Source organism: Haemophilus influenzae (genome assembly GCF_003494325.1).
Lineage (GTDB): Bacteria > Pseudomonadota > Gammaproteobacteria > Enterobacterales > Pasteurellaceae > Haemophilus > Haemophilus influenzae_I.
In genome coordinates this window covers 1-45,540 of record NZ_QQIK01000007.1, presented here as the reverse complement: position 1 = coordinate 45,540, position 45,540 = coordinate 1, and the positions used below count along the sequence as shown (strand labels likewise).

Below are 45,540 nucleotides of genomic sequence, written 5' to 3'. Positions count from 1 at the left end.
ATTTTGAATATTCTTCCGTTCGTGGCACATACAATAAAGCAAAGTATATGCCACAACGGATCGAATATATGCAGTGGTGGGGGAATTTTGTAGAAGAGGCATCTGATGGGAAAGCATTAATGGGCTGTTAAGATGAATAGCAGCCTGATTCAATTCTTTCAATGTAATCATTTATTTGTGCATCAGTCCAAAAGTTATTCCCACCGACTAGATGAGGCTTTGGAAAATTGGGGTCGTTTTTTATCCTTCTGTAAATTGTTGGTGCGCTCATATCTAATAAAGCAGAAACAGTTTTCAAATTATGTAATTTTCTTGTCGTAGATTCCATATTTCCTCCAATAAAAACCGCCCTTATGGGCGGTTATAACGGTTTATTTTAGTTAGCCCACTTCATCTAACTTATTCATCTTTTTGTAAAGAGGATAGGGCGATTTAATGGGTTGTAAATGGGTTTTAAAAATCGTTCGGGTCGTCGTCTTCCTCTAGCTCTATCACATCAAGCCGTTGAATAACTTCAAATTTAGCTAAAAAACGCAGTCTGTTCTCAAAATCACCATCTCTCCATACATACATAACTTCGCGTTCCGGTTCTTCAAACATATCCCAGGAATAAGCGTTTTCTTTCGCGATATGTAAAGCGACATTATCAAAACACCTACTTTCATCTTCCCATGTATTTCCATCATCATTGTTTGTAGGATTGTTACTTTCCAATGCGTAACGATATAAATATTTAGCCATAATTTATTCCTCCGGTGGTTGTGGTAGCGGTTGCCAATAAATAACCTCCACTTCCTCGCCAGGGTTTTCATCCGATTCCCAATACGGAATTAAACAACCTTCACAATCCGACTTATCGTCATATAAATACCAGCCAAGACCAACAGCCCAATGATCACCATCCTCAGTAAAATAAATTAGGTGTTTGTTAGTTGCATTACGATACTCTAAGTCGGTAGAAAATGGTTCTGGTAGTTCGTTTGCACAATTAATCCAGCCATTATTTTCACTCATTTTTCCCCTCCAAAATTGCTTTGCGTTTTGCTTTAATAATTGGCGTAACTACCCGTTTAATCGCCAGTTGCAATTCACCTATAAAGGTCTCATCTTTCATATTGTCAAATGCAATACCCATCAACTTCGTCAAACACACCACCTTCCCAGTCTAATAGCACGATATTTCCGCCTAACACTTGCGTATTTTTTGATATTTTAAGTTGATCACGTTGGTAGTCGTCCATTTCAACTTCGATTGTTATGCGGACTTTTTGGGTTATTTCATTGCTCATTTCCTACTCCTTTTCCTTTGTAACTTGGATATTCAGATCTCAAAATCCGATAACAATTTGTTTTTAACTCAAAAATGCTTCTCGGCAGAGCGTTAATAGGCAATGTTTTACAGGCTCTCCCGGTGTCGTCCATACCATACGGCACGCCGATTGAACGCCAACATCGTGCGGCTTGTACCGCTACGTTTTTAACCACCTCTGAGTTAATCACAAAGCTATTTGGCCCAACGCGTTGTAACAAAACACCTTGTGCCATAAGTTTTTTTACCCGTCGTCTAAATTGACTTCCACTTAATCCGGAGCCTGCAATAAGTTGGCTTACACCTAATATTGCAAAGTCTTCTGCTCTTTTCTCTGCATGATCATCGCTATACGTGCCAACACTGCCACCGATATACGTTACCAAGGTGTGTTGTGCGATGCGGTCTAATGTTTCATCCCAGATATACTCAAGGATATGTTCGTCTAGCACTTTCATATCTTCCCCAATCTCATTCTCATCCCTGACAACCGCTCAGAACATTTAAGCCATTCTGTGAATCCTTTCATGCTTGCTCCTAATATAAATCTTCTGAAAATAAAATATCAGCGTTAGGTGAGCCTGATAACCGTATAACTTGCCCTTGCTCTTTGGCAATTTCCATCGCCTCTATGCGCCCAACAAAACGACCTTTATTAGTTAGAAACCCTTGTTCCCAATCTAAAAGAGCATACTTGTATTGTTTTTCTAATTCTTTAATCTGCTTACGCATGAATGGGTCATAGTGTCTTAAACCATATACTTCATGGATAATCTCACCGCCATCTTCATTTGTACCATCTCTTTCATCTACAAACACTTGGCAAGCAGAGCATACAATTCTTTCAGGAATATCTACATATTCTCTTTTTTGGTTTAAGAGTTTAATAAATTCATTGAATAATGTTTGTCTTTCTTCAGGCGTTTGTTGTTTGATTAAATTAATAATATCCATCACTTACTCCATCATACTCTTCATAAAATCAAGCCATTTTTGAGCATCTTCTTTTGTGCGGAAACATTGACCATTTATCATCAAGTTAGCTGCACAATCTGCATAAAACGAAAAATATCTAATCACTCCATCGCTTAAATAGAAAAACTCATCGCCAATATGTGGTTTAAACGGCTTAGGTAAAGTGCTTGTGTCGAATTTTGGATCAAGTTTTTTTACAAAGAACCATTCCATGGTCAGATTAGCGAGCCATGGTTGGATGATGCCATCTTCCGGCTGCATCACAAACTCGCCGTTTTTAGTTTTGGCGATAACTTTTAGAGGTAAATCAGGATTACCATCACATAGCACTAGAAAATTCTCCTTGTAAGCCTTTTCCAACACTTGTTCTGAGGTTAGTTTATGTTCTTCCCACATTCCGACAATATCAAGACCACCTTGACATGAACAGTAAGCACCGCAATCTTTCCAGTTTTCCGATGCGCCCTTGATAGTACCATCTTTATTAAAAATAATGCCTAGCAATGGATAAATTTCAGTGGATCCGCCCGGATATGAAAATTCATCAGGAATGCGGTAATAAACTATAGCTTTCAAACCATTACGTAATTTAACAGGCTCGCCATTTAAAGCTGCATCTAAGTTAAATTCTTTCATTTTCTATCTCCATTAAAACAAAAGGCACTCACTTGGAACGCCTATTGGATTTATTTGTTTAAATAATTAATCATTCTTTCCCCGATCCACTTAATAACCGGTACAGCCATACTATTGCCGATAGCTTTATAGCGCGGACTGTCAGGGCAATCATTCGCAAGTTTATTGCGATATGGGATTTGCGTGTAACCTGGCGGAAAGCCCTGTAGTTTTTCGCATTCTGAAGGTGTAAGTTTGCGGACTGTTAAGCCATTAAAAACACCGTGAATATCTGTAGTTGTTAATGTGTAACTTACTCCGCTGTCATCAAATCCATTGCCATTTCCGCCGTTATGCGGTTGTCTGCCGATAGTGTTACCAGCAAGAGCAATGCAAGGGATATTATTACCGCCAGTCCCCATGCGCGCCGTTAGTGTCGGCGTAGTATCATCATCTTGTATGCGTACTACGTCGGAGCGGTGAGCAATATCAAATAAGATATTTTCTCGCCCGCCGTTACGACCTAAGCAATGCGCGGTGGTGGATGATATTATCGGATCTTGCGTGCCGTGTACTACAAGAATTTCCGACCCGCCACCAAGCGCACCACCACTAGCAGTTACTACCCCCCCCACTGTGGATCGGATATACGTTCCAAAGCTACTTTCAGTGTAGGCGGTAATGTTTTTTTCCGCGCTTTTGCCCGTCTCAATATCCCCGCACAAGCTTTTGCGCTCAATGAGTATCTGGGCGACACTTCGCGGTCTAGCACTTGCCACAACAAACACCCGACGGCGTCGTTGGGCAACTCCGAAGTATTGAGCATCGAGGATTCGCCACGCGATAGTGCGGGCTGAATGCACATAACCAGAGTTTGCCCATCTTGCCCCTGCCGGTTGTAATGGCTCACGTTCTTGAGCCAATCCAGCCAGAAAGTGTCCGAATGCGTTGTCCTTGGTGGATAGGACACCTGGTACGTTTTCCCACAGCAAAATGCATGGCTGTTTACCGTCTTGGTATCTAACATAGTCAATAGCCTCTAATATGTGTATCAACATTAAAGTGAGATTTCCTCGTTCGTCATCTAGCGAGTTTCGCAGTCCAGCTATCGAAAATGCTTGACAAGGTGTACCACCAACAAGCACATCAGGCGCAGGAATTTCACGGTTTAAGATTTTTTCGGGTAAGGTGGTCATATCCCCAAGATTTGGGATGTTGGGATAATGATAAGTAAGCACGGCACAAGGAAAAGGTTCAATTTCACTAAACCAAAGTGGCTTACCTAAGCCTTTCCATGCCACACTTACTGCTTCAATCCCTGAACAGATTGAACCGTAGGTAAACATAGTGCGGTTATTTTTTCCTCTGTTTTGGATTAATCACAGGCAACACAGGCACAATCGGTTTTGCTGTTGTAGCTGTTGTTGATGGGCTACTGCGGTTTTCATTTATCCAGTCAAATAGTTCCTCCCACGAATCGTAGTCAAGTTTGTGGAATGCGTTATTTCGGTCGCTTGCCCAGCGTTTCAGATGCTCATTAATATCGCGAGTAATTACCTCTCGAGTATTACTGCTTAACACGCTCCAGTAGGTTTTAACATCGTGAATAGTTTCGCTAACGATATAAGTATGTCGTGGCAAGCTGTATCGGACGTGACTAATCATTAAATTTTGGAATTTATGTAAGGGGAGTTTGATGTTAATTTCATTCATTTTCGTTTGCTTTTCTTTTTACGTTTACTAAAAATACGTTCTTGTTTTATTGCTCTAAGCTCAGTTTCAAGCGTCGCATTTTCTCGTTTTAGTTGATTGTTCTCAGCTTCCAGACTTTTAATTAATTCACCCAATTTTCGTAGCTTCAATTCATGGAGTTCGATAGATTTATCAATATGTTTATCCAATCGTCTAAGATCGTCTATCAGGACTTTTTCAGCTAGCCGTTTAAGTAATCTCATAATCTATCCCTAATCCCGCCAAATTCTTTTATTAGGCTATCCACTGTTTTACCAAGCACGCTCGCCATTAAGACAAAGTCTACATCAAAACGAGCAGTTACATCTTCTTTTACAATATCATCGTTCTGCTCGGTGATATTGTCGTCAAATTTCAGGCGTTTCAGCGTGCCATCTTCGATTAATACGAATTTAAGGTTGTTTTCCCACTCAAGCGCGAGTTTAGAGATCAAGCCATTTTGAACAAGCTCAATAATTTCCTCGTCTTCAACATCTTTTTGCTTGCAGTGAATAACGCCAAGATCTTCTTTTTCGCGGATTTCCACTTCCTTACGCAAGATTAGCCAATCAGGTGCAGTATCTGTAACCCATCTTGTCATTACTTCACACGGCGCACAGTTAAACGCCAACGGTACTACTGGCAAGCTACCAAGCGATTTACGCAAAAGTGCAAGTGCATCTTCGGCTGTTTTACTTGATGCAGCATCAACAAAGATAAGTTGTTTCATTGTGTCGATGTAAAGTGCGGTCGTTTTGATTCGAGAAAATGCCTGCGGAAGTAGGGTGGCTATCACATCATCTTTTAGGGATAATCGTTCTACTTTCTTTAATTTTCGCTGTTCTTTTTCTTCTAGCGCAGTGATTCGTTTATTGAGTTCACGATTCACAACTTCCACAGGCAAAATTTTCTCTTCACGTTTGGCTACAAGTAATATTCTTCCATCCGCTTGATGAGCTAAGTTTTCGCTGGTGGCGAGCGGAGCAGACCAGCCGAAATGGCTAACATCTGCCGAACCACACGGAGTAAATTCACATTCTTTGAGTTGTTTTTCGATATTCTCAAAGTCTATTTTTTTTTGTTAATTGGTAAATAATTGCATTTTTGAACCAGTACATTTTTATTATTCCTCATAAATAAAAAGCCGCTAATTAATAGCGGCAGATTTTAAGCATCATCTTCAAAGGTAATAGCCGATTTCCTCACCATCACCACCATAGATAGGTTTCCTATATAGTTTTAGTCATCTTTAACCTCAACAAACTTACCTATCTCATCTAGTGTGTACCAAGTATCAGCTTTGATGTTATTTTCACCGACTTTTGATGCTTTGATATGGATTAGCTCGCCCTCATGATTGCGATACACGCAGACAATTGCACCATCGATACTCGCCTTAGCTTTAGATTGCCAACCAAGCGCAACAGCTATAGATTGCTTGCCAGATACTTCCACTGCCGACAGATCGCCAGTATTAGTCGCTGCCGACAGATCGCCAGTATTAGTTGCTACCGACTGATAGCCTGTATTAGTCGCTGCCGACAGATCGCCAGTATTAGTTGCTACCGACCAACTACCAGTATTAGTTGCTACCGACCGATCGCCAGTATTAGTCGCTGCCGACAGATCGCCAGTATTAGTTGCTACCGACTGATAGCCTGTATTAGTCGCTGCCGACAGATCGCCAGTATTAGTTGCTACCGACAGATCGCCAGTATTAGTTGCTACCGACTGATAGCCTGTATTAGTTGCTACCGACCCATTGCCTGTATTGGATTTCTCGGCTGCATCCCAATCAACTTTACCTTTTATCCATTCAACGGCTTTTTTTACCATTTCCGGTAAGTTAATTTCGGTTTCGATCGTGATTTTTGCAGATGCAATTTTTGTATCATCACTATCTTTTGATGTTTCGCCACTCATTTTAACTACAGCAAATTTACTTACCGCTGGACTGTAATAGCTAAGCACATCAAGCGGATATTCGCAGGCGTGAAATCCACTCTTACAAGCCTTAACATCACCTTTATGCTCATACGTTTTGCCTATCTCATACTGATAACCTCGACAAGTCCAGTCTTGGTTAAACCCTTTATAAGCAATAATTTCTTTGTTTTCTTCAGTCATTTTTGGTCTCTCAAATTTAGATAATAAAAAAGCCACTATTGGTTAGTGACTTATCATGTAGTTCAAAACGGAATATCGTCATCAAGCCCATCTTGTTCTGCCGCTGCGCTTAATGGGTCGGGTTTTTCTTTGCTTTTGCTCGGCTGTTGTGTTTCATCGCCTGACTTCGTATCTAGCATTTCAAACGATTGTGTCGCTACTTTAAGTGCGGTGCGATTATTGCCGTTTTGGTCTTGCCAGCTTTCCTGTACTAGTTTTCCTGTTACGCAGATTTTTGAGCCTTTTTGCAGATATTGTCTTGCTACATCAGCAGAATTGCCATGCACCACAATAGGTATCCAATGCGTACGTTTAACTGTATTACCTTGTTTATCTCGGTAATCATCGCCGATAGCAAGATTAAATGTGGCAATTTGCCCGCCATTTTGGAATTGGCGGATTTCTGGGTCACTGCCTAAATGACCGACTAATATCACGGTGTTGGTATTACGTGCCATTAGCGCATCTCCTGTATAAGTTGTTGATAATATTCTTGAGCAATTTCTACCCGCTCTTTGATTTTCTCAATGACTTTCTCATCACGTTTAATTGTGACCGTCGTGATACGTTTTTCTTGGGGGATTTGCTCAACCAAGTCAATGTATCTGTTTGGGTCGTCATAGCTTGATAATTGGTCATAAGGGGTAGGCAGGAGGACAAAATCAATTTGCGCCTCATCACAATCCCATAACCACATATAGCCTTGCATTTGTGCGTCATACCCCGCTTTTTTGGCTTTTTCTTCTGCCTCATCAGCAAAAAAAGGGTGTGAGCCAATATCCCAAGAACATTTAGTGTCTATGATTAATCTTCGGCTTGGCACATAAATATCGCACTCGCCTGTAATCCAATCGTTTTCACGCCTTTCCGTGTTCTTTTTAAGAGGTAATCCACGCTTACGACCGCTTAACTTAATGGCTTGTTCTTCTAGTGCGATACCTTTCTCGGTGTATTTATTCCCCTCAAAATCTCGATAACCGAATAAATCAAATTTCACTATCTTTCTCACCGCACTTTTTGCTGTAGCAGATATTCCATTACCGCTTTTAGGCTTTACCATTAAATCAGCCAAGCCAGAGCATTTAGCTTTGAGTTGGTACATTTCCATTCTCAATTGCCTCCAACTCCGCAATCTGCTCTTGGCTAAACTCATAAGCCCCGCTATCACAAAGTTCTTGCAGGGTGGTTTCGCCATTGGTAATGCTTTGTTTGCATTGTTCGAATGTGGCTTCATCAACAACCGCTAAAAATTCCGCTTCTTGAATATTGTCGGTGTAGTTGAACTCTTGATTTTCTACATCTTTCACAACGGCTTGGTCGGCTAATACGGCTTGTTGCATTTCAACAGAGAGTGGAGCTTGTTTTGATAGCAATAACTTAGTTACGGTTTTTAATGCCATTGCCTCGAAGTTATCGTGCCATACGCCATAGCCTTTTTTAAATGTTTGACTGTAGCGTTGAGCGTGTTTGACGATGTCATCGTGACTCATATAGAGTTCAGCCGAAAAATCGTTTACCAGTTTAAAATAGGCGTAATAGCCGATTGGATTTTCGTTTTGTTCAGGCTCTTGCTCCCAGTCGAACTCAAAACCATTGATGAAATCTTTTTTGATAAGTTGCTTTTTGTACACAGGCAATGCGACTAAGCGTTTAAATTGCCCGCTACGTTGTGCCAGTTGGATAAAGCCTTTATAGCCAATTTGGAATTGCGCTTCGGTTTTCTTTTCCTTGTTGTTTCTGAAAGGGACGATGTAGGCAAAGCCTAAGCCATTTTGTAGTGGCAAATTCAATGTCGCTGCCATACAAGCGGCGTTAAAAATGCTCATTGGGTCTGCTGTTTTAAGCATTGCATTGCTATTGGCAATTTGCATAACACTTGTTGCAAAGGTTGCCGCATTTTTGCCAACAAGTTCCTTAATCTTATTTTGCACATTCGCACTTTCAAAAAATGTTTTAAGTGCAGGTGGCTGTTTATTTTGTTGATGTTGGACTTGGTTTGTCATCTCGCCCCTCCATTAATCTGGGTCATAATCATTCATTCTGTCGTTTAATTCACGCTCTGCGATTTTCTTAATCGCCTCTTGTCTATAAGGCTCATAACTTGCACCGCTACCAATAGCGAGCCAGAAATTATCGTTATCGCACAACATTTCCGTGAGTTCGTGATAATGCGTTTGATCGCCTTGTTTTAAATCATTGTCGATTTCAGTAGCGACTTCATCTAAAGCGATTTCATAGCCTGCTTGCCAATCCACTTTACGTTGGTGAGCCGCATCAAGTTGAGCGTAGTGATCAGCGTAAGGTTTCATTGTTTACTCCAAGTGCGGTTAATTTCTGCTTGTTTTTGTGCGGTGTAATCCTGCAGTTCTTTTTCTGCTGCCAGTGTAAGATTAGGCGGTAAACATACACCGTTTTCATATATGCCCCCTTTCAGTTCACATCGGGTTTCTTGTTGGATTTGTTGGCTTAATTCGTTATCGTGCCAATCGGTGGGGTGGGCATTGGCGTGTAGGCTAATCCCACCCACAATCATGGCAATAATCAAGGCGGCGAGAAAATAGCAGATTCTGTTTAGCCATTTTTCACTGCCTTTCATAAAGTGCGTGAAGCTTTGTTTTTCTTGGCGTAATGGGGTTTTCGAGTGTTTCATTTGGGGCTCCTTGTTAGATATTAAGCATTTTTTCTTTTGCGATTTTGCAGCTGTCTTTTTTGATTTCAAAGCCATAGGACGGGCGGTTAAGCTCTCGTGCGGCGCGTAGCGTGGATGCACTGCCAGCAACTGGATCAATCACTACATCGCCCTCATCGGTAAAGATTTCGATGAGGCGTTTTAACACGGCAATGGGCTTTTGTGTCGGGTGCAGTTTAGGGATTTCCTTGCGGTTGTCCTTTTCCCATTCGAACCAGTTTTTAATCATTTTGCCGTTGTTGTTAAATTTCGGCAGTTTATCGCGGTATAAAATCAAGGCATATTCTGTTGCGCCGACGACTTTCATATTCGCTTTGAGCACCTGTGGTGATGATGATTTAATAAACACCAAAGGGATGTGATTTTTAAAGCCGTGCTGCTTGGCGTAATCAATCACCATTGAGATTTGCTGGAAAGCGCAGAACACAATCATACAAGGGGCTTTGCCGCGTTCTTTCGGTTCTTTGATGAGCATTTTTGAACAAAAATGCATAAATTCGGCAATGCGGAAATCTTTATCTGTATCAAAAAAACTACTATTGGCTTTGTCGCTTTCGCCGTTTTTGTTATCGCCGTTTACATACCATTCAGGGTTTGAAGCGTAAGCATTATTACCGAGATTGTAGGGAATGTCGGCGATGACTAGCTGCGCTTTTGGGATGTGGTAGCGTTTGTAGTTTTGGAAGTGATCGTTGAATAATTCGGTTTTCATTTTTGTTTCCTTTTTAGTCGATTTGTTGAATTTTGGGTGTAATAATCCGCCACACGATTTTTCAAAAGTGCGGTCGGATTTTTTGCTGTTTTATAGAATTTCTAATTGAAAACCCGTTTTTTTAGGATCGTAGGCGCGAAGATATTTTAATACGCGCCAGTTATTTCCTTGCTCGCATTCAAATTGCTCTGTAATGCGTGTCAATACGTTATGGGCGTGACGGAGAGTACTGCGATATTCGTAAGCTATGTCATAAACGGAAGCAGCGTAGTGCGAACCAATTTGTTTTAGTGCGGGGTGAAGCACTTGGCAAAGTTCCGTGCCACGCAATAAAGCAAACCACGCCCACGCCATTGTTTGCAATTCGTGTTCGGTAAATTCAAACGTAAATGTTGTCGGTTCCTGCGTGGCAATATTGGGGGATTGATTTTCTTCCATATCTTTCTCTTTTTTACGTTGATTTATGCCTTCTTTGAGTTTTACAAAGGCGGAAAAGGTGGGTTTAATTTCATCATTGAGTTGGTGATACTGTAATTTCTTTCGCCAAGCCATTTCAACACGTGAAATTAATTCGAGATTTTCAAGGGTGCAATTTCTTGAATTGCCGTCTTTGTAATCAATAATATGTCCACGCGGAATTTTTCTACCGGCTTTGCGCCAGAGATAATGCGATTTCCGTTCATAACGTTTAATGCTTGCTTTTATTAACCAACATTTTGCATTTTTACAATATCGCTCAAAGCCAATCGGTTTTAAATTTTCACCTTTCTCAAATCGACCGCTTCGTCCGGTTAGCCATTGTCTCTTCACGCGCAAAACCTTTAACGCGTGTGGATTAAATGGTTTATTGAAATAAACTTCCATTTTTTGAGCCAAGATTCTTTCATTTAACGTGCAATTCGCTTTAATGAACGCAAGTTCTTCTTTGCTGTAACGATTAGCATGCTTAAGGCTTGGAATATTGTGTTTCTTTTTTAATTTATAGAAAACATTACGATTTATTAATAAATCAAACTGTTGCTGAAACAATTTAATTAGATCAGATGGCTTTTTATCCCAATGTAAGCGAATAAACGCAATATGTTCATCGGTGAATTTAAATCGTTCCGCATTAGAGGTCATCGCCTTGCGCCTTAGATATTCTTAGAAAATCAGGGGATTCTCTTTCAATTTGACGATTTTCAAACAATGTCATTGCTTTAAGCGAAATCGCATTGCTTGCGATAATATTTGCCGCAATGCCTGATACGGCATTGGCGCGTTTAATTTCTCGATTAAGTTCTTCATCGGTTAAGTCTTCATCAAGCAGTTTTTCTAACTGGGAAAATAAATGATTGTTTAAGTCTGTGATTTTATTTTTCATTTTAAATACCCTTAAAAAACCGCCCTTTCGAGCGGTCAGTGGAGTAGTGCAATCAGTCTATGCTAATTTTGTCTAGAATATGGTGCCTTTCTTTATACTTGTAAGGCTCAAGCCCTTATTGTCTCTCACAACACTAAGGAATATACTTTAATCTCTCACAACACACTAAGGATTAAGTTATGGCAAACCTCATTATTACTTATGATTTAAGAAATCAACGCAACTACAAAACATTAATTGATGCAATTAAATCCTACGGAACTTATGCGAAGCTATTTGAATCGGTCTGGTATATTCGTTCAAGAACACATACGGCAGAGCAATGTCGGGATTATTTGCTTCAATTTATAGATAATGATGATCGTCTTGGCGTATTTGATTGCTCAAATAATGACTTTGCAACTATGAGAGCGTTAAATAAAGTTAGCAACCTATGGTCTAACTAACACGTAAACTTCACCAGTTTTATTATCAATTAGCTCTTCTTTTGTTTGGGCGTCACTAAATCGATTTATATAAGAAATTGCTTGGCATGCTCGCTCCTCTAAGCCAGGATGATAAGCACCGTTTTCAATCGCTTTCAAAATACAAGCGCGAATATGTTCTTTTTGAATTTCAGTTATGGTGTTGCTGGTAACACTGCCAGCCTCTGAATAGCGTTTTTCTTCCATTTTTAACCTCGTTTGTTTTATTGTTACCATTTCAAAACACACTTCATCTATCATTCGCAACGGTTTCACATGCCGTTGTGTCTCTGTACTAGCAAATGTGTTTTGAAATGTGATATTGCGTTTAGCTTTTCCCACCGACTGGCTTCGTTTCTCATTACCGCAATATCTCACACTCATTGGTGCAGGGCTTTTAATCTGCAACTGGCGATTTTCACAAATGGCATTTCACGAGTGTGTTTTTATCCAAATTGTCTAAAATTGTGATGATTATCACTTACTTAAGTGAATTTTTTGACTATACTAACAATTAACCTTGCAAGCCATGATTTTTCCTTAACCGGAATATAAATAGAATGATGGATTACGCCATCTACGGTTGCTTGGGACATTGCTTTGACTTTTTCTTTTGCTTCTTCAAAGGAGTGAGCATAAATTTCTGCAGCCCATTTGGAACCTTTAAAGTTATAAGAAATCGCATAGCGTTTCATTTCATCTTGCATAAGGAATTACCTATATGTATTTTCAAATATTTAAAGGTGTAAATAATCAGTGGTATTGGCGACTAAAAGCCGCTAATCACGAAATCATTGCCGTTAGTGAAGGTTATACAACCAAACAGAACTGCATAAATTGCATTCATCTTGTTATGGACACTAATCGCAATACACCAATTTATGAATCTTAGTAACCTAGCCCTGTTTATCGGGGCTTTTTTTTCATCACAATTTTTAAAGAGCGTTGAGATATTGGTTATGTGTATCTCGTTTTGATGTGGTTATTATGTACTTATGGTTCATTATAGTCAAGAACAAAAAGTACATGTTTTTAATAAAATGTACTTTTTGTTTATATTAGGTTGATTTCTAAAGAAATAAATTTTTTGAAATAGTGTTTGATTGCTTATTTTTTAATCGATTGAAAAGCAAAGTTTGTGTTTTGTGGTGTGTTTTTAAGATTTTTGCGATGCTGATCGCAAATTTTGGTAGCGATAGTTGGTTTAAATTGAGGTTGGTTTATTATGCCACTGCCGATAAGGAGGGCAATTATGAAAAAAGAGTTTAAAAAATGGCTAATCTCTCTGAATTGCGAAGGGATTAATAGCTTAGGGATTAATGAGATAGTGTCGCGCGTAGATGAAGAGTTGAGGATTGTGCGCGCTAATGAGCAGGAGAGGATTGTGCTGGAGGAGTTGATTGCAGCGTTTAATAAGTAATAAATAAACCGCCAGTTAGGCGGTTTATTGTGATTGATATGTCTCCGACATTGATGTCGGTAACATCGAATCAAGTAGCGTCAGTGCGTGGTTTAACGGTTAAATGGCTTTAGCGAAATTAATAATTTGTTTATCTTCATCCCAGCTAATGTGTTGTAATTTGAAGTGATCAAATGTTCGCTTAATTGTGTCGAGAATATTAGCTTTATGCGCTGTGTTTGGTGTATCAAGAGCAAATAAAATATTCTCTCTTTTAATAAATCCTTCTTGCTCTGCGCGATTAATTTTCGCTACCCAGCTGTCACAATGTTCAATCATGCTCGGGCTTTCAACCTGATCGAATGCAAGAGGTTTTACCGCTTTTAAAATATGTTTATCTTGTTGGTTTTTCAATGCCAAAGGAAGGGCAAATTTAGCAAAATCACCATTCACCATATATTGTTTGTATTGTGCAAGAACACTGTCGTTTTCTTGTCTAAACAAGGTTTTGTAATGTTTCAAAATCGCTTGTTCTTGGTTTTCTGGTTTTACTCCAGCATTTTGGATGAATTGCGTATATAGCTTGTTAAAATAACCTTGCGGATCATCCACCATTCCTACCGCTGCATTGCTATATTGAACAATACCTTCTTTCACATCAATGTAATGGTGAAAGAAGGTTGCCATATCCTGCGCACTTCCGTTAAATGGCTGACTAACGATATATTGTAATTCATCATTAATAGTCTCGCGGACAGTTTCAAACATTTTGCTTTTATAGAAAAAATCATTCACACGCTTGTTATTTTTAGGTACAAGTTGATAAGTGAGTTTTTTCTTTTCAGGCTCGCACATCAATAAGCCAACATTGACGAATTCGCCTGTTTCAAAATACGGACGATACCGCACGAAGCTGTATAAAATAGGTTGTTTCATTCTATGTTGTCCCAGTAATTTTCTTGTGTTATTCGGTTTAAAAGTGCTTTTATTCGGTTAATTTGTTGATCAATTTTATGAAATACCTCATCTTCCACAAACCAATCATCAGGAATGGATTGATAAATATCGTCAAAATTTTTGAGTATGTCAACGGCTTTGTCCATAAAAGTTTGTTTATCTACCCAGTCAAGTCGCCACTCTCTGTTCTTTTGTGAAAAGATATGTTCAGAAAAATCAGCTCTTTCGTCAAAGGCAAGATTATGATCTATCACTAAAATTTTTTGCTGTTGTTCGTCAAACAGCAGATTAATATTTCCTGTGCCGACTTGTGATGAGGTTCTGTCTGAATTTAAAATCCAACGATCAAACATGTAGAGCAATTTTTGTTCCGGCTCCGATAAAAATGCAGGATTTTTGACTTGAACGGTTTTGGCAATTTTGGCATTTACCACAAATGATGATGCGAACGCTATTCCGTTAGGCAAGTCTTGCCGCCACTCTGAGGAAACGTATTGGGTTGATTCGTGACTTACTTCAACAAAATCAATACTTGGACAGGGGAGCCCTATTTCATGAGCCAGTTTTGAGCCTATGACTTCCGCTAATAACTGACCGATTGGCATCATAGACAATGTTTTTACGATAAACCAATTCCCTTTATCTGTTTGACAGATAAAGGGTCGGGTTACCCCCATTTCCATTCTTTCTCTAATAACTATGATTTTATCCATTCTCTTATCCAATAACACTTCCTCTGCCTTCACAATCCAAACCTATCTTGCAGCTCTGTGTTATAACGTTTCTACACGTTCCCTTGCCACACCAATAATGCGGATTTCTTGGTCGAGTGAGCTTAATGTTGGGAACATTGGATTAAGCGGAACAAGCTCAAAGTGCGGTATGCCTTCTGGTGTTCTTATACCAAGTTCTTTGTATTGTTTAAATGTCGCCTCGTTGTCGCCATTGATTGCCGCCACAAATTTTCCTGGCGTTGGCACAATATCAGGATCGATTAAAACCAGATCGCCCTCGTTGAATCGGGGGAGCATAGATTTCCCTTCAATTCGTAAATAAAAGGAGTTTTCAGAGGCTATGACTGTGCTTGGGATCATCTCGTAACCGTCAAACCCTTCAAGCGATTTAATATCTGTCCATAGTCCTGCTTGGATTGGGCTTAGCAAAGGGTAGGATATTTGCTTTTCGATTTTCTCAATAGAGGCATTCTTATCGCCATAAGTCAGCCATTCTTTTGTTACACCCAAAAAATCAGCTAATACATAAATATTTGCTTGAGTTGGCAATGTCTCCGCATTGAACCATTTACTCACGGCTTTTGGCGTAATTTTCAGTATATCTGCAATAACTTTTCCCCTGCCTTTTTCTGGCAAGTTCTTTCTTTTGCACGCAATGTCTAGCCGTGCAGCAAAGTCCTGTTTAATTTTTTCTTCAGTAATCATTTTTTCACCTTTGAACTAACGGTTCAATTATAAATAAAACTTGAAGTACTTTCAGTTCTGATTTAAGATGTACTTAAAGTTCATTTAAAGAGATTATATATGGGAAATTTAAAACATATTATTGACTCTTTGGGTGCAGCTAAAGTGGCAGATTTATGTGGGCTTTCTGTTCGAGCTGTTTACAAATGGCGCACATCAAATTCTCTACCAAGAACTGAATATACAGGTGAAACCAGATATTCCGAGATTCTATCTCAAGCCTTGGGCGGTTCTGTCTCTGCGGAAGAAATTCGACACTTTAGCAAACCTATTAAGTCAGGCTCTGCGATTATCGCATGACTGTAATTTACCAACACCAACAGAAAAGAAAACCATAAAAACAAGGCAAAAATTATGGCAATGAAGAAAGTCATTATGGAAATGATTGAGAAGATACCTGGCGGCAAAAGTGCGGTTGCAGGATTTTTAGGTTTTACTGAAAGCGAATTGAACAATCGTCTTTATCAAACAAAGGGTCAGCGATTCAAAAATGAAGAATTAATTGCGATTCAGCAAGAATATGGCTGCACGCAATTTATTGATGAACTATGCCGTTTGGCTGGTGGGCGTTTTGTACCTGATGTAGCAGAGAATGAATTAGACAAGGTTGAGCTTGCTAATTTACAACTGCACGAGCTTTCCGCACGAGGCTTGTTATTTGCTGCATTAGAAACAGCGTTAGAAGACGGCGAAATCACTTCGAAAGAAGAAGACAAAATACGTCAAGCATTGAGTAAACATTTGGCAGCGACGCAACATTCGATTGAATGTGCGATTGTGTTACACAAGAAATAAAAAAAGCCACGAGGAGATTTCGTGGCTAATTCATTAAGGAATATACAGATGAATCAATTATTAACGATTTCGAAAGAAAACACAAGCACTTTGACGATGAGTAGTCGTGAAATTGCGGAATTAATCAATAAAAACCACAGCGATCTGTGTCGTTCAATCGAAAGACTTATCGCAAAAGAGGTGATTTGGGGGTATCAGCCAATGGCTTACACCCATCCACAGAACGGTCAGACTTATTATGAGTACCATCTAACCAAACGAGATAGTTTAATTGTTGTTGCTCAGAATTGTCCTGAATTTACTGCGGCAATTGTCGATCGCTGGCAAGCGTTGGAAAATCAACAAAAACCAACCGCACTTATTCCGCAATCTTTTTCTGAGGCGTTGATGTTAGCCGCTCAGTTACAAGCAGAAAAAGAGCGTAATGCGCCTAAAGTCGCTTTTGTTGATCACTATGTGGAAGTAGGGACGAGTAAATCATTTCGTGAGACGGCGAAGATTTTAAAAATGCCTGAGCGTGCATTAGTCAATCGCTTGGTGGAAGATAAATATTTGTATCGTCAATCTGGCGTGCTTTTGCCTTATCAATCGGCACGCACCAAAGATCTTTTTACGGTTAAAACAGGTACCGCTGAACACGGTCACAATTACACACAGACACGTGTAACAAGCAAAGGCATTGAATTTATTGCGTCACGTTATGCTTCGGAGTTGATGTTATGAGTATGCGATTAATGGTTCAAGCAATGAATTGTAAGGTTGGTAATCCTGCTAGAAAACTTGTGCTTTTAAAACTGGCTGATAATGCCAATGATGATGGAATTTGTTTCCCAAGTTATCAATACATTGCCGATAAATGCGAGATGACCCGACGTAGTGCAATCAATCACATTGAATATTTAATCAAAATGGGATTAGTAAGCAAAAAAGAACGTAAAAATAAAGATGGTTCCATCTCAAATTTATACTTTTTACACCTTGAACAAGGTAGTGAAAATTTTGCACTGGGTAGTGAAAATATTTCACTAGGTAGTGAAAATTTTGCACTGGGTAGTGAAAATATTTCACTAGGTAGTGAAAATTTTGCACTAGGGGGTAGTGAAAATATTTCACCCATAACCAGTCACTCTTTAGAACCAGTCAATGAACCTAAAAAAACTACGCAAAAAAGCGAATCCGAAATGTTGCTTGAGCAGTTTGGCATAACAGGACAACTGGCGAAAGATTTTATCGCACACCGCAAAGCCAAAAAGGGCGTAATTAATCAAACGCAACTCAACCGTCTGCAAAAACAGGCGGACAAGGCTGGGATTTCGATTTGTGAAGCGGTGGAAATTTGCATTGAACGAAACTGGCAGGGATTTAACGCATCATGGGATTGGCGTGATGAGAAACTGCGAACATCCCAAGCGCAAAAAATGAGTTTTGAAGAAAAAAATGCGTTGCCGTGGAATCGTCCTGAAGACTGGGAGAATGTACTGTGAACCAATTAACTAATCAATCATTACATCAAGGTGTATCACCACAAGTGGAGAAATTTATTGATACGTTGTTCGACCAACTTTGCGCTAGTTGCCCTCAGTTGCTCAACCTCACTCTAGAGCGATTGCAGGTAGTAAAACGTCAGTGGATTTTAGGCTTTGCTGAAAATGGAATTACAAAAATAACACAAGTTAAACGAGGTATGGCGGAAATGCGTGCTAAGCCAAATGGGTATTTGCCAAGTGTAGGTGAATTTATTCAAGCATGCAAAGTTCTGGACTACCACGTATTGGGCTTACCGAATGAAGCGGAATTATACCAACGTTATAACACTTTCTTAGGCTATGCCCGATTCAATCGGGATGAATTTCAATATCGTTCAAAAATGGAATTTTGGTTGCTTAAAAATCTGTACGAAAAGTGCAAGAAAAAATCGGAAGAGGACACGTTGAAAACTATTCCGAAATTACTCACAGAAGCGGCGGAAAAAGTGCGGTCGAATTTTCCTTTTGAGGATATTCCGAAGATGATTCCAGCAAAGCCAAGTTTTTACGATAAAGCGAAGGCTGATAAAGCGCGAGATAGCTTGATGGCAATGATGAAAGGGAAAGGAGCATTGCAATGACAAGCTACAAATGCCCAAAGTGCGGTGCGGAATTAGAGGATTTTTATACGCCAGATTATTTTATATCGAGCAGCGAATGGGATGAGGATCGTTTTCGCTGTAACGGTCACTTAATTGAGCCGATACCGTTTCCGCAGGTAAGTCAATACAGCGCAGTAAATCGAACAAAATCTTGTGGTTATTTTGGGTTGGAAGATTTAGGCGTGGAGTACAAAGAATGAATATTGCGATGTTATTTAAGCGTTGGGAATGATGTTATGAGCCAATACAAACCTTTCTTTTTACGTGATCAACGCATTAAAAATAATTGCTTAGATTTAATCAAGGAATTGCCAACGGACGATAAAAAGCCGTTGGTCGTAAAAATCCAACCTATAACACGCTCACTTGAGCAGAACTCAAAACTTCACGCACTACTAAGCGATATTAGCAAACAGTGCGAATTTAACGGTAAAAAGCGAGACATCGACACTTGGAAGATGATTATGGTATCGGCTCACAAAATTGCAACAGGTGGACAGGCTGAAATGGTAATCGGGCTTGAGGGGGAAGTAATTAATCTACGAGAAAGCACTGCGCAAATGGGCGTAAAAAGACTAGCGAGCCTTATCGAATATATTCAATCATGGGGCGTGCAAAATGGCGTGAGATTTAACGATAGATGGAGATTTGAATGAAACGCTTAAACGATGATGAGATTTTGGAGTTAAAAATTGTACTTTTGATTGCGGCAGTTTGGGTAATGTTTAATATGGTGTTTGGCTAATGGCGAAAGAGTATAAATGCAAAGTCTGCGGCAAAGCGTTTGTAAAAACCTTTAGTTCGACACAGAAAGTTTGCTCGCCTGAATGTGCGATTAAATTAGCTCGAGATAATGTGCAAAAAGCGCAAGAACGAGCAGAAAAGAAAAGACAAAGGGAGCGTAAGGCTAAATTAAAAAGTCGTTCAGAATGGCTGAAAGAGGCGCAATCGGTCTTTAATAAATTTATCCGTCTGCGAGATAAAAATGAACCCTGTATCAGTTGCGGTCGGTATCATCAAGGGCAATACCACGCAGGGCATTATCGGAGTGTGGGGGCGTGTCCTGAATTAAGATTTTGTGAGCTCAACGTACATAAACAATGCGCCCCCTGTAATGACCATAAGAGCGGAAATATCATCGAATATCGAATAAATCTCGTCAATAAAATCGGTGCGGATAAGGTAGCTTGGTTAGAACGGCAAGACCACGAACCGAAAAAATACACCATTGAAGATTGCAAGGCGATTATTAAGTATTACAAGACAAAAATTAAAGAGCTAGAGGAATAAATGCGTAAATTTAGCGAATTATCAGAACTAACGATTGAACAAGAAGAATTTGTTGACCGTTATATGTATCAATGGGGTGCTTGGGTGCGCAGCGGTAGGCTTGATAAACCGCAATTAAATATTATTGCAAAACTAATGCAATCAGTCATTCCTGCAGAGCCAAATGAACCAATTTGCGATGATGAAACTGGGTTTATGATTAGTCAAACCATTGAAATGTTTTTTAAGAAAAATGACCAAATCTTACACTTTATTGTGTTTGCTTATTATGTAAACAAAAGAACAATCAATTTTATAGCAGAACACCTACACGGCAAATCCAAAGCTAAGGAAATGAGACCTTGTGCAGGTAAATCTAACGTAAGAGTGCCAAGTTTTAGGACAATCTATCGTGAAGTCGAAAAAGAGATACACTTTGCAAAAGCAATAATTCACGAACTGCTTATAACTTGCTTTATTATTCAGAGAACTAGCAGGGAACGTGCAACAAATATCAAAAAAATCAAAATTACATATTGACATATTTGGCAAAGTGTCATACTATTTAGATGTATGGTGGTCGCAGTATAAGTAGTGAACACCTAAATTGATTTTTACAGCCCTGATCGGAAACGGTCGGGGCTTTTTGTTTACAGTAATAGCTCCTTGCCTTGTTAGACTTTATTGCGCGAGAAATCGCACGGGGTAAGGCCATCTATCACAAGCTCACGTTAATACGTGGGCTTTTTTATTGCCTAAAAACAGGCGGGAGAAAATATATGCCAATTAAAGAGCCTGATGTGTGGGCGTTAATATGGTCTTGGTTGCAAACAAATCTTAGTTCTAGCTCAGCACAGAGTGCTTTTTGGGCGTTATTTATTTCTCTTTTAAGATTTGGGTTTATGCGTAAAAAGCCGACTATTCGTTATGTCTTAATTGATGCGGCTATGTGTGCCTCTATTGCGGGTGTTGCGGTGCCAATTTGTACACATTTATTTGGGCATACTGAATATTCTTCTTTTCTCGGTACGATGATTGGTTTTGTTGGTACGGAGAAAATTCGTGAGTTTTTATTTAAATTCATTAATCGGAGAATTGATAAAGATGACAATGATGATTTCCGAAGTGACATTCAATAAAATTTTTCCGCACGCAGTTAAAGGTGTTTATCAAGCTATTTCAGCACAGATAGAAAAAGCAGGTTGTGTAACTAAGATGCAGCAAGCGATGTTTTTGGCTCAATGTGGACATGAAAGTGGCGGATTTACAAGATTTAAAGAAAATTTAAATTATTCTTGGCTTGGGCTTTCTAAAACTTTCCGTAAATATTTCCCAGACCCTCTTATAGCGAAGAAATATGAGCGCAAACCTGAACTTATTGCCAATCGTGTTTATGCTAATCGTCTAGGTAATGGCGATGAGAAAAGTGGAGATGGTTGGAAGTATCGTGGTCGTGGACTGATTCAGATCACAGGTAAGGATAATTATGCCGCGTTTAGAAAATGGTTAGGTAGAGATATTGAGCCAGATGATGTGGCAGGGAATTTAGATTTATCTGTTAAAACTGCAGTGTGGTATTGGAAATGCTATGAGTTGGCTGAGCTTAATTCTGTGGAAAAAGTTACGCGAAGAATTAATGGTGGACTAAATGGCATTGATGAGCGTTGCAAGCTCTATCGAGCATTAATGGTAACGGATAATGACTAAGTACATTTACATGGCGTTAGCGGGTGTTGTCGTGGTTTTGATTGGTGCATTGCGTTACCAATCTAGCGTTATAGATGAGTTGGAAATAACGACAAAACAACAAGAAAATACTATCCAGCAACAAGAAGATGCTAACAAATCATTAAGTCTTGCGTTACAACAAGAGCGTTATGCCATTATTGAGCAACAAGAGCGTAATAATGAAATAGAAAGGATAGCAACAGAAAATGCTGAATCAGTTAAAACAATCATTAAGACTCAACCTTGTGCTCACACTCGTTTGCCTCAGTCTGTTCTTGACCGCTTGCACGAATAAAATCACGACTAAACCAGAATATATTTATCCGCCTCAAGCCTATACTGCACCTTGTGTCAAAACAGCATTTACTGGGGAAACATACGGCGATGTAGTCATACAGTTAGTTAAGGTAACCGCAGAGCGAGATAAGTGCGCAAGCCAAGTAGATCATCTTAATAAGTGGATTAACCAAACCAAGACCGCCAATTAAAGTGCGGTCTTTTTTTATTGGCATATACAGACACATACATTAGGACTGACCTTGACTATCTGATGATAGCTCGATGGTAGTCCTAAGCTATGTTTTATGGATAAAACAAAAATATATCGAGTGATTTTTATAAAGAATCGTGACGGCAAAAGGTACTCCTGAGGGGATACCCCTTTCCACGGGGTTTCGGGCTCGCGGTTTTCGACAGTTTTTTAGGTTTCTAGTCATCATCATCTTTTCCCTTTTTTGGGCATTTTAACGGTCTCGGCTATGGATAATTTATACGACTTAAAACTCAATATAAATCAGATCGCCGAACTGGTCGGAATGCATCGGCAAACCGTGTCACAAAGGCTTGCAGGACTAACGCCAGCTATTGGCAGTAATTCCAAATTAAAGCTCTATGCACTATCTGATTTAATCAAAATCGGGCTTGCCGAAAAAATGACGGCGGATGTTGATAGCTTGTCACCTGTTGAGAGACGAGCATTTTGGCAAGCGGAAAACGAAAGACTTAAATACGAGCGAGATACTGGCGAACTGGTACCATCCTTTGAAGTTGCTCAAGAGATGGGATTTTTGGCTAAAGCTGTTGTGCAATCACTTGATACATTGCCAGATATTTTAGAGCGTGATTGTGCGTTAACTCCAGCACAATTAACTCGTGTAATACAGGTGATTGATGACGTTAAATCGCAAATGTCATTACATATACAGGCTAGCGATAATAAATCAGAGGAGTAGTCATGTTTGCATCAGCTAAAGATATTAGGCGAGATATTGCAAATCTACTTAAACCGCCTCGCCGAATGAAAGTATCGGAAGCCGTAGCGGAATATATGCGAGTGCCAGTTGGTGGGGGTAACTCTGTTAAATGGGATAAAGATACTGCTGCATATATGTTAGATCCGATGGACTGCCTAAACTCTCGTGAGTATGACGCAGTTATTTTTGTTGGGCCAGCTCGTACTGGTAAAACAATCGGATTGATTGATGGCTGGATAACCTATGCGATTATTTGCGATCCGTCTGATTTCCTCTTGGTACAACTTACACAAGAGAAAGCCAGTGAGCATAGTCGTAAACGTTTAGACCGCACTTTTAGATGCTCGCCTGAGATTGCAAAAAGATTAAGCCCGCGTAAAAACGATAACAATGTCCACGATAAATATTTTAGGGCAGGTAATCTATTAAAAATTGGCTGGCCGTCAATCAACGTATTGTCATCATCAGATTATAAATACGTTGCATTAACCGATTACGACCGCTGGCCCGATGATGTGGACGGTGAGGGCGACGGATTTAGTTTAGCGTCCAAACGTACGACTACATTTATGAGTGCGGGTATGACACTTGTAGAGAGTTCGCCAGGCAAGGATATTGTTGATATAAAACATCATCCAAAAACTACTCACGAGGCCCCGCCAACAACTGGGATTTTATCTTTATATAACCGTGGTGATAGACGCAGATTCTATTGGCAATGTCCACATTGCAAAGAGTGGTTTGAGCCATCAATGGCAAATATGGTGGGTTATCGTAATGATACTGACTATGTTAAGGCAAGCGAAAACGCTCGATTGCAATGCCCTCATTGCCAATCTCTCGTAGCTCCTGACAAGAAACGCGCATTAAACATCGGTGGCAAGTGGTTAAAAGAGGGGCAAACGATAGATAAAGATGGTGTGATACATGGCGGGGGCAGAAACTCCCGTATTGCGTCATTTTGGCTAGAAGGCCCTGCCGCCGCTTATCAAACATGGGCGCAATTAACTTATAAATTACTCACTGCTGAACATGAATTTGAAATGACTGGCAGTGAAGAAACGCTAAAGGCAGTAACAAATACAGACTGGGGATTGCCTTATTTGCCACGCTCCGCACTTGAGCAACGCCGAAGTGATGAATTAATGGAGCGGCGAGAAGATACAGAAAAAAGAACGGTACCTTATGGGTGCCGTTTTTTATTGGCTGCAGTTGATGTACAGGGTGGGCGGAATCGCCGTTTTGTCGTCCAAATTGTGGGCTATGGTGAAAATAGCGAACGGTGGCTCATTGATAGATACAACATTAAATCATCAATGCGGAGCAATTCAGATGGGGAAAGTCTACCAATTGATCCGTCCGCCTACCCTGAGGATTGGGATTTACTCATCAGTGATGTGCTTAATAAGCAATATCGTATTGAGGGATTAGACGGCGGAGTCATGCCAATCCTTGCAATGGCGGTGGATAGTGGCGGTGAGGACGGTGTAACAGATAACGCCTATAAGTTTTGGCGTAGATGCAAACGAGATGGCATATCAAAACGAGTGTATCTCGTTAAAGGTGATAGTACCAAACGCCAAAAACTGATTTCTCGAACTTATCCTGATAACACCTCACGGTCAGATCGTCATGCTAAAGCACGAGGTGATGTGCCGCTATACCTACTCCAAACTGACCAACTCAAAGATCGCATTAGTAACGCACTGAGTCGAGAGACTGTTGGTGCCAATTACATTCATTTCCCATCATGGTTAGGCGAATGGTTTTTTGATGAGCTGACATACGAAGAGCGAGGACAAGACGGTAAATGGCGTAAACCAGGTAAGGGCAACAATGAGGCGTTTGACTTATTTTGCTATGCCCATGCGATCGCTATTTTGCGTGGTTATGAGCGTATTAAGTGGGGCGATGAGGACAATGTCCCATACTGGGCAAAACTACCTGGATTAAATCCTGATGTAATCCGAAAAGAGACAACTGCACTGGAAGAAGAAACTGAAAGTGCGGTAGAAATTGAACAAGTAAAACTGCAACCGAAACCCAAAACAAAAAGTAATTGGCTAAACGGTGGCGTAAGCAAGAAAAAAGGTGGGTGGCTGTGATTTACGATAAAGACGAGCTTGAGGAAAAAATCCGAACGCTTGATGAAAAGATCGAAAACGCCCAAAGCCAAGTTAGCTTTAATGGGCGATCGGTATCTTATCAAGTGTCCGAATGGACAAAACAACGTGACCGCTATCAACAAATGCTAAATGAGTTACTGGCGGAAACAAGACAGCGCGTAAAACGCCACAGAATCAAATATGCGAGATTTTAAACAATGGGAATATTAGATAAAGCGATTGCCGCAATCTCGCCTAAATGGGGCGCACAGCGAGCAAAAAGCCGATATGTGATGAATGCATACGAGGCAGCAATGCCAAGCCGTACACATAAGGCAAAACGCGAAAGCCAAGGCGCGAATGTATCTACCAAACAAAGTGCAGTCAGTTTGCGAGAACAAGCTCGAGCGTTAGACCAAAATCACGATATTGTGATCGGCATTTTGGACAAGATGGAAGAGCGCGTGATTGGCTCCAGAGGAATCCATATTGAACCACAACCGCTAAATTTAAGTTGTGATGTTGATGAGGATTTGGCAGAGCAAATCCGCAAAAAATGGGCGGAATGGTCTGTGCGGCCAGAAGTTACCGGGCAATTTACCCGCCCGGAACTTGAGCGGATGTTGTTGCGAACGTGGCTCCGTGATGGGGAAGTGTTTATCCAACTTGTGCGAGGCAGTGTAGCAGGTCTCAATCACAGCACCAAAATCGCATTTAGCCTTGAGGCATTAGAGCCTGATTTTGTGCCGATGAATACCCTTGATACGGCAAATGTAATTCAAGGTATAGAGATTAACGCTTGGCGCCGTCCTGTGTCTTACCGTGTTTACATGGACAATCCACAAGAAAACAATCGCACTTACGGGCGAGTTAAATCGGTGCCGGCAGAAAATATGTTGCACCTTGCGTTTAAAAAACGCTTGCACCAGTTGCGTGGCGTATCGATGTTGCACGGTGTAATTATCCGACTTGCTGACCTTAAAGATTATGAGGAAAGCGAGCGTGTGGCCGCACGAATTGCCGCCGCCTTTACGATGTACATCAAAAAAGGTGATGCCGCACTCTACGGAGATAATGAGGATTACAGTGCAGACAGTCCGGAGCGAGATTTTGAGATTGCTCCCGGTGCAATCATTGATGATTTAAAACCCGGTGAGGACATCGGGTTAATCAATTCTAATCGCCCAAATGTGAACCTAGAAACCTTTAGGAATGGACAATTAAGAGCAACAGCAGCGGGGACTCGCTCAAGTTACTCAAGCATTGCTCGTGACTATAACGGGACTTACTCAAGCCAGCGCCAAGAGTTGGTGGAGAGCTTTGAGGGTTACTCCGTTTTACAAGATACCTTTGTTGCGCACATCTCACGCCCGATATACAGAGAATGGCTAAAAATGGCGATTGTCAGCGGTGAAATTGATGTGCCAGTCGATATTGATCCTGCATCACTTTATAACGCTGTTTATAGTGGCCCAGTGATGCCGTGGATAGACCCGACAAAAGAGGCGCAAGCGTGGAAAGAGCGCATCAAAGGTGGATTAGCGACCGAAAGCCAAGCAGTACGAGCAAGCGGCAGCAACCCGGCAGAAGTTAAACGCAGACGTAGAGTTGAGGTTGAGGAAAACCGCAAATTTGGTCTCAAGTTTGACACTGATTTAACTAACACAGGTACGACAAATGACAAAACAAAAAATGATTCTGTCGCCGGTGGCGATGGCAACGAGCGCAACAAAGACGAATAACCAGTCTTGGTACTCAATCAAAGCCAAAGCCAACGATACGGCAGAGATCTCAATTTACGATGAGATCGGATTTTGGGGCGTATCTGCTGCGAGCTTTGCGCAGGATTTAAAAGACTGCGGAAACAACATTAAGCAGATTAACCTACACATCCACTCACCCGGTGGCGATGTATTTGATGGGATCGCTATCTACAACTTGCTAAAAAATCACCCGGCAAATGTGACAGTTTACATTGACGGCTTGGCGGCAAGTATGGCGAGCGTTATTGCGATGGCGGGCAATGAGGTAATCATGCCGGAAAATGCAATGATGATGATCCACAAGCCTTGGGGCATCCAAGGTGGCGATGCTGAGGATATGCGCAAATATGCCGACTTATTAGACAAGGTCGAAAATACGCTAATCCCAGCTTATGCAAGCAAAACAGGAAAAACACCTGAAGAATTAGCAGAAATGCTATCAGCAGAAACTTGGCTCAACGGAAAAGAATGTGTTGAACAAGGATTTGCAGACAAACTAGCCGAACCACTTGTGGCGATGGCGTCTATTAAATCAAGAAAATTAGAGGACTTTGAAAATATGCCAAAAGCAATGAAAGACATGTTGTTTAAGCCACAAGGCAACGCTGGCGCATCCGCACCACAAGCAACACCAACTCCTGCACAACCAGCACCAACTGAACCGGTAAATCAAGCGCCGACAGCTCCGGTAGATAACACCGCACAAGTGCAGGCTGAATTAAATAAACGTAACGCCGACATTAAAGCGGTATTTGCACCGTTTGGTAATACGCACAATGATTTGTTGGTGGAGTGTTTAGGTGATTTATCCATTACCGCAGATCAAGCCAAAGACAAATTATTAGCAAAACTTGGTGCAGGTACAACGCCAAGTGCAGCGCCTACCGCGTATGCTGGGAATGGTAATATAGTTGGTGATAGTGTTAAACAATCATTATTAGCACGTGCAGGTATCGACAAAGATAAAGTTGATGCAAAAGACAACGCCTACAACGCAATGACCTTGCGTGAGCTTGCCCGTGCGTCATTGGTTGATCGTGGTATTAGCGTGTCTGGCCATAACGCAATGAGCATGGTTGGCTTGGCGTTTACCCACTCAAGCTCCGACTTTGGTCAAATCTTAATTGATGTGGCGCACAAATCCTTGCTTAAAGGTTGGGAAACTGCGGTGGAAAACTTTGATCAGTTTACCTCACGCAGCACATTAACCGACTTCCGTGCGGCGAAACGTGTTGGCTTGGGTGACTTTGGTTACTTACCACAAGTCGGTGAGGGCGAAGAATACACCTACGGCACAATCGGTGATGAGGGTGCTAGTGTTGCATTAGCGACTTACGGGCAATTATTTAGTATTACCCGTCAAGCAATCATCAATGACGATATGCACTTATTGACAAAAATCCCTGAAAAAATGGGACAAGCTGCACGTGCAACCATCGCTAAATTAGTGTTTGCGTTATTAACTGGTAACGCAATTGCACAAGATGGCAAAGCATTATTTGACGCATCACACAAAAACACTTTAACCGGTGCCTCGTTAGACGTAACCAGCATTGATAAAGCAATTCAAATGATGAATGGATTTGTCAATACTCGTGGTGAACCATTAGCGATTGAGCCTGATTTTATGTTGTTACCAACCTCGCTTTACACCCGTGCTAAACAAGTTTTAGGTTCAGCAAGTGTGGAGGGGGCTGATATTAATTCTGGCATTATCAATCCAATCCGCGACATTGTGCCGACAGTTAAATCCGCACGTTTACAAGTTGCCGATCCAAAATCCTGGTACTTAATCAACAAAGAAGCGATTGAAGTTTCTTATCTTGACGGCATTGATACGCCATACATGGAGCAACAACAAGGTTTCACTGTTGATGGTGTATCTACCAAAGTACGCATTGATGCCGGTGTTAACGTGATTGACTACCGCGGTATTGTAAAAGTTACCAATAAGTAACTTAAATCGCCCTAAATAACGACCGCACTTTTAACCGAAGTGCGGTTTTTTATTATCAAAATTAAAGGATCATTAAATATGGCTAAAAACTATATGCAAGACGGAAACACCGTGCGTTTTACCGCTGCCGCTGCCGTGAAAAGCGGTGATGTAGTGATGTTAGAAAACCTTGTGGCGATTGCTATTTCTGATGTAGAAAAATCCGCCGTTGGTGTTGGTTTGACTACAGGTGTATTTACGGTCAAGGCAAAAGCGGCTGACGACATTAAACAAGGTGCGATCGTTTACTGGTCTGCGACTGAGGGTGCAACAACTACCGCAGGCACTAACAAACGCTTAGGTATTGCATGGCACGCAAGTGGTGCAACCGTGGACACTGTCGATGTCAAGATCAACGCTTAGTCCGTTTGATGACGCACTCGCACAGGCGGACAACGTCATATCAGATGTGATGATGTCCGTCTATGTTATCAACGGCAAAAAATACAAAGCGGTGCTTGATGAGACACCGAAAGAAATGGATCCGATGAATGGTGTTTACCGTACGTTGACAATGTTTAAATCCTCCGGTTACAAGCCTAAAAAAGGGGATAAAACAACCATTAATGGCGTTGATTATGTTGTTACTGGGTTTACGTTTAACAGCGGCACTATCATGCTCCAGTTAGAGGAGGATGCAAGTTACTGATGGCAATTAATGACGACATCGAAAAAGCGAAGAAAGCCTTATCCGACATTGATAAAAAAGCAGTACCTCAAGCCATGGCACGCACGATTAATAACATTGCTGCTAAAGTGATGGTTAGATCTGTGATTGAGACATCAAAAAAGGTTGATGTACCAAAGCGCCTAATTAAAGGTCGTGCGAAACTTGAGAGAGCTAAGCCAAGACGACTTAGTGCATTTATCCGTGTAAATCGTGGCAATCTCCCAGTTATCCGTTTAGTAACGGGCGGAGGGCGATTTGTGCGCCGTGGCGAAAATAAGGGGCAGTTAAAGATCGGGAATCGTCTTTACCCTCGAGCATTTGTCCAAAAACTTAAAAACGGACGAGTGCAAGTGTTACAACGGCAAGGCAAAGATCGCTACCCAATCGATGTAGTCAAAATCCCACTCAAAACCCCACTCACCGAATCATTTAATGCCGAAGTGAAACGGGCTTACGAAAAGGATATACCGCAGGAATTACGCACTCAGCTAATCCGACAAATCCAAATAGTGGTTAAAAAATGAAAATCCACTCCAAGATAAGACAGGCGGTCATTGACGCATTACGACCGCACCTCCCAAAAGTTAAAGAGTTTAGCAATGGCAAGCCGTCATTTACCGATATTGAGAGCCAAAGCCCCACTGTTGCAGTGTTTATTAGCGGAGTCTCCCCTACCGGTTATCTGGACGGCACAATGCAGGCAACGCTCCATGTCGCCTGCTTTATGAAGTCTGCTGCCCGTGAAGATGACTTGGATAAATTAACCCAAGAAATCTACGAATCGGGCATTGTTGAATCCTCTTTAACCACGCTAACAGAAAACATTGCATTTACGGCATTTGACTACGAACAAGACGACCAAATGGCGACTTGGATAGCGGCCGATTTGCAATACGCTATTACATACGAGGTAGATAATGGCTAAAAACACAACTCCTACAAAAGGCGCGGGAACGATGTTTTATCGTCTTAAAGACGATAAGGAATCAACCGTAATTGTAAACGGCACAATTAAAGCGGCTGACATTAAAAAGCCAGAAAACTGGGATCGCATTGCGAAAATCAAAGAACTGTCACCGGGCGAAGTTACCGCAGATAGCTATGAGGATAACTATTTAGACGATGCAAACGCCGATTGGAAATCCACAAGCCAAGGCGCAAAATCAGCCGGTGAAACTACATTAACGCTTGCTTGGTTACCTGGTGATACCGCCCAACAAGCATTGGTCAGCGACTTTAACACCGGCAAAAAGAAATATTATCTTGTTGTCTATCCTAACGGCGTACGTGATGTGTATTACGCTTGGGTGTCATCTTTAGGCAAAACCGTGCCACAAAACGAAGTGATGACCCGTACAGTTAAGCTAACTAACGTAGGTAAACCGTTATTGGCTGAGTATAACGAGGCTGGAGACTAGTTACTATGTTAAAAAAAGTTAAGTTTGAGTTACGCGATCAAGTGTTGGTGGTATCTGCAATCTCCGCGCTTGATTACCTTGATTATGTTGATTACCTAAACAGTCTAGATAAACCTGAACCGGTATCGGAAAACGACACCGAGCAGGAATTAAATAGCAAGCTCAACAAAATCACTCGTAACAATCTAATGGCGCACACTCGCTTGATTGCGATCTCGCTATCGTATGACAGCGATAAGTCTGTTGATGACTTACAAAAAGAGCTATTAACCACTTGGACTCAAGCGGATATTTTCCGCGTGCTTGAGGCGGTGCAGGATGTTTGCGAATTTCCGCAGGCAGATCCGTCAGAAAGCACACAGGAAGATGGTGAGCAAAAAAACGCCTAGAAACCGAACTTGACTTTGTCCTAAAGCTGGCGCACGAGTTTAAACGCGCCGATTACCGGCAAATGCTCCGCGAAATGTCTGTCGCGGAGTATTTTTGCTGGTGTAAATACTTTGGCAAACGTCCGTTTACACTTGAGTTATTAGATTACGGCTACGGCACGGTAGCAAGTGCGGTTTACAACGTTGCGGCATTAAAACAGGTTGTTACAGCGCAGGATTTTAGCGTTTTACATACAGCTAAACCAAACGCAGAAATGACAACGGAAGAAATGATGGATGCGTCTATTGCAAATGATGGAGTATTGAGAATTGGACCAGATCAGCAATTTAAAAATCAAACTCGAGGCAGAGACGGCAAAATTTACTGAAGAAATTAACAAAGCCCGCAACTCTCTCAATGGTTTGGGTAAAACTACGGGCGGAATTAACTTAACCAAATTGGCGATTGGTGGTTTAGCCGCTGCCGCATTAAGCGCTGCTGGTGCGCTTGCTGCTATGTACAGTTCAGCAATGGCAGGGATTGAGTTGTACGCCGAAACAGAACGCTACTTAGCTCGCACAGAGGCGCAATTAAAAGCGACCGGTGCGGCTGTTGGATTTACATCTGACGAGCTTAATGATTTTGCCGGATCGCTTGCCATGAACACCCTAGCAAGTGTAGATGGCGTAAGAAGTGCTATGTCAGTCATGATGACTTATCGTAGTGTGACTGGTGAGACATTTAAAACAGCCATTAAATTAGCGCAAGACTTGGCGGAAGTTTATAAAACTGATGTATCAAGCGAGGCACGCAATCTTGGGCGAGCTTTAGAGTCCCCTGCTGAGGCTGTATCTCTATTAAAACGCAAAGGCATTGAGCTTACAGAGACACAAAAAGACCTGATCCAATCCTTTGTAGAGAGCGGCGAAAAAGCAAAAGCACAAGAGATTATTTTGCATGAGCTACAAAAGCGTGTTGGTGGAGCCGGTGAGGCTGCTGCAAGCGATACTGTTGCTGGTGCGTTAGATACCTTGGGACAAGCAACCGATGAGCTAAAAGAGGCGTTTGCAACCTCTACTGGTATCACTGACTTATACAAAGCCTCAATAAATAAATTAGCTGAGGCGTTTTTATGGCTGACAAAAGTCATGAGAGGGGTTGATACAAAAACGCATGTAGATACCCTCGAAAAGCAAATTGATGTGTTGGAGAAATCCAAAAAAAGCCTCGAAGAAAAGGCTAAGTCCGGTATTTATGGTGATGGCATAAATGATGCGTTAGCACACACCACGAAAGAGTTGGAAAAAGCCCGTGAAAATCTAGCCAAATCAAGAAAAGAGCTAGATGCGCAAGAGGCAGAGTCGAGAAAACGCCAACAAGAGGCCAACGAGGCGAAAGAAAAGCACGAAAGATCTGAAAGAGAAACCGCCGGAGCGTCAACGCTCGGAAAGATCGAAGATAAGCTAAAAAGCAGATCCGAAAAATTAACAGCCCAATACGAAAAGGACAAAAAAGCCCTTGAAAATCTTGTGTTGAGCGAAGAAGAAATCCGCCGCAGAGGCTTTGATAATATTGACGCACTACGCCAATCCTCCTTAGATAAATTAACTCAAAGCTATAACAAAGAGTTGGCGGAGCTCCAAAAAAGCGAGGATAAAAAAAGTGCGGTCAAATCATCCTCTAAAACGAATGATTTAGCGCGCTTGGATATGGCGTATGCTGACGAATTGCAAAAAATCACATTAGCCCACCAAGAACGCATAGCGCTTATCGGTAAAATGGCAATCTCTGAAAGAGATGCAAAAGAGCGTGGCTTTGCCTCAGCTTTAGAATTGCGTAAACATTACCTTGAACTTGAAAATCAAGCCTATGAGGACGCAATCAATAAGCAAAAAGACAAAATGCGCCGTGATGAGTACGACAAAACGGAAAAAGTGCGGTCTTTTTTTAATGATGTCAGAGGGTCAGGAAATGATCCGTATGTACAAAACGATATTACTCGCGAGAATCAATTAACCAAAGCACAAGAGCTTTACGATCAACAATTATTGAGCGTACAGCAATTTGAGGAGGCTAAGGCATTAATTGAGGATACATACAGACAACGCAAAGAGGATTTAGATCGTCAGGCGGTATCATCTCAGTTGAGTATGGCATCATCTTTATTTGACGGCTTAGCCGGATTGGCTGAGGTTGCCGGAGGTAAACAATCCGGTGCTTACCGTACGCTATTTGCAATATCTAAATCATTTCAGATTGCGCAATCAATGCTCAACCTACATGCGGCAGTCATGAAAGCGATGAATGACCCTACCGCAGTTACGCCGGCGCAGAAATTTGCCAACATGGCGGCAGTGGCAGCGCAAGGTGCGGCAGTATTGCAACAAATAAAAAGCGTTACAATATCTGGCGCTCGGGCTAATGGTGGCCCGGTTGGTGGTGGTCGAGCTTATCTTGTTGGTGAGCGTGGGCCGGAAATCTTTGTGCCGGGCGCAACCGGTCAAATCACGAGTAACGAAAATCTAAATAAAGCCCTTGGTAGTGGTGGCGGTGTAAATAGCGTTGTGATTAATCAAACAAATAATTTTGATGGCAACGGTGCAGACAATGCGGAGTTAGCCCGCATGGTTGCTGCCGCAACCAAACAACAGGTTTATGAGGTAATCCGAAATGAATCGCGCCCGGGCGGAATGATGGGAGGTCGATAAGTGGCAAAAGAGCGTTTTAAGTGGAAAACCCTTTGGGGTTTATCAACAGAGACAGAACCAAAGGTTAAAGAAATTAAATTTGGTGATGGCTACTCGCAGAGAATACAAGACGGCTTAAATCACATTGTCTCTAAAGCTACCCTTACGGTGCGTCTAAACAAACGAGACAAAGCGGCTATTGATGAGCTTGAGAGTTTTTTACTGCGACACGGAGGCTATAAGTCGTTTGAGTGGCTACAGCCTGGTAAAAAAACTCCGATCTTGGTTGTCTGCCGTAAGTGGACAAGCACAGATAACGGAGTTTATGTTGATTATGATCTGCCGTTTGAGCAGGTGTTTAATTGACTACCATTGAATAGGATCTCTTATTGTGTAAAAATGACTTATCTTTACTTAAGGAGATCCTATGGCTATAAAATTTAGAAAGACAAAAAAAATCCTACCAGGCGTAAAGTTAAACATAAGCAAGTCCGGCGTAAGTGTTACAACCGGAATTAAAGGCGCATCTATTAATATAGGAAAAAATGGGGTTTATCGAAATTTAGGCATACCGGGAACGGGTATCTCTAAGCGAGATAAATTGGAATTTTCCTCAAGCAAAGAGGAGGATTATTGCTACCTTGATGTGTTGATTGATTATGTTGTAGATGGGCAAGTTGTAACATTAAATGTTGCAATTACTGATTATTACCCAGAAAAAAATGCTATTTGGGGATATTGCGAAGAACTTGAGCAAGAGTCGGTCTTTTACTTGAATGATATACAAAGAGTGTTTGACATTAAGTCAGGAAAAGATGTTGAAGATGTTGCCGAATATTTTTTGCAGCTAAACCAATCTGAAGATAAAGAGAAAAGTAATGATCCACCAATAGGAAAAATTCTTATTGTGACATTTATCCTATTCTTAATTGCTTATACATTTCTTTTTACAAAAAATTGAAAATTAGCCTCTTGACTACAAATGGGCTTTTTTATTAGTATGTTTTTCAAGGTCTCAAAAGCCTTTCTATTTAGCAGGTTGTTAGTTTTAGCAGGTTGTTTGAATGGCAATCACTTGTCGAGGTGATTAAATATCGGCACATTAAGCTCTCGTAATCAAGAGCTTTTTTGTTATTGACAGTATACAAATAAATTAATACACTCTTTCTCAAGGTGTCGAAACCTTAAACCAAAAGCGGAAGTCCGCACCCGATAGCATAGCGGTTTTTTTATGCACAAAATTTGTGATCTCGTTTAGTTTTATTGCCATTAAGACTTAACACGCATAAATCCAATTTCATCTATGTCGGGCGGGCGGAGAATACAACACCCGAAAGGGGAATAATCCCAGCCGTTTCTTTTGGTCGGCTTTCGAACCACCTGGCACCCTTAACTGGGTAAATCTTAATATCGAAAACAAACCAAAGGAGACATTCTATGTCTAATCAAACCCAACTTTCAAAGGCGACTATCGGTTTAACCGACAGTCAGGCAGGAAACGGCGCTCAAAGTATTTCTATCATCAGCGAAAGCCGAATATACGCAACGAGCTGGTGAACGGGGAAAATTATTGCAGCAATGCAAATCAGAAAAGCAAGACCTTGAGCGTGAGCTTTTACAAATTAAACAGTTAGATCTTTTCGTGAACTTATAACCGCACAATCTTTTAGAAAGTGCGGTTTTTTATTGGAGTAAATATGAGTATTTACGGACAACTGCAACAATACGCCTCTCATGGTTGGATAGAATTATTTGAACTCGATCTCACTAAATTTGGCGATATTGTTTATCGTTTCCACGATGGATTAAGTCCATTAGGTCAAGCTATTGTGTGGCAAGGGCTGGAATATACACCTTATCCAGTCAAAGCTGAGGGATTTGCAGTTGATGGGTTAAATCCTGTTAGACCAAGGATTACATTTTCCAATTTAGGTGGGGCGATTACATTAGTCTTGGCAAAATTAAAAGGCATTGAGGGCGCTCGACTTACTCGCAAACGAACGAAAATAATCTATCTTGATGCGGTAAATTTTGAAAATGGAAATTTGACTGCCGACCCAAACGCACATTTACCCGATGATATATTTTATATATCGCAAAAAACATCGGAAGACCATTTAACGGTTAGTTTCGAGTTATTACCCGCTACTGATTTAGAGGGGGTGAAATTACCCCGTAGGCAGATTGTGGCTCAATATTGCACTCATAAATATAAGGGGCAGTTTTGCGGATATACAGGTGATAAAGCAACTTGCGCTAAAACACTTGCTGACTGTAAAGCACATTTTGGTGAGCACTCTGAATTGCCTTTTGGTGGTTTCCCAAGTGCGGCATATATGAGGATTTAAAATGAAACATATTGATGATGCAATAGCACACGCCAAACAAAGTTATCCGCACGAAAGTTGCGGTTTTTTTGTGCTTAAAAATGGCAAATTGCAGTATGTCGCCTGTACCAATTTAGCGGCAGAAACAGAAGATGAGTTTTTGATTGGCGTAGAAGATTATGCCAGAGCGGAAGGAGTGGGGGAAATTAGAACCGTTGTTCATTCCCATCCTGACGAGAGCTGTTTACCAAGTATTGCAGATCAAGATGCACATAAAATAAGTGGATTAGAATGGTGCATTATTGGACTAGAAGGCGATGAGGTATCTACGCATTTTATGCCTGCACTTACAGAGGTGCCTGATTTGTATGGGCGTAAGTTTATCCATGGCATGACCGACTGCTACGGATTTGTGCGTGATTGGTATCGCCAAGAACTGGGTATTAATCTCCCAAACTACAATCGCATAGATGGCTGGTGGGATAATGGTGGCAATCTCTATGTTGATAACTTTGAGGACGCGGGATTTTATCCAGTCAAAGACTTAAAAATAGGCGACATGATTGTGATGCAAATTAACGCAAATGTACCTAATCATGCTGGTGTTTATCTTGGTGATGGTTTAATTGGCCATCACCTATACGGACGACTATCAAGTAAGGATGTATATGGACAATTCTACCGCGAACGAACAACGCACATCATGCGACATAAGGAAAATACGCCTTAAAGGCGAGTTAGGCAAACGCTTTGGTAAAGTCCATAAGCTGGCAGTAAAAACACCAGCGGAAGCCATCCGAGCCTTATGTGTTTTAAAAAGAGGATTTAAAGAGTTTCTCTTAGAATCTGAAAAACACGGAATAGTTTATCGGTTCTTGGTGCAGAGAGAAGAGCTGACAACATCATCTGATGAATTTCAAATGTGGTATGGCGCTCAAGCCGAATTTCATCTTATTCCTATCATTAGGGGTTCTAAGCGGGGTGGATTCTTTCAGCTCATAGCGGGGGCTGCGATGATTGGTCTTGCATTTTGGAACCCTTTAGGATGGGCTACTATAGGCGGTACAGGCTTTTTAAGCAGCGCGGCAACCTTGCCACTTACGATTGGTGCATCACTTGTACTTGGCGGCATCAGCCAATTACTCGTCCCTGTGCCAAAAGTAAGCGGGCCACAAGAACGTCCAGAGAATAAGCCGTCTTATTTATTTAATGGTGCAGTAAATACAACCGAGCAAGGGCAACCTATCCCATTGTTATATGGCGAATTAATAGTTGGATCTGCTGTTGTATCGGCAGGTCTTACCGATAAAGAAATTCCTATCAGAACAAACTCTACATCAAACAATGAGACTAGAGGAAAACTTAAATTTAAACGAGTTTCGGGGTGATAAATGCAGATAGTTGGTAGAAAAGGCGGTGGAAAAGGTGGTGGCGGAGGTGGTAGAGCACCAGTTGAAGCGCCAGATTCGCTCAAATCTTGCTCTTATGCAAAATTTATTGATGTTATTTCTTGTGGAGAAATTGAAGGACCGGTAAATGGACTGAACTCAGTTTACTTTGGTGATGTACAGTTACAAGATGAAAAAGGCAAATTCAATTTTAATAATGTTGCTATTGAGTGGCGACCTGGAAGCGTGAGACAAGCACCGTCAGAAATTTGCCAAACCAATGAAGTGACAACAGATGTCAATACCGAAGTAAAAAAAGACAAACCTATCACTCGCTCTATTATTGCACCAGAAGCAGATATTGTTAGAGTAACTATTACTGTGCCTGGATTAAGTCATCAAAATAAAAGTAATGGCGATATTAACGGTACAAAGGTTGAGCTAAAAGTTGAATATCAAGCTAATGGTAGTCAATGGATAGATGCAGGTAATATCGTTATCGAGGGTAAAACCACATCATCATATAATCGCGAACATAGCTTTAGATTAACAGGCGAAGCTCCCTGGAATATAAAAGTGACACGGTTAACTGATGATTCAGATAGCCAGGTTTTACAAAACAAAACCATTTTTTCGAAAATCACAACGGTTTTTGAGGAAAAATTAACTTATCCTGGCGTGGCATATGTCGGCGTGCAAATAGACGCTGAGCAATTTAGCTCAATACCATCTCGTGGGTATCATTGCCGTGGCATCAAACTAAAAGTGCCCTCAAACTACAATCCAGAAACTCGAGAATATAGCGGTGATTGGGATGGTACATTTATTGTCAAATACTCAAATAACCCTGTTTGGATTTATTTTGATTTACTCACTAACGAGGAATATGGGGCAGGGGAATACATCAAAGAAGATATGCTAGATAAATGGTCGATGTACCAAATAGCGAAATATTGCGACGAATTAGTCCCTGATGGATTTGGTGGCCGTGAACCTCGCTTTACCTGCAATGTTTACATCCAAACCAAACAAGAAGCCTTTAAGCTGTTACGAGATTTAACATCGGTATTTAGAGCAATGAGTTATTGGAGTAGCGGTACTCAAATGCTCGTCCAAGACTCACCCAAAGAGCCTATTTATCAGTTTAATAATACCAATGTTATCGGCGGTAAATTCAGCCGCTCAGGCTCGAATATTAAAACTCGTCACAATGTCGTATTAGTGACGTGGAACGACCCGAAAAAGTACTTTAAGCAATCTGTAGAGTACATCGAGGACCCGGAAGCGATTGTTAAGATGGGGTACATATCCCAAACGGAAGTTGTGGCATTTGGCTGCACATCGAGAGGGCAAGCGAGACGACTAGGGAAATGGCTACTTTATACTGAGCAATACGAAAGCGAAGTTATTACGTTTTCTTGCGGACAAGATGGTGCTATCCCTATACCTGGCGAAGTGATACAAGTATCTGACGTTCATCGTTCAGGAGAGAGACGCGGTGGGCGAGTTAAAGACGGCTCAACAACAAATCGAATCATCCTCGATGCGGAAGTTGAAATCACAAAAGAATCAACGATTAGCATAGTGAATGAAAAAGGGGAGTTGGAACAAAGAGCAATTACACAACGCGGGAAACTCACTGAGATTGACGTAAGACCAGTCTTTACCTCTGTTACAGAAAATAGCACATGGATTATTGCTAGTGCAGATATAAAACCTGAACTTTATCGAGTTATCTCTATTGTTGAGAGCGATGACGGCTCATACACTATCACTGCATCTGATTACAATCCCTCTAAGTTTGAGCATATTGAAAATGGGAATGAACTCATTGAATATGACACAACAAACAATACGCTAGATACTGGTGTAAAAAATGTAGTGATTACCGATGAGATTTATCGTGGGCTTGGGGGAAGTATCCAAACCAAAATTGTTGTAAGTTATGAACCTGCAACATCGCTCACATCTCGATACCAAATCGAGTATCGCGAGGGCAATGGCAACTGGAAACAGATGGAGCCAACGACCTTAACATCGGTTGATATTCCTAATGTAAAAGATGGTGTGTTATATCAAATCCGCATCAAAACAAGCAATGTATTAGGTGTATGGTCCGATAATCCAATCCAAAACTATGAACCAATAGGGAGATTGCGTCCTCCGCATAATGTTTCTAATTTAAGACACAAGGCTATTGCCCAAGAAGGGGCTTTTTTAATTTGGGATTTATCGCCCGATATAGATTTAGAGTATTACGAGATTAAAAAAGGCGACACCTATGAAAGTTCTAAACCAGTTGGGAAAATCAAGGCAAACGAATTTAATCTTGGTTTTATTCGCGCTGGTGAGCATAAGTATTGGCTAAGCGCGGTGGATTCTTCCGATGTTCGTTCCGAATCGCCCACTGCAGTAACGTTTAATATTTCAGGCGGACAAGTAGAAAACTTAGTTGCAGAAATTGTCGGCGATGAAGTTTTGATGACATGGAGCGAGACAAAAAACAACTCTTTTTCGACTGAGCTCTACGAGGTTAAAAAAGATGATGACGTGCTGGCTTTAGTTAAAAGTACATCATTTAAATTTAAGGCTGATTTTAACGGCAATAAAGAATTTACCGTTACTGCAATTGACTTAGGCGGAAATCGGAGTGAATCCGCTCAAGCGCAGTTAATTGTCCATCGACCGACGCCTGTCTCTATATCTCAACAAGTTATCGATAACTACGTCATGTTGCGTTGGCAAAGTGCCAAAGCGACCTTGCCGATTGTCTATTATGAGTTGCGAAAAGGGGAAACGATAGAAAATTCAGAATTTATTACAAACATTGACGGGCTTGCATTTCCACAGTTTGAGACTGTCGGGGGCTTGTATAAATACTGGATTATTGGTGTTGATAGTGCAGGTAACAGAAGTGAGCCGCAATATACGCTATCCAATGTTGCACAACCGCCAGATTATATCCTTAAATACGACTACAACAGCTCGTATGACGGAATTAAAAATGGTTCGGATAAAATCGATGGCAAGTTATATCTACCAGTCAGACGAGATACATGGGCAGAGCATTTTAGATCCAATAATCTCGCTACTCCAAAATCTCAAATTAATAGAGGTTTCCCGTTGTACCTCCAGCCAATAGACGAGAGCGGATATTATGAGGAGGAAATGGATTACGGCACGGTATTAGCATCATCCAAAATTACTCTTACCCCTAAGGTGATAAGCTCTGGCAGTTATGATATTAACTATCATATAGCAGTAAAAGAAAACGCTAAAGATAATTGGCGCGAACACGACCAACAATCCGTTTATGAAACCAACTTTAGATATGTTAAGTTTAGAATTACAGTGAGCAATGCACAGAAACCTGTCGTAATAGAGTCACTTAATCTAAAACTCGATCAAAAACAAAAAACTGACGGAGGAACCGTACAGGCAAATGCGTCAGATATAAAAGGCACATGGGTAAACTTTGCAACAGAGTTTATCGATGCGTCTGTCCCGGTTTTAACACCACAATCTAAACAACCACTTTTTGCAACATCTGACTTTAAGGATGAGCCAAAACCTAAAGGCTTTTACGTATTTTTATTTGATAAAAATGGGAATCGCGTAAGCGGTAAAGTTGGCTGGGTTGTAAAAGGAGTGTAAAGGAGCAAAAATGGCAGATTTTAACAAACCAACTGTCGATAGCGAGTATACTCAATTCCCAACCGAAATTAGAGCCGCCATTAGTGCGGCTTTATCATTTTTGGATGGGGAGTATACTAATGTCCCGCTAAAAGCAAAACGCTGGAATCCATCGACAAAAATCTTTGAAGAATATAATGGTGCTCAATGGGTGCCAATGGCTACAGAGTATAAATTACCTGTTGATTATAACTCACTCAAAAACAAGCCACTCCCAAACTCTGCTGTTGACGACGAAAGTGACACAAAGTTTGCGAGTTCAGCAGCCGTTAAAACGGCTTATGATAAAGCGACGGAAGCAAAAGAAGCTGCTAGCGCTAAACAATCCCCAGCCACAACCTTAGCAGGCTATGGTATTGGGAATTTTAAAGTAGAACAAGGGCAGGGCGATGCCAATGGCTATAAAACCGATGGCAATTATTACTTAGCAAGCGGTCAAAATTTACCCGAAAATGGGGCATGGCATATTGAAGTAGTGAGCGGTGGGGCAACAAATGCGGTGCGTCAAATTGCACGTAAAGCGAATGACAACAAAATCAAAACACGCTTTTTTAATGGCTCAAATTGGTCAGAATGGAAAGATGCAGGCGGCGACGGCGTGCCTATTGGTGCGGTGGTGTCATTCCCTCGTGCGGTAACCAATCCCGTTGGTTTTTTAAAAGCTGATGGCACGACATTTAACCAACAAACCTTTCCCGATTTATACCGCACTTTGGGCGACAGCAACCAACTTCCTGATTTAACTCGTAGCGACACAGGCATGACGGCTTATTTTGCCGTGGATAACATTCCTGCAGGCTGGATTGCCTTTGATGAGATTGCCACCCAAGTTACCGAACAACGTTACCCCGAGTTATATCGTCACTTAGTTGGTAAATATGGCTCAATTGCAGCAGTGCCAAAAGCAGAGGATAGATTTATCCGTAATGCTGGCAATGGTTTGCAAGTGGGGCAAACGCAAGAGGATGAATTCAAGCGACATGTGCATAGAGTACCGATAGACTACGATTCTTGGTTTAATCACTCAAGTCAAGGAAGCAAAAATCCATATTTTGACTATACAACATTTGCCCAGTCTTCAGATTTGTGGAGCACTCTTGGTTATGACAATGCAGATAGCGATAATGGTTTTGTTTCCCCTAAAGACACCTCTCAAATGGCAACAGGTGGAAATGAAACTCGCCCTAAATCATTAATCCTCAAATTATGTATCAAGGCCATTAATAGTTTTGATGATGTTGTGTTTTGGATTAAATCGCACGGTGATGTAACTAATGCAGGATTGCTAGACGCGGGCAGACTTGCGCAAAATATGCAAGCGTTATCTGAGCGTGTTGAACAAAAAATAGAAGAGAATAAACAATCAACTTTGCGAGAAATCACCAATGCAAAAGCTGATATAAATCAGCAATTTTTGCAGGCACAAAAGAATTTATCTCAAATTGGCACATTAAAAAAAGTCTGGGAAGGTAGCGTGAGTACTGGGTCAATTACTATATCAGAGAGTTGCTATGGCAAAACGTTAATTTTTTATATTCAGACAGCAGATGATCAAAGTAATTACGGTGATTCCATTGAAATAGTCAGTTTTGAAGCGGGTGCAGAAGATGAAGGCGGAGGTCGTTTGACTAGTATTCGTGAAATAGTATCCAACTATAATTATCGCCAAGTAGTACCCAAAGAGTTCACTGTGTATATTGCTGGTGACGGTAAAACTATAACCATTGGCCAACTTGATGCACGTTCTATAAAACGTATTTATATTCGATAAAGGAGCGTTAAATGAAAGTCTATTTTTTAAAAGAAAATTTGAATAGTTATCAAATTTTCCCTATTCCGCAAAACTTAAATGATTTTGTGGAAATGGAAGTAGAAAACGAATCAGAGCTTGAGACTAAACAACTTATTTATTTTAAAAGTCAATACATTCTAGTTGATAGACAACCAACAGAATTACACAAATGGAACGGAAACAGCTGGATTGTCGATGAAAAAAAGAAAACTGAAATTAAGCGTAAACTCATTAAAAATCTAGTTGATAGCATTGATGATACAGCGGCTAACATTAGTGCAAGATGGACAAGGTTTGCCGAAGAGTATAAGGAGCGAGAAGCTGCCGCTATTGCCTTTAAAGAAGCAAATTTTACTGGCGAAGTAAGCATCTATATATCAAGTTTTGCAACTGTCGCAGGACTTGATAATAAATCAGCAACATTGCTAATTTTAAAACAGGCTGAAGGATTACGAACACTGCAAGAACAACTCGCGGTGCAGCGTATGCGTAAGTATGAGCTCAAGCACGAAGAATTGAGTGAAGAAGAATTACAGCAAATTCATAATGACATTATCAGAAAAATGAAAGCATTAGCGGAGACGCAACAATGACGGAAGGTAAGGTTTATTTAGCGTTGTATAAAGGCAAGAAAACAGGCTGGACACCTAAAGCGATCTTGGCTCGATTATCAGATTGGTTAACTCGTAAGCTTACTAAAGGTTTATATAGCCATTGTGAAATTGTCGTAAATAAAGGTTTTAAGGTCTGCTATTCGTCATCAATACGAGATGGTGGAGTACGTAGTAAGATCATGTACTTAGAACATGAGAAGTGGGATTTAATTGAACTGCAAAACATAACGGAAGAGCGGATTAAGGCTTATTTCGAGCAAACTAAAAACATGAGGTATGACTGGTGGGGTGCGCTAGGAATTGTTTTGGGTCTTAAACAGAAGCGAAGTAAGTTTTTCTGTAGCGAATGGTGTTTTAATGCAATTAAAAATAGTGATGAGGGTTGGCGATTTAGTCCGAATCAATTAGGGGCAATGTTTAAACATGATGACTAAAGACAAACCGATCATTAATTTCCACTGGAAATTTTATGCGATTTACCCCATACCACGCAGACCCTAAAATAAAAGGCAATGAGGCAATACCTGACATTGGCCCCAAAAATCTAAGACCGCCAGCCATGATGTGGACAACGTCCGACCCTTGGCCAGATAGAGTTTAAGACAAGCGGTGGGGAATTTCGCTGTTTCTTATATCTAATTTAAACGCCCTTTAATGATGATTTAAAGGGCGTTTTTTGTCTAGATATATGGCATTAAATATAATGGTATTATGAATGGTATTATATAATTATATTTCTTTTGAAAATTTCGTTTTAAATCAAAATATTATTTAATTAATTCTAATCCAGCGAGTCGCACCAAATTTTCTTTTCAATCCCTCTCAATCCATATCAAATAAAATTAAATTTCCTAGTAAATCAAGGCATTATTTGCTTTTATAAAGTCAATCCATATCAATCTATATTAATCTAACTCACTTTTTTGGTATTATATTTGGTAATATGATTTTGGATTTTTAGGTGTCGTAATACCAAAACTCATAAAAATACTAAAAAATCACGCTTACCAAAATTATTTTCGTAATACCAAAGGGGGGAGGATGGCCGTATTAGTGAAACCATTAAGCATTACAGAAATCAATAATGCTAAACCTAAAGAGAAAGATTACTCACTGTCTGATGGCCAAGGTCTTTTCTTGCTCGTAAGAATGAATGGTTCGAAAATTTGGCGATTTCAATATTATAAACCAATTTCTAAAAAAAGAACTTTAATTAGTCTTGGTGTTTATCCTGAGATTTCATTGAAAGACGCTCGAGATATTAGGGATTTATATCGTTCTTTGTTGGCGAAAAATATCGATCCGCAAGATTATCGTTTACAGCAAGAACAAAAAGCTATCCAAGAACGTCAATTTACCTTGAGCGAAATGGGGAAGGAATGGCTATACCTAAAGAAAAATGAAGTTGATACTGGTCGATTAAAAGAAGTGACTTTTATTGATATTGGGAAACGGTTAGAACGTCACTTGTTTAAAGTGTTGGGGCATTATTCTATTAGTGAGATTTCCGCTCCTCTTGCTATTGAGAAATTAAAACCATTAGAACGAGCAGGAAAATTAGATACATTGCATCGTATTATTGGTTATTTAAACCAAATAATGATTTATTCGGTTAATAGAGGGGTAATTAATTATAATGCAACCGCAGATATTGGAAGGGTATTTATTCGACCAATAGCTGAAAATA

The 45,540-nt window shown here is 40.7% G+C and carries 62 protein-coding genes and 1 pseudogene; 39 read left to right on the top strand and 24 right to left on the bottom strand.

Going from position 1 to position 45,540, the window contains the following annotated elements; all coding sequences use genetic code 11:
* Positions 1-453: 453 nt before the first annotated feature.
* The 19 genes and pseudogenes from DV356_RS09590 to DV356_RS09500 form a co-directional block, all read right to left on the bottom strand.
* Positions 454-741 (bottom strand): hypothetical protein, encoded by a 288-nt coding sequence (locus tag DV356_RS09590; protein ID WP_005668273.1) that lies wholly within the window; start codon positions 739-741, stop codon positions 454-456.
* A gap of 3 nt (positions 742-744) precedes the next feature.
* Positions 745-1,014, bottom strand: coding sequence for a DUF551 domain-containing protein (locus DV356_RS09585; RefSeq protein WP_005668271.1), 270 nt, complete (start codon positions 1,012-1,014; stop codon positions 745-747).
* A gap of 104 nt (positions 1,015-1,118) precedes the next feature.
* Complete coding sequence (locus DV356_RS09970; RefSeq protein WP_005668267.1) at positions 1,119-1,289, bottom strand: hypothetical protein; 171 nt, start codon at positions 1,287-1,289, stop codon at positions 1,119-1,121.
* A complete protein-coding gene (locus tag DV356_RS09575) occupies positions 1,279-1,767 on the bottom strand; it encodes a hypothetical protein (RefSeq protein ID WP_041174856.1) in 489 nt (162 codons plus the stop codon). Before DV356_RS09575 ends, DV356_RS09970 begins: the two co-directional genes overlap by 11 nt.
* 79 nt (positions 1,768-1,846) lie before the next feature.
* Complete coding sequence (locus DV356_RS09570) at positions 1,847-2,263, bottom strand: Y16D family protein (RefSeq protein ID WP_118806881.1); 417 nt, start codon at positions 2,261-2,263, stop codon at positions 1,847-1,849.
* 3 nt (positions 2,264-2,266) lie between these two features.
* Entirely contained in the window at positions 2,267-2,920 is a 654-nt protein-coding gene (locus DV356_RS09565; RefSeq protein WP_038440643.1) for a hypothetical protein, read from the bottom strand.
* 50 nt (positions 2,921-2,970) lie between these two features.
* On the bottom strand, positions 2,971-4,245 hold the full coding sequence (locus DV356_RS09560; RefSeq protein WP_012054998.1) for a DNA cytosine methyltransferase: 1,275 nt from the start codon (positions 4,243-4,245) through the stop codon (positions 2,971-2,973).
* 7 nt (positions 4,246-4,252) lie between these two features.
* Entirely contained in the window at positions 4,253-4,612 is a 360-nt protein-coding gene (locus DV356_RS09555; protein WP_012054997.1) for a hypothetical protein, read from the bottom strand.
* A complete protein-coding gene (locus DV356_RS09550) occupies positions 4,609-4,854 on the bottom strand; it encodes a hypothetical protein (protein WP_005668254.1) in 246 nt (81 codons plus the stop codon). The genes DV356_RS09555 and DV356_RS09550 overlap by 4 nt, the downstream gene beginning before the upstream one ends.
* Positions 4,851-5,748, bottom strand: a pseudogene (rdgC, locus tag DV356_RS09545) (recombination-associated protein RdgC). The gene DV356_RS09550 and the pseudogene rdgC overlap by 4 nt, the downstream one beginning before the upstream one ends.
* 121 nt (positions 5,749-5,869) lie before the next feature.
* Entirely contained in the window at positions 5,870-6,757 is an 888-nt protein-coding gene (locus DV356_RS09540; RefSeq protein WP_118806880.1) for a DUF7666 domain-containing protein, read from the bottom strand.
* Positions 6,758-6,819: 62 nt separating this feature from the next.
* Entirely contained in the window at positions 6,820-7,254 is a 435-nt protein-coding gene (locus DV356_RS09535) for a single-stranded DNA-binding protein (protein ID WP_012054994.1), read from the bottom strand.
* Positions 7,254-7,904, bottom strand: coding sequence for a hypothetical protein (locus DV356_RS09530; protein ID WP_005662051.1), 651 nt, complete (start codon positions 7,902-7,904; stop codon positions 7,254-7,256). The genes DV356_RS09535 and DV356_RS09530 overlap by 1 nt, the downstream gene beginning before the upstream one ends.
* Positions 7,879-8,799 carry a recombinase RecT gene (locus tag DV356_RS09525; RefSeq protein ID WP_012054993.1) on the bottom strand — a complete coding sequence of 307 codons (921 nt, stop codon included), beginning with the start codon at positions 8,797-8,799 and terminating at the stop codon, positions 7,879-7,881. The genes DV356_RS09530 and DV356_RS09525 overlap by 26 nt, the downstream gene beginning before the upstream one ends.
* Positions 8,800-8,811: 12 nt before the next feature.
* Positions 8,812-9,105, bottom strand: a complete 294-nt coding sequence (locus tag DV356_RS09520; RefSeq protein ID WP_012054992.1) for a hypothetical protein — start codon at positions 9,103-9,105, stop codon at positions 8,812-8,814.
* The gene (locus DV356_RS09515; RefSeq protein WP_005651091.1) at positions 9,102-9,446 is read right to left on the bottom strand and encodes a hypothetical protein; all 345 of its coding nucleotides are present in this window, start codon (positions 9,444-9,446) and stop codon (positions 9,102-9,104) included. The genes DV356_RS09520 and DV356_RS09515 overlap by 4 nt, the downstream gene beginning before the upstream one ends.
* A gap of 13 nt (positions 9,447-9,459) precedes the next feature.
* Positions 9,460-10,197 (bottom strand): DNA-methyltransferase, encoded by a 738-nt coding sequence (locus tag DV356_RS09510; protein WP_005651093.1) that lies wholly within the window; start codon positions 10,195-10,197, stop codon positions 9,460-9,462.
* 90 nt (positions 10,198-10,287) lie between these two features.
* Positions 10,288-11,319 (bottom strand): P22AR C-terminal domain-containing protein, encoded by a 1,032-nt coding sequence (locus DV356_RS09505; RefSeq protein WP_012054990.1) that lies wholly within the window; start codon positions 11,317-11,319, stop codon positions 10,288-10,290.
* On the bottom strand, positions 11,309-11,560 hold the full coding sequence (locus tag DV356_RS09500; protein ID WP_005688811.1) for a hypothetical protein: 252 nt from the start codon (positions 11,558-11,560) through the stop codon (positions 11,309-11,311). The genes DV356_RS09505 and DV356_RS09500 overlap by 11 nt, the downstream gene beginning before the upstream one ends.
* Positions 11,561-11,739: 179 nt before the next feature.
* Between DV356_RS09500 and DV356_RS09495 the strand changes: the two genes are divergently transcribed.
* Positions 11,740-12,006 (top strand): hypothetical protein, encoded by a 267-nt coding sequence (locus tag DV356_RS09495; protein WP_042602857.1) that lies wholly within the window; start codon positions 11,740-11,742, stop codon positions 12,004-12,006.
* Here the strand turns inward: DV356_RS09495 and DV356_RS09490 are convergent.
* On the bottom strand, positions 11,992-12,366 hold the full coding sequence (locus DV356_RS09490) for a hypothetical protein (RefSeq protein ID WP_080317244.1): 375 nt from the start codon (positions 12,364-12,366) through the stop codon (positions 11,992-11,994). The genes DV356_RS09495 and DV356_RS09490 overlap by 15 nt on opposite strands.
* 143 nt (positions 12,367-12,509) lie before the next feature.
* Positions 12,510-12,731 carry a hypothetical protein gene (locus tag DV356_RS09485; RefSeq protein WP_042593369.1) on the bottom strand — a complete coding sequence of 74 codons (222 nt, stop codon included), beginning with the start codon at positions 12,729-12,731 and terminating at the stop codon, positions 12,510-12,512.
* 14 nt (positions 12,732-12,745) lie between these two features.
* Between DV356_RS09485 and DV356_RS09480 the strand changes: the two genes are divergently transcribed.
* Both DV356_RS09480 and DV356_RS09875 read left to right on the top strand, forming a co-directional pair.
* Positions 12,746-12,916, top strand: a complete 171-nt coding sequence (locus tag DV356_RS09480) for a YegP family protein (protein WP_065245533.1) — start codon at positions 12,746-12,748, stop codon at positions 12,914-12,916.
* 360 nt (positions 12,917-13,276) lie between these two features.
* Entirely contained in the window at positions 13,277-13,444 is a 168-nt protein-coding gene (locus DV356_RS09875) for a hypothetical protein (RefSeq protein ID WP_171964729.1), read from the top strand.
* Positions 13,445-13,543: 99 nt separating this feature from the next.
* Here DV356_RS09875 and DV356_RS09475 read toward each other — a convergent pair whose 3' ends face one another.
* From DV356_RS09475 to DV356_RS09465, 3 genes are read right to left on the bottom strand one after another with little or no spacing between them, the layout of a single operon-like run.
* Positions 13,544-14,359, bottom strand: coding sequence for a DUF3037 domain-containing protein (locus DV356_RS09475; RefSeq protein WP_042593368.1), 816 nt, complete (start codon positions 14,357-14,359; stop codon positions 13,544-13,546).
* Positions 14,356-15,093 carry a HipA family kinase gene (locus tag DV356_RS09470; protein WP_042593374.1) on the bottom strand — a complete coding sequence of 246 codons (738 nt, stop codon included), beginning with the start codon at positions 15,091-15,093 and terminating at the stop codon, positions 14,356-14,358. The genes DV356_RS09475 and DV356_RS09470 overlap by 4 nt, the downstream gene beginning before the upstream one ends.
* A gap of 60 nt (positions 15,094-15,153) precedes the next feature.
* A complete protein-coding gene (locus DV356_RS09465; RefSeq protein WP_042593367.1) occupies positions 15,154-15,819 on the bottom strand; it encodes a S24 family peptidase in 666 nt (221 codons plus the stop codon).
* A gap of 99 nt (positions 15,820-15,918) precedes the next feature.
* Between DV356_RS09465 and DV356_RS09460 the strand changes: the two genes are divergently transcribed.
* The 36 genes from DV356_RS09460 to DV356_RS09285 form a co-directional block, all read left to right on the top strand.
* Positions 15,919-16,158, top strand: a complete 240-nt coding sequence (locus DV356_RS09460) for a helix-turn-helix domain-containing protein (protein WP_005688828.1) — start codon at positions 15,919-15,921, stop codon at positions 16,156-16,158.
* 54 nt (positions 16,159-16,212) lie between these two features.
* The gene (locus tag DV356_RS09455; RefSeq protein ID WP_042593366.1) at positions 16,213-16,653 is read left to right on the top strand and encodes a YmfL family putative regulatory protein; all 441 of its coding nucleotides are present in this window, start codon (positions 16,213-16,215) and stop codon (positions 16,651-16,653) included.
* A 48-nt stretch (positions 16,654-16,701) separates the two neighbouring features.
* Positions 16,702-17,376, top strand: a complete 675-nt coding sequence (locus DV356_RS09450) for a phage antirepressor KilAC domain-containing protein (protein WP_011272606.1) — start codon at positions 16,702-16,704, stop codon at positions 17,374-17,376.
* Positions 17,373-18,137 carry a helix-turn-helix domain-containing protein gene (locus DV356_RS09445; RefSeq protein ID WP_118806879.1) on the top strand — a complete coding sequence of 255 codons (765 nt, stop codon included), beginning with the start codon at positions 17,373-17,375 and terminating at the stop codon, positions 18,135-18,137. The genes DV356_RS09450 and DV356_RS09445 overlap by 4 nt, the downstream gene beginning before the upstream one ends.
* Positions 18,134-18,760, top strand: coding sequence for a replication protein P (locus DV356_RS09440; protein WP_042602862.1), 627 nt, complete (start codon positions 18,134-18,136; stop codon positions 18,758-18,760). The genes DV356_RS09445 and DV356_RS09440 overlap by 4 nt, the downstream gene beginning before the upstream one ends.
* On the top strand, positions 18,757-18,981 hold the full coding sequence (locus DV356_RS09435; protein WP_042602972.1) for a hypothetical protein: 225 nt from the start codon (positions 18,757-18,759) through the stop codon (positions 18,979-18,981). The genes DV356_RS09440 and DV356_RS09435 overlap by 4 nt, the downstream gene beginning before the upstream one ends.
* A 36-nt stretch (positions 18,982-19,017) precedes the next feature.
* Entirely contained in the window at positions 19,018-19,437 is a 420-nt protein-coding gene (locus tag DV356_RS09430; protein ID WP_042602974.1) for a recombination protein NinB, read from the top strand.
* Between the two features lie 88 nt (positions 19,438-19,525).
* Positions 19,526-20,071 (top strand): recombination protein NinG, encoded by a 546-nt coding sequence (locus tag DV356_RS09425; RefSeq protein ID WP_042599558.1) that lies wholly within the window; start codon positions 19,526-19,528, stop codon positions 20,069-20,071.
* Positions 20,072-20,590: an antiterminator Q family protein gene (locus tag DV356_RS09420; RefSeq protein ID WP_005651339.1), complete on the top strand. Its 519-nt coding sequence runs from the start codon at positions 20,072-20,074 to the stop codon at positions 20,588-20,590.
* 239 nt (positions 20,591-20,829) lie between these two features.
* Positions 20,830-21,189, top strand: a complete 360-nt coding sequence (locus DV356_RS09415; RefSeq protein ID WP_032826240.1) for a phage holin, lambda family — start codon at positions 20,830-20,832, stop codon at positions 21,187-21,189.
* Positions 21,155-21,757, top strand: coding sequence for a glycoside hydrolase family 19 protein (locus DV356_RS09410; RefSeq protein WP_042602976.1), 603 nt, complete (start codon positions 21,155-21,157; stop codon positions 21,755-21,757). Before DV356_RS09415 ends, DV356_RS09410 begins: the two co-directional genes overlap by 35 nt.
* On the top strand, positions 21,750-22,073 hold the full coding sequence (locus tag DV356_RS09405) for a DUF2570 family protein (protein ID WP_011272617.1): 324 nt from the start codon (positions 21,750-21,752) through the stop codon (positions 22,071-22,073). Before DV356_RS09410 ends, DV356_RS09405 begins: the two co-directional genes overlap by 8 nt.
* Positions 21,985-22,266 (top strand): Rz1-like lysis system protein LysC, encoded by a 282-nt coding sequence (lysC, locus tag DV356_RS09400; RefSeq protein ID WP_042602979.1) that lies wholly within the window; start codon positions 21,985-21,987, stop codon positions 22,264-22,266. The genes DV356_RS09405 and lysC overlap by 89 nt, the downstream gene beginning before the upstream one ends.
* Before the next feature lie 270 nt (positions 22,267-22,536).
* The gene (locus tag DV356_RS09395) at positions 22,537-23,010 is read left to right on the top strand and encodes a DUF1441 family protein (RefSeq protein WP_038440684.1); all 474 of its coding nucleotides are present in this window, start codon (positions 22,537-22,539) and stop codon (positions 23,008-23,010) included.
* Positions 23,011-23,012: 2 nt separating this feature from the next.
* A complete protein-coding gene (locus tag DV356_RS09390) occupies positions 23,013-25,136 on the top strand; it encodes a phage terminase large subunit family protein (RefSeq protein ID WP_042602981.1) in 2,124 nt (707 codons plus the stop codon).
* Positions 25,133-25,351, top strand: coding sequence for a hypothetical protein (locus tag DV356_RS09385; RefSeq protein ID WP_005633930.1), 219 nt, complete (start codon positions 25,133-25,135; stop codon positions 25,349-25,351). Before DV356_RS09390 ends, DV356_RS09385 begins: the two co-directional genes overlap by 4 nt.
* Before the next feature lie 3 nt (positions 25,352-25,354).
* Positions 25,355-26,878, top strand: a complete 1,524-nt coding sequence (locus tag DV356_RS09380; protein WP_005668565.1) for a phage portal protein — start codon at positions 25,355-25,357, stop codon at positions 26,876-26,878.
* Complete coding sequence (locus DV356_RS09375; RefSeq protein ID WP_005651201.1) at positions 26,814-28,856, top strand: ClpP-like prohead protease/major capsid protein fusion protein; 2,043 nt, start codon at positions 26,814-26,816, stop codon at positions 28,854-28,856. The genes DV356_RS09380 and DV356_RS09375 overlap by 65 nt, the downstream gene beginning before the upstream one ends.
* Before the next feature lie 78 nt (positions 28,857-28,934).
* Positions 28,935-29,258, top strand: a complete 324-nt coding sequence (locus tag DV356_RS09370; RefSeq protein WP_005651203.1) for a DUF2190 family protein — start codon at positions 28,935-28,937, stop codon at positions 29,256-29,258.
* Positions 29,239-29,544, top strand: coding sequence for a hypothetical protein (locus DV356_RS09365; RefSeq protein ID WP_005668569.1), 306 nt, complete (start codon positions 29,239-29,241; stop codon positions 29,542-29,544). The genes DV356_RS09370 and DV356_RS09365 overlap by 20 nt, the downstream gene beginning before the upstream one ends.
* Positions 29,544-30,089 carry a phage tail protein gene (locus DV356_RS09360; RefSeq protein ID WP_005668571.1) on the top strand — a complete coding sequence of 182 codons (546 nt, stop codon included), beginning with the start codon at positions 29,544-29,546 and terminating at the stop codon, positions 30,087-30,089. Before DV356_RS09365 ends, DV356_RS09360 begins: the two co-directional genes overlap by 1 nt.
* Positions 30,086-30,490, top strand: a complete 405-nt coding sequence (gene gpU, locus DV356_RS09355) for a phage tail terminator protein (RefSeq protein ID WP_005668573.1) — start codon at positions 30,086-30,088, stop codon at positions 30,488-30,490. The genes DV356_RS09360 and gpU overlap by 4 nt, the downstream gene beginning before the upstream one ends.
* Positions 30,483-30,983, top strand: a complete 501-nt coding sequence (locus DV356_RS09350) for a phage tail tube protein (RefSeq protein WP_005668575.1) — start codon at positions 30,483-30,485, stop codon at positions 30,981-30,983. The genes gpU and DV356_RS09350 overlap by 8 nt, the downstream gene beginning before the upstream one ends.
* Positions 30,984-30,988: 5 nt before the next feature.
* Positions 30,989-31,372, top strand: a complete 384-nt coding sequence (locus DV356_RS09345) for a phage minor tail protein G (RefSeq protein ID WP_005668576.1) — start codon at positions 30,989-30,991, stop codon at positions 31,370-31,372.
* A 62-nt stretch (positions 31,373-31,434) separates the two neighbouring features.
* Positions 31,435-31,740, top strand: a complete 306-nt coding sequence (locus DV356_RS09340) for a phage tail assembly protein T (RefSeq protein ID WP_080317055.1) — start codon at positions 31,435-31,437, stop codon at positions 31,738-31,740.
* On the top strand, positions 31,682-34,060 hold the full coding sequence (locus DV356_RS09335) for a phage tail length tape measure family protein (protein WP_005668580.1): 2,379 nt from the start codon (positions 31,682-31,684) through the stop codon (positions 34,058-34,060). The genes DV356_RS09340 and DV356_RS09335 overlap by 59 nt, the downstream gene beginning before the upstream one ends.
* A complete protein-coding gene (locus DV356_RS09330; protein WP_005668583.1) occupies positions 34,061-34,405 on the top strand; it encodes a phage tail protein in 345 nt (114 codons plus the stop codon). It begins immediately after the preceding gene.
* A gap of 61 nt (positions 34,406-34,466) precedes the next feature.
* A complete protein-coding gene (locus DV356_RS09325; RefSeq protein WP_005668585.1) occupies positions 34,467-35,000 on the top strand; it encodes a DUF4236 domain-containing protein in 534 nt (177 codons plus the stop codon).
* Positions 35,001-35,736: 736 nt separating this feature from the next.
* Positions 35,737-36,387, top strand: coding sequence for a phage minor tail protein L (locus tag DV356_RS09320; protein WP_042602983.1), 651 nt, complete (start codon positions 35,737-35,739; stop codon positions 36,385-36,387).
* Position 36,388: 1 nt separating this feature from the next.
* A complete protein-coding gene (locus DV356_RS09315; RefSeq protein WP_042599549.1) occupies positions 36,389-37,096 on the top strand; it encodes a C40 family peptidase in 708 nt (235 codons plus the stop codon).
* Positions 37,035-37,754: a tail assembly protein gene (locus DV356_RS09310; RefSeq protein WP_042593439.1), complete on the top strand. Its 720-nt coding sequence runs from the start codon at positions 37,035-37,037 to the stop codon at positions 37,752-37,754. Before DV356_RS09315 ends, DV356_RS09310 begins: the two co-directional genes overlap by 62 nt.
* A gap of 3 nt (positions 37,755-37,757) precedes the next feature.
* A complete protein-coding gene (locus tag DV356_RS09305; RefSeq protein WP_042602984.1) occupies positions 37,758-41,408 on the top strand; it encodes a TipJ family phage tail tip protein in 3,651 nt (1,216 codons plus the stop codon).
* A 10-nt stretch (positions 41,409-41,418) separates the two neighbouring features.
* Positions 41,419-43,218, top strand: coding sequence for a pyocin knob domain-containing protein (locus DV356_RS09300; RefSeq protein WP_239994856.1), 1,800 nt, complete (start codon positions 41,419-41,421; stop codon positions 43,216-43,218).
* Between the two features lie 11 nt (positions 43,219-43,229).
* Positions 43,230-43,832, top strand: a complete 603-nt coding sequence (locus DV356_RS09295) for a hypothetical protein (RefSeq protein WP_118806878.1) — start codon at positions 43,230-43,232, stop codon at positions 43,830-43,832.
* On the top strand, positions 43,829-44,287 hold the full coding sequence (locus tag DV356_RS09290; RefSeq protein ID WP_005693048.1) for a hypothetical protein: 459 nt from the start codon (positions 43,829-43,831) through the stop codon (positions 44,285-44,287). The genes DV356_RS09295 and DV356_RS09290 overlap by 4 nt, the downstream gene beginning before the upstream one ends.
* A 607-nt stretch (positions 44,288-44,894) precedes the next feature.
* Positions 44,895-45,540, top strand: a 646-nt coding sequence (locus DV356_RS09285; RefSeq protein ID WP_118806877.1) for an integrase arm-type DNA-binding domain-containing protein, incomplete at its 3' end; no start/stop codon positions are given.

Excerpts from the sequence above, each read along its gene's own strand:
- DV356_RS09395 (WP_038440684.1), top strand. The coding sequence starts at position 22,537 with ATGGATAATTTATACGACTTAAAACTCAATATAAATCAGATCGCCGAA.
- DV356_RS09305 (WP_042602984.1), top strand. The coding sequence starts at position 37,758 with ATGCAGATAGTTGGTAGAAAAGGCGGTGGAAAAGGTGGTGGCGGAGGT.
- gpU (WP_005668573.1), top strand. The coding sequence starts at position 30,086 with ATGAAAATCCACTCCAAGATAAGACAGGCGGTCATTGACGCATTACGA.
- DV356_RS09405 (WP_011272617.1), top strand. The coding sequence starts at position 21,750 with ATGACTAAGTACATTTACATGGCGTTAGCGGGTGTTGTCGTGGTTTTG.
- DV356_RS09420 (WP_005651339.1), top strand. The coding sequence starts at position 20,072 with ATGCGTAAATTTAGCGAATTATCAGAACTAACGATTGAACAAGAAGAA.
- DV356_RS09555 (WP_012054997.1), bottom strand. The coding sequence starts at position 4,612 with ATGAATGAAATTAACATCAAACTCCCCTTACATAAATTCCAAAATTTA.
- DV356_RS09450 (WP_011272606.1), top strand. The coding sequence starts at position 16,702 with ATGAATCAATTATTAACGATTTCGAAAGAAAACACAAGCACTTTGACG.
- DV356_RS09515 (WP_005651091.1), bottom strand. The coding sequence starts at position 9,446 with ATGAAACACTCGAAAACCCCATTACGCCAAGAAAAACAAAGCTTCACG.
- DV356_RS09560 (WP_012054998.1), bottom strand. The coding sequence starts at position 4,245 with ATGTTTACCTACGGTTCAATCTGTTCAGGGATTGAAGCAGTAAGTGTG.
- DV356_RS09290 (WP_005693048.1), top strand. The coding sequence starts at position 43,829 with ATGACGGAAGGTAAGGTTTATTTAGCGTTGTATAAAGGCAAGAAAACA.
- DV356_RS09565 (WP_038440643.1), bottom strand. The coding sequence starts at position 2,920 with ATGAAAGAATTTAACTTAGATGCAGCTTTAAATGGCGAGCCTGTTAAA.
- DV356_RS09435 (WP_042602972.1), top strand. The coding sequence starts at position 18,757 with ATGACAAGCTACAAATGCCCAAAGTGCGGTGCGGAATTAGAGGATTTT.
- DV356_RS09585 (WP_005668271.1), bottom strand. The coding sequence starts at position 1,014 with ATGAGTGAAAATAATGGCTGGATTAATTGTGCAAACGAACTACCAGAA.
- DV356_RS09380 (WP_005668565.1), top strand. The coding sequence starts at position 25,355 with ATGGGAATATTAGATAAAGCGATTGCCGCAATCTCGCCTAAATGGGGC.
- DV356_RS09970 (WP_005668267.1), bottom strand. The coding sequence starts at position 1,289 with ATGAGCAATGAAATAACCCAAAAAGTCCGCATAACAATCGAAGTTGAA.
- DV356_RS09480 (WP_065245533.1), top strand. The coding sequence starts at position 12,746 with ATGTATTTTCAAATATTTAAAGGTGTAAATAATCAGTGGTATTGGCGA.
- DV356_RS09320 (WP_042602983.1), top strand. The coding sequence starts at position 35,737 with ATGAGTATTTACGGACAACTGCAACAATACGCCTCTCATGGTTGGATA.
- DV356_RS09575 (WP_041174856.1), bottom strand. The coding sequence starts at position 1,767 with ATGAAAGTGCTAGACGAACATATCCTTGAGTATATCTGGGATGAAACA.
- DV356_RS09590 (WP_005668273.1), bottom strand. The coding sequence starts at position 741 with ATGGCTAAATATTTATATCGTTACGCATTGGAAAGTAACAATCCTACA.
- DV356_RS09540 (WP_118806880.1), bottom strand. The coding sequence starts at position 6,757 with ATGACTGAAGAAAACAAAGAAATTATTGCTTATAAAGGGTTTAACCAA.
- DV356_RS09315 (WP_042599549.1), top strand. The coding sequence starts at position 36,389 with ATGAAACATATTGATGATGCAATAGCACACGCCAAACAAAGTTATCCG.
- DV356_RS09535 (WP_012054994.1), bottom strand. The coding sequence starts at position 7,254 with ATGGCACGTAATACCAACACCGTGATATTAGTCGGTCATTTAGGCAGT.
- DV356_RS09495 (WP_042602857.1), top strand. The coding sequence starts at position 11,740 with ATGGCAAACCTCATTATTACTTATGATTTAAGAAATCAACGCAACTAC.
- DV356_RS09360 (WP_005668571.1), top strand. The coding sequence starts at position 29,544 with ATGGCAATTAATGACGACATCGAAAAAGCGAAGAAAGCCTTATCCGAC.
- DV356_RS09365 (WP_005668569.1), top strand. The coding sequence starts at position 29,239 with ATGTCAAGATCAACGCTTAGTCCGTTTGATGACGCACTCGCACAGGCG.
- DV356_RS09350 (WP_005668575.1), top strand. The coding sequence starts at position 30,483 with ATGGCTAAAAACACAACTCCTACAAAAGGCGCGGGAACGATGTTTTAT.
- DV356_RS09500 (WP_005688811.1), bottom strand. The coding sequence starts at position 11,560 with ATGAAAAATAAAATCACAGACTTAAACAATCATTTATTTTCCCAGTTA.
- DV356_RS09460 (WP_005688828.1), top strand. The coding sequence starts at position 15,919 with ATGGGAAATTTAAAACATATTATTGACTCTTTGGGTGCAGCTAAAGTG.
- DV356_RS09415 (WP_032826240.1), top strand. The coding sequence starts at position 20,830 with ATGCCAATTAAAGAGCCTGATGTGTGGGCGTTAATATGGTCTTGGTTG.
- DV356_RS09530 (WP_005662051.1), bottom strand. The coding sequence starts at position 7,904 with ATGGAAATGTACCAACTCAAAGCTAAATGCTCTGGCTTGGCTGATTTA.
- DV356_RS09570 (WP_118806881.1), bottom strand. The coding sequence starts at position 2,263 with ATGGATATTATTAATTTAATCAAACAACAAACGCCTGAAGAAAGACAA.
- DV356_RS09455 (WP_042593366.1), top strand. The coding sequence starts at position 16,213 with ATGGCAATGAAGAAAGTCATTATGGAAATGATTGAGAAGATACCTGGC.
- DV356_RS09550 (WP_005668254.1), bottom strand. The coding sequence starts at position 4,854 with ATGAGATTACTTAAACGGCTAGCTGAAAAAGTCCTGATAGACGATCTT.
- lysC (WP_042602979.1), top strand. The coding sequence starts at position 21,985 with ATGCTGAATCAGTTAAAACAATCATTAAGACTCAACCTTGTGCTCACA.
- DV356_RS09310 (WP_042593439.1), top strand. The coding sequence starts at position 37,035 with ATGGACAATTCTACCGCGAACGAACAACGCACATCATGCGACATAAGG.
- DV356_RS09325 (WP_005668585.1), top strand. The coding sequence starts at position 34,467 with ATGGCTATAAAATTTAGAAAGACAAAAAAAATCCTACCAGGCGTAAAG.
- DV356_RS09430 (WP_042602974.1), top strand. The coding sequence starts at position 19,018 with ATGAGCCAATACAAACCTTTCTTTTTACGTGATCAACGCATTAAAAAT.
- DV356_RS09525 (WP_012054993.1), bottom strand. The coding sequence starts at position 8,799 with ATGACAAACCAAGTCCAACATCAACAAAATAAACAGCCACCTGCACTT.
- DV356_RS09410 (WP_042602976.1), top strand. The coding sequence starts at position 21,155 with ATGACAATGATGATTTCCGAAGTGACATTCAATAAAATTTTTCCGCAC.
- DV356_RS09370 (WP_005651203.1), top strand. The coding sequence starts at position 28,935 with ATGGCTAAAAACTATATGCAAGACGGAAACACCGTGCGTTTTACCGCT.
- DV356_RS09475 (WP_042593368.1), bottom strand. The coding sequence starts at position 14,359 with ATGAAACAACCTATTTTATACAGCTTCGTGCGGTATCGTCCGTATTTT.
- DV356_RS09470 (WP_042593374.1), bottom strand. The coding sequence starts at position 15,093 with ATGGATAAAATCATAGTTATTAGAGAAAGAATGGAAATGGGGGTAACC.
- DV356_RS09345 (WP_005668576.1), top strand. The coding sequence starts at position 30,989 with ATGTTAAAAAAAGTTAAGTTTGAGTTACGCGATCAAGTGTTGGTGGTA.
- DV356_RS09520 (WP_012054992.1), bottom strand. The coding sequence starts at position 9,105 with ATGAAACCTTACGCTGATCACTACGCTCAACTTGATGCGGCTCACCAA.
- DV356_RS09425 (WP_042599558.1), top strand. The coding sequence starts at position 19,526 with ATGGCGAAAGAGTATAAATGCAAAGTCTGCGGCAAAGCGTTTGTAAAA.
- DV356_RS09875 (WP_171964729.1), top strand. The coding sequence starts at position 13,277 with ATGAAAAAAGAGTTTAAAAAATGGCTAATCTCTCTGAATTGCGAAGGG.
- DV356_RS09465 (WP_042593367.1), bottom strand. The coding sequence starts at position 15,819 with ATGATTACTGAAGAAAAAATTAAACAGGACTTTGCTGCACGGCTAGAC.
- DV356_RS09375 (WP_005651201.1), top strand. The coding sequence starts at position 26,814 with ATGACAAAACAAAAAATGATTCTGTCGCCGGTGGCGATGGCAACGAGC.
- DV356_RS09505 (WP_012054990.1), bottom strand. The coding sequence starts at position 11,319 with ATGACCTCTAATGCGGAACGATTTAAATTCACCGATGAACATATTGCG.
- DV356_RS09295 (WP_118806878.1), top strand. The coding sequence starts at position 43,230 with ATGAAAGTCTATTTTTTAAAAGAAAATTTGAATAGTTATCAAATTTTC.
- DV356_RS09300 (WP_239994856.1), top strand. The coding sequence starts at position 41,419 with ATGGCAGATTTTAACAAACCAACTGTCGATAGCGAGTATACTCAATTC.
- DV356_RS09485 (WP_042593369.1), bottom strand. The coding sequence starts at position 12,731 with ATGCAAGATGAAATGAAACGCTATGCGATTTCTTATAACTTTAAAGGT.
- DV356_RS09445 (WP_118806879.1), top strand. The coding sequence starts at position 17,373 with ATGAGTATGCGATTAATGGTTCAAGCAATGAATTGTAAGGTTGGTAAT.
- DV356_RS09510 (WP_005651093.1), bottom strand. The coding sequence starts at position 10,197 with ATGAAAACCGAATTATTCAACGATCACTTCCAAAACTACAAACGCTAC.
- DV356_RS09390 (WP_042602981.1), top strand. The coding sequence starts at position 23,013 with ATGTTTGCATCAGCTAAAGATATTAGGCGAGATATTGCAAATCTACTT.
- DV356_RS09340 (WP_080317055.1), top strand. The coding sequence starts at position 31,435 with ATGCTCCGCGAAATGTCTGTCGCGGAGTATTTTTGCTGGTGTAAATAC.